The organism is Bradyrhizobium sp. 33ap4 (assembly GCF_032654765.1).
GTDB lineage: Bacteria > Pseudomonadota > Alphaproteobacteria > Rhizobiales > Xanthobacteraceae > Bradyrhizobium > Bradyrhizobium australafricanum.
This window is the reverse complement of record NZ_JAUMTJ010000068.1, coordinates 1-49,408: the sequence shown is the minus strand read 5'-3', so window position 1 is coordinate 49,408 and position 49,408 is coordinate 1. Positions and strand designations below refer to the sequence as shown.

47 protein-coding genes, 1 tRNA gene and 1 other RNA gene are annotated in these 49,408 nt (G+C 64.6%); 31 read left to right on the top strand and 18 right to left on the bottom strand.

Annotated elements, in window-relative coordinates:
* Positions 1-323 precede the first annotated feature (323 nt).
* From Q2M23_RS36540 to Q2M23_RS36525, 4 genes are all read right to left on the bottom strand, one after another.
* Entirely contained in the window at positions 324-1,331 is a 1,008-nt protein-coding gene (locus Q2M23_RS36540) for a hypothetical protein (protein ID WP_316398625.1), read from the bottom strand.
* 317 nt (positions 1,332-1,648) lie between these two features.
* Positions 1,649-2,041 (bottom strand): hypothetical protein, encoded by a 393-nt coding sequence (locus Q2M23_RS36535; RefSeq protein WP_316398624.1) that lies wholly within the window; start codon positions 2,039-2,041, stop codon positions 1,649-1,651.
* A 166-nt stretch (positions 2,042-2,207) separates the two neighbouring features.
* Positions 2,208-2,284: transfer RNA gene (locus Q2M23_RS36530), tRNA-Arg, on the bottom strand.
* Positions 2,285-2,436: 152 nt separating this feature from the next.
* Entirely contained in the window at positions 2,437-3,915 is a 1,479-nt protein-coding gene (locus tag Q2M23_RS36525; protein ID WP_057018967.1) for a sensor histidine kinase, read from the bottom strand.
* 365 nt (positions 3,916-4,280) lie between these two features.
* On the opposite strand from Q2M23_RS36525, the gene rpmH reads away from it, so the two are divergent.
* The 11 genes from rpmH (at position 4,281) to dapE (ending at position 14,133) form a co-directional block, all read left to right on the top strand.
* Positions 4,281-4,415, top strand: a complete 135-nt coding sequence (rpmH, locus tag Q2M23_RS36520; protein WP_008542748.1) for a 50S ribosomal protein L34 — start codon at positions 4,281-4,283, stop codon at positions 4,413-4,415.
* Positions 4,416-4,447: 32 nt separating this feature from the next.
* On the top strand, positions 4,448-4,858 hold the full coding sequence (gene rnpA, locus Q2M23_RS36515; protein WP_057018968.1) for a ribonuclease P protein component: 411 nt from the start codon (positions 4,448-4,450) through the stop codon (positions 4,856-4,858).
* Between the two features lie 3 nt (positions 4,859-4,861).
* Entirely contained in the window at positions 4,862-6,757 is a 1,896-nt protein-coding gene (yidC, locus tag Q2M23_RS36510) for a membrane protein insertase YidC (protein ID WP_316398623.1), read from the top strand.
* Positions 6,758-6,930: 173 nt separating this feature from the next.
* Complete coding sequence (yihA, locus tag Q2M23_RS36505; protein ID WP_316398622.1) at positions 6,931-7,584, top strand: ribosome biogenesis GTP-binding protein YihA/YsxC; 654 nt, start codon at positions 6,931-6,933, stop codon at positions 7,582-7,584.
* Positions 7,581-7,949 carry a DUF423 domain-containing protein gene (locus Q2M23_RS36500; protein WP_253588651.1) on the top strand — a complete coding sequence of 123 codons (369 nt, stop codon included), beginning with the start codon at positions 7,581-7,583 and terminating at the stop codon, positions 7,947-7,949. Before yihA ends, Q2M23_RS36500 begins: the two co-directional genes overlap by 4 nt.
* Before the next feature lie 223 nt (positions 7,950-8,172).
* Complete coding sequence (gene argB / locus Q2M23_RS36495) at positions 8,173-9,066, top strand: acetylglutamate kinase (protein WP_016848093.1); 894 nt, start codon at positions 8,173-8,175, stop codon at positions 9,064-9,066.
* 59 nt (positions 9,067-9,125) lie between these two features.
* The gene (locus Q2M23_RS36490; protein ID WP_316398629.1) at positions 9,126-10,112 is read left to right on the top strand and encodes a DUF1036 domain-containing protein; all 987 of its coding nucleotides are present in this window, start codon (positions 9,126-9,128) and stop codon (positions 10,110-10,112) included.
* A gap of 190 nt (positions 10,113-10,302) precedes the next feature.
* Positions 10,303-10,998 (top strand): pyrimidine 5'-nucleotidase, encoded by a 696-nt coding sequence (locus Q2M23_RS36485; RefSeq protein WP_316398621.1) that lies wholly within the window; start codon positions 10,303-10,305, stop codon positions 10,996-10,998.
* Positions 10,999-11,250: 252 nt separating this feature from the next.
* The gene (dapD, locus tag Q2M23_RS36480) at positions 11,251-12,096 is read left to right on the top strand and encodes a 2,3,4,5-tetrahydropyridine-2,6-dicarboxylate N-succinyltransferase (protein WP_316398620.1); all 846 of its coding nucleotides are present in this window, start codon (positions 11,251-11,253) and stop codon (positions 12,094-12,096) included.
* Positions 12,097-12,337: 241 nt separating this feature from the next.
* Entirely contained in the window at positions 12,338-12,949 is a 612-nt protein-coding gene (locus Q2M23_RS36475) for a DUF805 domain-containing protein (RefSeq protein WP_076834921.1), read from the top strand.
* 17 nt (positions 12,950-12,966) lie between these two features.
* Positions 12,967-14,133 carry a succinyl-diaminopimelate desuccinylase gene (gene dapE, locus Q2M23_RS36470; RefSeq protein WP_316398619.1) on the top strand — a complete coding sequence of 389 codons (1,167 nt, stop codon included), beginning with the start codon at positions 12,967-12,969 and terminating at the stop codon, positions 14,131-14,133.
* Between the two features lie 214 nt (positions 14,134-14,347).
* On the opposite strand, the gene truA is transcribed toward dapE, so the two are convergent.
* The 3 genes from truA to def form a co-directional block, all read right to left on the bottom strand.
* A complete protein-coding gene (gene truA, locus Q2M23_RS36465; protein ID WP_076834919.1) occupies positions 14,348-15,085 on the bottom strand; it encodes a tRNA pseudouridine(38-40) synthase TruA in 738 nt (245 codons plus the stop codon).
* Positions 15,085-16,020, bottom strand: a complete 936-nt coding sequence (fmt, locus tag Q2M23_RS36460) for a methionyl-tRNA formyltransferase (protein ID WP_057018976.1) — start codon at positions 16,018-16,020, stop codon at positions 15,085-15,087. Before fmt ends, truA begins: the two co-directional genes overlap by 1 nt.
* A 150-nt stretch (positions 16,021-16,170) precedes the next feature.
* Positions 16,171-16,698 carry a peptide deformylase gene (def, locus tag Q2M23_RS36455; protein ID WP_038385628.1) on the bottom strand — a complete coding sequence of 176 codons (528 nt, stop codon included), beginning with the start codon at positions 16,696-16,698 and terminating at the stop codon, positions 16,171-16,173.
* Positions 16,699-16,868: 170 nt separating this feature from the next.
* On the opposite strand from def, the gene Q2M23_RS36450 reads away from it, so the two are divergent.
* Positions 16,869-18,086: a DNA recombination protein RmuC gene (locus Q2M23_RS36450; protein WP_316398618.1), complete on the top strand. Its 1,218-nt coding sequence runs from the start codon at positions 16,869-16,871 to the stop codon at positions 18,084-18,086.
* Positions 18,087-18,273: 187 nt separating this feature from the next.
* Positions 18,274-19,644: an AmpG family muropeptide MFS transporter gene (locus Q2M23_RS36445; protein WP_316398617.1), complete on the top strand. Its 1,371-nt coding sequence runs from the start codon at positions 18,274-18,276 to the stop codon at positions 19,642-19,644.
* Between the two features lie 126 nt (positions 19,645-19,770).
* Here the strand turns inward: Q2M23_RS36445 and Q2M23_RS36440 are convergent, their stop codons facing one another.
* From Q2M23_RS36440 to ffs, 5 genes are all read right to left on the bottom strand, one after another.
* Positions 19,771-20,214, bottom strand: a complete 444-nt coding sequence (locus Q2M23_RS36440; RefSeq protein WP_410469811.1) for a hypothetical protein — start codon at positions 20,212-20,214, stop codon at positions 19,771-19,773.
* A 147-nt stretch (positions 20,215-20,361) separates the two neighbouring features.
* The gene (gene recR, locus Q2M23_RS36435) at positions 20,362-20,967 is read right to left on the bottom strand and encodes a recombination mediator RecR (protein ID WP_316398616.1); all 606 of its coding nucleotides are present in this window, start codon (positions 20,965-20,967) and stop codon (positions 20,362-20,364) included.
* Entirely contained in the window at positions 20,968-21,288 is a 321-nt protein-coding gene (locus Q2M23_RS36430; RefSeq protein ID WP_028335943.1) for a YbaB/EbfC family nucleoid-associated protein, read from the bottom strand.
* Positions 21,289-21,311: 23 nt separating this feature from the next.
* A complete protein-coding gene (locus tag Q2M23_RS36425; protein ID WP_316398613.1) occupies positions 21,312-23,165 on the bottom strand; it encodes a DNA polymerase III subunit gamma/tau in 1,854 nt (617 codons plus the stop codon).
* A gap of 112 nt (positions 23,166-23,277) precedes the next feature.
* Positions 23,278-23,374: signal recognition particle sRNA small type (gene ffs / locus Q2M23_RS36420), an RNA gene on the bottom strand.
* A 111-nt stretch (positions 23,375-23,485) separates the two neighbouring features.
* Between ffs and Q2M23_RS36415 the strand changes: the two genes are divergently transcribed.
* The 6 genes from Q2M23_RS36415 (at position 23,486) to Q2M23_RS36390 (ending at position 28,386) form a co-directional block, all read left to right on the top strand.
* A complete protein-coding gene (locus Q2M23_RS36415; RefSeq protein ID WP_253588645.1) occupies positions 23,486-23,905 on the top strand; it encodes an HIT domain-containing protein in 420 nt (139 codons plus the stop codon).
* A 7-nt stretch (positions 23,906-23,912) separates the two neighbouring features.
* A complete protein-coding gene (nudC, locus tag Q2M23_RS36410; protein WP_316398612.1) occupies positions 23,913-24,863 on the top strand; it encodes an NAD(+) diphosphatase in 951 nt (316 codons plus the stop codon).
* A gap of 78 nt (positions 24,864-24,941) precedes the next feature.
* Positions 24,942-25,889 carry a sugar kinase gene (locus Q2M23_RS36405; protein ID WP_038385636.1) on the top strand — a complete coding sequence of 316 codons (948 nt, stop codon included), beginning with the start codon at positions 24,942-24,944 and terminating at the stop codon, positions 25,887-25,889.
* Positions 25,890-25,965: 76 nt separating this feature from the next.
* Positions 25,966-26,466: an Lrp/AsnC family transcriptional regulator gene (locus tag Q2M23_RS36400; RefSeq protein ID WP_016848075.1), complete on the top strand. Its 501-nt coding sequence runs from the start codon at positions 25,966-25,968 to the stop codon at positions 26,464-26,466.
* 167 nt (positions 26,467-26,633) lie between these two features.
* Entirely contained in the window at positions 26,634-26,939 is a 306-nt protein-coding gene (locus Q2M23_RS36395; RefSeq protein ID WP_316398611.1) for a hypothetical protein, read from the top strand.
* Positions 26,920-28,386 (top strand): methyl-accepting chemotaxis protein, encoded by a 1,467-nt coding sequence (locus tag Q2M23_RS36390; RefSeq protein ID WP_316398610.1) that lies wholly within the window; start codon positions 26,920-26,922, stop codon positions 28,384-28,386. The genes Q2M23_RS36395 and Q2M23_RS36390 overlap by 20 nt, the downstream gene beginning before the upstream one ends.
* A 120-nt stretch (positions 28,387-28,506) precedes the next feature.
* On the opposite strand, the gene Q2M23_RS36385 is transcribed toward Q2M23_RS36390, so the two are convergent.
* On the bottom strand, positions 28,507-30,006 hold the full coding sequence (locus Q2M23_RS36385; protein WP_316398609.1) for a phosphomannomutase/phosphoglucomutase: 1,500 nt from the start codon (positions 30,004-30,006) through the stop codon (positions 28,507-28,509).
* 444 nt (positions 30,007-30,450) lie between these two features.
* Here Q2M23_RS36385 and Q2M23_RS36380 point away from each other — a divergent pair, with 444 nt between their 5' ends.
* Positions 30,451-31,155 (top strand): hypothetical protein, encoded by a 705-nt coding sequence (locus Q2M23_RS36380; RefSeq protein ID WP_316398608.1) that lies wholly within the window; start codon positions 30,451-30,453, stop codon positions 31,153-31,155.
* Between the two features lie 515 nt (positions 31,156-31,670).
* On the opposite strand, the gene Q2M23_RS36375 is transcribed toward Q2M23_RS36380, so the two are convergent.
* The 3 genes from Q2M23_RS36375 to hrpB form a co-directional block, all read right to left on the bottom strand.
* The gene (locus Q2M23_RS36375) at positions 31,671-32,171 is read right to left on the bottom strand and encodes a TIGR02281 family clan AA aspartic protease (RefSeq protein WP_316398627.1); all 501 of its coding nucleotides are present in this window, start codon (positions 32,169-32,171) and stop codon (positions 31,671-31,673) included.
* A gap of 200 nt (positions 32,172-32,371) precedes the next feature.
* Entirely contained in the window at positions 32,372-33,823 is a 1,452-nt protein-coding gene (locus Q2M23_RS36370) for an NCS1 family nucleobase:cation symporter-1 (RefSeq protein ID WP_316398607.1), read from the bottom strand.
* A 219-nt stretch (positions 33,824-34,042) separates the two neighbouring features.
* Positions 34,043-36,511: an ATP-dependent helicase HrpB gene (gene hrpB, locus Q2M23_RS36365; protein WP_316398606.1), complete on the bottom strand. Its 2,469-nt coding sequence runs from the start codon at positions 36,509-36,511 to the stop codon at positions 34,043-34,045.
* A gap of 213 nt (positions 36,512-36,724) precedes the next feature.
* On the opposite strand from hrpB, the gene Q2M23_RS36360 reads away from it, so the two are divergent.
* From Q2M23_RS36360 to Q2M23_RS36320, 9 genes are all read left to right on the top strand, one after another.
* The gene (locus Q2M23_RS36360) at positions 36,725-37,792 is read left to right on the top strand and encodes an acyltransferase family protein (protein ID WP_316398605.1); all 1,068 of its coding nucleotides are present in this window, start codon (positions 36,725-36,727) and stop codon (positions 37,790-37,792) included.
* A 246-nt stretch (positions 37,793-38,038) separates the two neighbouring features.
* Positions 38,039-38,650 carry a sigma-70 family RNA polymerase sigma factor gene (locus Q2M23_RS36355; protein ID WP_057018990.1) on the top strand — a complete coding sequence of 204 codons (612 nt, stop codon included), beginning with the start codon at positions 38,039-38,041 and terminating at the stop codon, positions 38,648-38,650.
* Between the two features lie 410 nt (positions 38,651-39,060).
* Positions 39,061-39,816, top strand: coding sequence for a cytochrome c biogenesis CcdA family protein (locus Q2M23_RS36350; RefSeq protein ID WP_316398626.1), 756 nt, complete (start codon positions 39,061-39,063; stop codon positions 39,814-39,816).
* 17 nt (positions 39,817-39,833) lie between these two features.
* Positions 39,834-40,412: a thioredoxin family protein gene (locus tag Q2M23_RS36345; protein WP_316398604.1), complete on the top strand. Its 579-nt coding sequence runs from the start codon at positions 39,834-39,836 to the stop codon at positions 40,410-40,412.
* A 190-nt stretch (positions 40,413-40,602) separates the two neighbouring features.
* Positions 40,603-42,009 carry a cytochrome ubiquinol oxidase subunit I gene (locus Q2M23_RS36340; protein WP_057018992.1) on the top strand — a complete coding sequence of 469 codons (1,407 nt, stop codon included), beginning with the start codon at positions 40,603-40,605 and terminating at the stop codon, positions 42,007-42,009.
* Positions 42,006-43,007, top strand: coding sequence for a cytochrome d ubiquinol oxidase subunit II (gene cydB, locus Q2M23_RS36335; RefSeq protein WP_057018993.1), 1,002 nt, complete (start codon positions 42,006-42,008; stop codon positions 43,005-43,007). The genes Q2M23_RS36340 and cydB overlap by 4 nt, the downstream gene beginning before the upstream one ends.
* A complete protein-coding gene (locus Q2M23_RS36330; protein WP_156436394.1) occupies positions 43,007-43,135 on the top strand; it encodes a DUF2474 domain-containing protein in 129 nt (42 codons plus the stop codon). The genes cydB and Q2M23_RS36330 overlap by 1 nt, the downstream gene beginning before the upstream one ends.
* 170 nt (positions 43,136-43,305) lie before the next feature.
* A complete protein-coding gene (locus Q2M23_RS36325; RefSeq protein WP_057018994.1) occupies positions 43,306-43,899 on the top strand; it encodes a L,D-transpeptidase in 594 nt (197 codons plus the stop codon).
* Positions 43,900-43,960: 61 nt separating this feature from the next.
* On the top strand, positions 43,961-44,998 hold the full coding sequence (locus tag Q2M23_RS36320) for an amino acid ABC transporter substrate-binding protein (protein ID WP_141339963.1): 1,038 nt from the start codon (positions 43,961-43,963) through the stop codon (positions 44,996-44,998).
* Between the two features lie 355 nt (positions 44,999-45,353).
* Here Q2M23_RS36320 and Q2M23_RS36315 read toward each other — a convergent pair whose 3' ends face one another.
* On the bottom strand, positions 45,354-46,493 hold the full coding sequence (locus Q2M23_RS36315; RefSeq protein ID WP_316398603.1) for an acyl-CoA dehydrogenase: 1,140 nt from the start codon (positions 46,491-46,493) through the stop codon (positions 45,354-45,356).
* 151 nt (positions 46,494-46,644) lie between these two features.
* Complete coding sequence (locus tag Q2M23_RS36310; protein ID WP_229191734.1) at positions 46,645-47,829, bottom strand: acyl-CoA dehydrogenase family protein; 1,185 nt, start codon at positions 47,827-47,829, stop codon at positions 46,645-46,647.
* A gap of 168 nt (positions 47,830-47,997) precedes the next feature.
* Here Q2M23_RS36310 and Q2M23_RS36305 point away from each other — a divergent pair, with 168 nt between their 5' ends.
* Positions 47,998-48,543: a carboxymuconolactone decarboxylase family protein gene (locus Q2M23_RS36305; RefSeq protein WP_028343517.1), complete on the top strand. Its 546-nt coding sequence runs from the start codon at positions 47,998-48,000 to the stop codon at positions 48,541-48,543.
* Positions 48,544-48,677: 134 nt separating this feature from the next.
* A complete protein-coding gene (locus Q2M23_RS36300; RefSeq protein WP_316398602.1) occupies positions 48,678-49,172 on the top strand; it encodes a VOC family protein in 495 nt (164 codons plus the stop codon).
* Positions 49,173-49,408 lie beyond the last annotated feature (236 nt).

The following is a 49,408-nucleotide window of genomic DNA, read 5'->3' as shown; positions in this document are numbered from 1 at the left end:
CAAGCGGTCTTAGGAAGACAACTATAACACTCAACTCCTTGGCTCACAGAACGACATGGCTACGATCCGACTTGGGAATATTGGGACGATACTCGAAGGGCTTTCTTGTCGTCGTTCGCATGGAATTGACCCCTGTTTGGTTCTGCATCCTATGCAACGCCATTTGGGAACGCAGAAGATGCAGAAGATAGTAGGTGGTTACGTTGGTCGGCTTGTTCGGTTCATTACGAACCAAGGTGTCTATTTCGGCTGTCGGTATTGCGAAAATGATCGTTGGTTTTCAAAGGATTAGGATGCGTAAATTCGAAGTGTTGGGATAATCATCATGGAGAACGGCCATCTTCCCGGGGTAATAGATGCCGGACGTTGTGGGTGATGACGCAACGATTGACTTCGAAGTATTTTCTGTATCGATCGATAACGGCCTGCGTTGAACCACTGGCTCTCACGATAATGGACCCAGTCCGTAGATGAAAATCATATGCGAACGTGCCATTGCGATCGAACTGGATCCAAGGTCCACGCCGTTTTACTGAGTTGTTCCTGTTGCAGTGCATGCGGCCAAGACTGCGCAAGTCCAGGCTGCAGATTCTGAGCCGCCTCTCCCAGAACTCGCGAAAATTGAAATCGAGCAGATCACGAAGGGAGTGAATCCCGTTCCGACGCAAGGCGGCGCCGCCGGCGACGCGCCAATCGAGATGAACACAATGATTTTGCCCAGTTACTCTGCTGGGCTTGTCCGAATAGACCACGATGACATTTGGGGCATTCCTCGGTCCGGAATATCTTGACTGCGTGCCCTCATTCCCGACGAAAATTACTCCCTGATCGCGGTGATTGTTCTTGACCAGATGCTGCCAGAGGCAATCGACTGCCTCATTCTTATGGGGTTTGCAGCTGAATATCCAATCGAGACTGATCTCAGCATAGGTCAAATGATGATCACGAGTTGCGAGCGATTGCAGGGCGTCGGTAGTCGGCTGGAAGAGCGTGAGACGCTGGCAATAGCGCCGATTGAAGCGAGCTGGCCGATTGTGCACTCGCAGCTTTGCTCCGCCTCCATGTGGCCGTAACCAAGTGAACTCGGCCGTTGTCAATGGCCTCAGGAGCCACACACGAACAACATCCAAGTAGGCGTGTGTGCGAACGGGATTAAGCTTGTCAGCGGGCGAAAGCTGTCTTTGCATTAGGGGCCCTTGGCCAATAGCTTGGTTGTCGAAATCGAAGCGGCCTGTTTTCGCGCAGTAAGAAGCATTGTGAGCTTCGCATTGAGCAAGTCGTCTTGAGCCGAGCCTCTCCAGGCTGAGCTGCGCGACCGCAGTCCTGCGCATCAGGTTTGATCGTGGCTATCGGATACGGGGATCGGTAGTTTTGCCGACGCTAGCGCTATCGAGCGACAACGCACGGTCGAGTTCAGAAGCGCGCGCGACGATCGTTTTCGGGCCGAGCTTCTTCGCAGGAATTAGGCCCTTTTCTATGAGATAATAGGTTGTCCGAACGGGACGGTTAATATAGCGCGCGATTGCTCGAGCGCCCCATATAAGATCGTTCGGCAAAACTGCTGTTTTCGTCATAGTGAGGACTCCGTTACACCATGACGACAATAAGTGCATGATCGAGGCTGGGTGACTACGAACCCGAGTAATGACTAATCGCCGGTCTGCATCATGCGTTTGATAGTGCTGACCTTGAGCGTCCACCCGTAACGCTGCGCCAATAGTTCTTTGGCGTCTTTCGCAGCCTCATGTTCGGCGTCGGTTGCGTTCATGCCGCCGGCCCGCAACTCGCTTTTTCGTTGGCGTGCCCACGACCGCGCAACTGACTCTATTTGGCGATCTTTTATGAGATCTCGTGGACGCCCCGTGCGCCCATGGCCTTTGCCCCGGCCTGCGATCGCACACTCCAAGAGGATCTCGGCGGCTTCGATGGGCAAACTGATGGGCTTGTCCACCCTGCTCATTTTCCTTTTAGTCAATTCAAGCGTCACGTATTCGATGACAGTGTCGCGGTTCCAATGTTGCTCTTCGGCGTCCTCGTCCATCGGGATGAATCCCCTGCTTATGTCGCATTTTTGTTGCATGGACACAGCGAGACTGTCGACAACACATTGAAAAAGCACGAGATGTTGCTGCAACATATGCAACAACAAAATGGATCGACAGAAACTCTGAAAATAACTTATCTGATTGAGATTATTGTACTTTTAGTGGCGCGCCCGGAACGATTCGAACGTCCGACCCTCAGATTCGTAGTCTGATGCTCTATCCAGCTGAGCTACGGGCGCATTTTCGCGGGTGGGCTTGAGCCCGCATGGTCCCGGGAGGCCCGGAACGTCGCGAAAGAGCGCTCTAGCTACAGGCTCCGGGTCCGGTTGGCAAGGTCTGGAAACGCCAATTTCGGCCGCAGTTTTGGCCGCCCCGGAATACCGGAACGGCCTCAGGCCCTCGCCCGCTCGCTGCGGACCGACAGCAGTTCCACCGGACGATCCGGGATCGAAATCCGGAAGGTGGCGCCGATCGTGCCCTCGACCAGGTGGATGTGGCCGCCGTGGGCCCGGATCAGCTCGGCGGCAATGGCAAGGCCGAGTCCGCTGCCGCCGGGGCGGCCGGAGGTCTGGAATGCCTCGAACAGATGCTCGCGCGCCTTGGTCGGGACGCCCGGACCGGTGTCGGAGACCTCGATGATCGCAACCGTCCCCTCGCGGCGGCCGGTGATGCGGATCTGCTGCGCGCCGCCGTCACCTGCGGGCCGGGTTTCCAGCGCCTGCGCCGCGTTGCGCACCAGATTGAGCAGCACGCGGAACAGCTGGTCCGGGTCGGCGTCGATGGTCAGGCCGCGCTCGATCGCGCTGATCCAGGTGATCGAGACATCGGTGGCAAGCCCGGCCGACTCCCGCACCTCGGCAACCGCGGGCTCCACCATGATGACGCGGCGATCAGGCGCCGCCTCCTGCGCGCGGCCATAAGACAGTGTCGACTGGCAGAAGGCGATGGCGCGCTCCAGCGAGCGCAACAATTTCGGCGCAAAGCGTTGCACCCGCGGGTCGGGCACGCTGGCGAGCTGGTCCGACAGCAATTGCGAGGACGCCAGCAGATTGCGCAGATCATGGTTGATCTTGGAGACGGCGAGCCCGAGCGCGGCAAGCCGGCTCTTCTGATGCAGCATCGAGACGAGGTCGCGCTGCATGTCGGACAGCTCGCGCTCGGCAACGCCGATCTCGTCGCCGCGCTGGCTCGGCACGATGATTCGCGCCGAACTCTCCGGATTCTCATGGAAGCCGACCAGGCTCGCGGTCAGCCGCCGCATCGGGCGCACGAACAGATAATGCAGCGCCAGATAGACCAGACCGGCGGTCAGGCCGGCGATCAACAATGCAACGACCAAAACGTTGCGCGAGAAGCGGTACATCGCCTGCCGCAGCGGCTTCTCGTCGATCACGACCTCGATGAATTGCGCCTGGCCCGGCGCGGGTCCGACCACGCGGATGGTCTGGTCACCGTGCTCCAGCATGATCTCGAAGGCATCGACGATCGCCGACCATACCGTCATGGTCCGCATGTCGACGTCATGGTCGATCGCCGCCGGCAAATCGGCGCTGGCGAGCAGCCGGCGCTGCTGTCCCAATTTGATGGCGACGGCACGGGCGCCGATGCTGGTCAGGATCTGTCGCGCCAGCGAATCCGGCACCAGGCCGGACGGGGCGGCATCGAGCACCAGCGCCGCGGTATTGGCGGCGGCCAGGCGGTCATTGAGCCGGTTCATCCGGAAGTTGGCGATGGCCGGGACGTAGATCAGGAGCCCGGCGATCATCACCAGGGGAATCGTCAGCAGCAAAAGCTTGCCCGACAGCCCGAGCCGGGGGGACGGCTTGGGCCGCTGCTTCTGCGCGGTCGCCTGATCGTCAGTTAGAGCCACAAGATAAGGCCTTGTTTGGCTTAGGGGTCAGAAGATGCGGCCCCGCCCCCAAGCCGGTCAAATTACGGATCGCTAATGTGGACGGTTCCCCGAACGCCCCAAAGCGTCTCCATACCGTCAAATACCTCGCGAAATCAGATATATTCGCCCCAATTACGACGTTTCGAAGAACCCTTTTTGCGACGGCCTGTGACATTGACGAAAACAGGGCGCTCCCTTATAAGCCGCGCCAACTGTCCGCGATGGCCCGGTTCTTGACCCGGGGGCGGCTCTTTGGGGCCGTCAACGGCTCGTTTGGGCCCGCCAGCATCACCGGACTCCATCTCAATACAACGGCAAATTGCCCGGTCAGCGGAGAATTACCCGTGAAGCGGACTTATCAACCCAGCAAACTGGTGCGCAAGCGCCGTCACGGCTTCCGCGCCCGTCTCGCCACGGCCGGCGGCCGCAAGGTCCTCGCTGCGCGCCGCGCGCGTGGCCGCAAGCGCCTGAGCGCCTGAGCCCGGACGTCTCCTCTCCGGAGATACCCATTATGGATCGGCTGAGGCAGCGGGCGGATTTCCTCGCCGTTGCCAATGGCGCACGGGCGAATACCACAGCTTTTGTGCTGCAGGGCCGCCGCCGCGACGATCAGGGCCCGATCCGCGTCGGCTATACCGTCACCAAGAAGAACGGCACCGCGACCGAGCGCAACCGCATCCGCCGCCGGCTTCGCGAAGTGATGAGACAGGTCGACGCCGTATTCATGCGGCCGCACCATGATTATGTGCTAGTGGGCCGTCGTGACGCGCTGACCCGCGACTTTGCGACCATGCTTGACGACCTGCGGTCGGCGCTGCGCCGCCTCGACCGGCCTGCGCCCAACACGGGTAATAACAAGACGGGTACCAACAAGGCGGGTAACAAGAGCGCGCCCAATCCGAATGGAATGACGAGACCCTAAGAGATGTCCGACAACCGCAACACGATCCTTGCCGTCATTCTGTCCGGCCTCGTCCTGATCGCCTGGCAATATTTCTACAATGTGCCGCAGATGGAGAAGCAGCGCGAGGCGCAGCGCCAGGCGGAGTTGCAGAAGCCGGCGCCGCAGGCGACTCCGGGTGCTGCTCCCGGCACCGCTCCGGGTACCTCGGCGACTCCCTCTCCGGCTCCCGGCGCGCCTGCTGCTGACGCTCCGGTCGCGAGCCGCGAGACGGTGCTTGCCTCCGGCCCGCGCATCAAGATCGAGACCCCGCGCGTCACCGGCAGCATCGCGCTGAAGGGCGCCCGGATCGACGACCTGGCGCTGGTTCAGTTCCGCGAGACGGTCGATCCCAAATCGCCGGCCGTCGTGCTGCTTTCCCCGTCGGGCACGGCCGAGCCTTATTACGCCGAGTTCCTGTGGCTGACCGCCAACGGCTCATCGGTGAAGACGCCGAACGCCGAAACCGTCTGGCAGCAGGAGGGATCGAACAGCCTGTCGCCGAGCACCCCGGTGATTCTGAAATACGAGAACGGCCAGGGCCTGACCTTCCGCCGCACCATCTCGATCGACGATCGCTACCTCTTCAGCATCAGGGACGAGGTCATCAATCAAGGCAGCGCGCCGGTGACGCTGTATCCGTTCGGTCTGATCTCGCGCGGCGGCAAGCCGCCGGTCTCCGGCTACGCGATTCTGCATGAAGGCCCGATCGGCTATCTCGGCGAACACGGCCTGCAGGAATTCAGCTACAAGAACATCGACGAGGCCAAGACCTCAACCGGCGGAAATTCGCGCGGCATCGTGTTCACGAAGGTCACCGACGGCTGGCTCGGCATCACCGACAAATACTGGGCCACGGCACTACTGCCGGAGACCACCGCAACGCTCGAAAGCGCCCGCTTCACGACCGGCGACAAGCGCTACCAGACCGACTACATGCTCGGCGCACAGACCATTCCGATCGGCGGCACCGGCGTTGCCAACGGGCGGCTGTTCGCCGGCGCGAAGGAGGCCGCCACGGTCGGCCTCAACTTCCCGCTGGTCGGCTTCGGCGGCTACAACAAGCAGCTCGGCCTCAACCATTTCGATCTCCTGATCGACTGGGGCCATTTCTACTTCATCACCAAGCCGATGTTCCTGGCGCTCGACTGGTTCTATCGCCTGGTCGGCAATTTCGGCATCGCAATCCTCTTGGTGACCGTGATCGTGAAGCTGTTGTTCTTCCCGCTCGCCAACAAGTCCTACGCCTCGATGGCGAAGATGAAGTCCGTGCAGCCGCAGCTGCAGGCGCTGAAGGAACGTTATCCTGATGACCGCGTGAAGCAGCAGCAGGAGATGATGGAGATCTACAAGAAGGAGAAGATCAACCCGATCGCGGGCTGTCTTCCCGTCGCCTTGCAGATCCCGGTGTTCTTCTCGCTCTACAAGGTGCTGTTCATCACCATCGAAATGCGGCACGCGCCGTTCTTCGGCTGGATCAAGGACCTCTCGGCGCCTGATCCGACCAATCTGTTCACGCTGTTCGGCCTGATTCCGTTCGATCCGATCGCGCTGCTCGGACCGCATTTCGGCGCCTATCTGGTGATGGGTATCTGGCCGATCATCATGGGCATCACGATGTGGGTCCAGATGAAGCTCAATCCGGCGCCGCCGGATCCGACCCAGAAGATGATCTTCGACTGGATGCCGCTGATCTTCACCTTCATGCTGGCCGGCTTCCCGGCGGGTCTCGTGATCTACTGGGCCTGGAACAACCTGCTGTCGGTGCTGCAGCAGAGCTACATCATGCGGCGCAACGGCGTGAAGGTGGAGCTGTTCGACAATCTGAAGTCGACGTTTCAAAAAAAAAGCGTGACGACTGAGACAAAGAAGGCGACGTAGCTTCCAGCAACGGCGCTTCGTCACCACGTCATGCCCGGCCTTGTGCCGGGCATCGACATATTGGAGGACGGCCAGAACCGAGGCTCTGGACGTTGACCTGGATGGCCGGGTCGTCCTACGCCAAGGACCCGCCTTGGGCCTTTGTCTGGCCGCGACGAGATGGAATCCTTCGCATGAGCACCGAAGCCGATGCGGCGCTAATTGAGCAAGGCCGGAAACTGTTCGCCGGCGACTGGCGCTTCATCTGGGCCTCGCCCTCGATCGAGACGCTGCCGCCGATGGCCGGCCTCGAGGTCGCCTTTGCCGGCCGCTCCAATGTCGGCAAGTCGACCCTGATCAACGCGCTGACCGGCCGCAGCAACCTGGCTCGCACCTCGCACACGCCCGGGCGCACCCAGGAGCTGATCTTCTTCGAGGGGCCGGAGAAGGCGGGCTTCCGCCTGGTCGACATGCCCGGCTACGGCTACGCCTCGGCACCCAAGACCAAGGTGGCGTCGTGGACGGCGCTGATCCACAAATTCCTGCTCGGGCGCGCGACACTGGCGCGGGTCTACGTGCTGATCGACGCGCGCCACGGCATCAAGGACGTCGATCTCGACGTGCTGAAGACGCTGGACAAGTCCGCGGTGAGCTATCAGGTCGTGCTGACCAAGGCCGATCAGGTGAAGGCCGGCGAACTCAAGACCGTCATCGCCGACACGTCAGCAACGCTCGCAAAACATCCCGCCGCCTTCCCCGAAGTGCTGGTGACCTCGTCGCGCACCGGCGACGGCATGCCGGAGCTGCGTGCCGCCATGGTGCGCCTGATCGAGGAACGGCGCCGATGAGCGGCGCATCCCGCTTCCTGATCGGCCTTGCCGCCATCATGGGCGCTTGCGGCGTGGTGCTGGCGGCGGCTGCAGCCCATCTGCCTGACGCCACGCGGCTGGCGGCGGCATCCTCGATGCTGCTGTTCCATGCACCCGCCGTCGTCGCGACCATCGCGGTCGCGGATCGCGCGATCATCCATGCGAAGCTCGCAGTCGTGGCGGCGGCCGGCTTCGTCATCGCGGCGTCATTGTTCGCGGGCGACCTCGTGCTGCGCCAATATGCCGGCCATGGATTGTTTCCGATGGCTGCGCCGACCGGCGGAACGCTCTTGATCCTGAGCTGGCTGGTACTGGCGGTCGCGGCGGTGTGGCCGAAGCGGTGATGACCGCCATACTTCCTTCTCCCCTTGTGGGAGAAGGTGGCGCGGATGCAATCCGCGCCGGATGAGGGGTCTCTATCCGCGGAGACAGACCCTCACCCGGCTTCGATGCCGTCGCATCGAAGCCACCCTCTCCCACAAAGGGAGAGGGTCAAGACCGCTTTGCGCCCTGCCCGCCAATCAGATAGAACCGCGCCACCCCTCCGCTGACGACGAGACCAGCCCCATGACCGACCAGCACATCAGCCCGCTCGATCAGGCCCGCATCCTGTCCGAGGCGCTGCCGCACATGCAGGAATATGACGAGGAAACCATCGTCATCAAATATGGCGGCCATGCCATGGGCGCCGAGGACACCGCGAAGGCGTTCGCGCGCGACATCGTGCTGCTCGAGCAGACCGCGATCAATCCGGTGGTCGTGCATGGCGGTGGGCCGCAGATCGCGACCATGCTGAAGCGCCTCGGCATCCAGTCGGAATTCGCCGCGGGCCTGCGCATCACCGACGCCGCGACCATCGAGATCGTCGAGATGGTACTGGCGGGCTCGGTCAACAAGCAGATCGTCGGCTACATCAACGAGGCGGGCGGCAAGGCCGTAGGCCTCTCCGGCAAGGACGGCAACATGGTGAAGGCGTCGAAGACGACGCGCACCATGGTCGATCCGGATTCCAACATCGAGAAGGCCATCGATCTCGGCTTCGTCGGCGATCCCGAAAAGGTCGACCTCACGCTGCTCAATCAGCTGATCGGCTATGAGCTGATCCCGGTGCTGGCGCCGCTGGCGACCTCGCAGGACGGCCAGACCCTGAACATCAACGCCGACACCTTCGCCGGCGCAATCGCGGGCGCGCTGAAGGCCAAGCGCCTGCTGCTGCTGACCGACGTGCCGGGCGTGCTCGACAAGTCCAAGAAGCTGATTCCGGACCTGTCGATCAAGGAAGCCCGCAAGCTGATCGCCGACGGCACGATTTCCGGCGGCATGATCCCGAAGGTCGAGACCTGCATTTACGCGCTCGAACAGGGCGTGCAGGGCGTCGTGATCATCGACGGCAAGACGCAGCACGCGGTGCTGCTCGAGCTCTTCACCAACCAGGGCACCGGCACGCTGATCCACAAGTAATGGCAGACGCGGGACACACGGCGAGGATTCCTCGCCGGTCGCTGCCGGCGCGGCTCGCGATGGCGCTGCCCGCCGCGCTGGTGTCGTTCCTGTTCTCGTCGGCGCCGGCGCATGCCGATCTCAAGCTCTGCAACCGCATGAGCTATGTGATCGAGGCCGCGATCGGCATCGACGACAAGGCCGCGACCGCGACACGCGGCTGGTTCCGCATCGATCCCGCGACCTGCCGGGTCGTGGTGCAGGGCGCGCTCACCGCCGACCGCGTGCTGCTCAATGCGCGGGCGCTCGGCGTCTACGGCGCCTCGCCGATCCCGCAGAACGGCACCGACACGCTCTGCGTGGCGCAGGACAATTTCGTGATCGCCGCCGCGCGACAATGCCGTTCCGGCCAGATGCCCGCGCAATTCACCCAGATCACGCCGACCAAGACCGACGACGGCCATCTGGTCGCCTATCTCGCCGAAGACAGCGAATATGACGACGAGCAGGCGCGCCTCGCCGGCATCCAGCGCCTCTTGGTGATCGCGGGCTACGATGCCGCGCCGATCGACGGCGTCGACGGGCCGAAGACCCAGAGTGCGCTGGCGGCATTCCTCAGGAGTCGCGGGCTCGCCAGCGACATCGTGCAGTCGCCGAATTTCTTCGCCACCATGATCGATGCCGTGCAGAAGCCGTCGCCATCGGGGCTGACCTGGTGCAACGACACGCCGCACAAGGTGATGGCCGCGGTTGCAACCGACGACGGCAAGGTGGTGACCAGCCGCGGCTGGTATCGCATCGACCCCGGCAAGTGCCTGCATCCGGACGTGTCAGGCACGCCGAAGCAGATCTATTCGTTTGCTGAAGCGGTCGACAACGACAACCGGGCCATCCGCATCAAGGACAAGCCGCTGAACTGGGGCGGCGGGGTCCAGCTCTGCACCCGCGAAAGCAAGTTCGAGATCAACGAACAGGGCGACTGCAGCACCCGCGGCCTCGCCGCACTCGGCTTCACCACCGTCGACATGACCAGCGGCGGCAAGACGCTGCGCTTTGCGATGCCGTGATGAAGATAATGAGGCCGCAAACATCGATGTCGTCCTGGCGAAGGCCAGGACCCATTACCACAAGACTGCGTTTGGCGAAGAACGACGAGCACCGTGCCACATTGATAGATTCCGCGGTATGGGTCCTGGCTTTCGCCAGGACGACGGCGGAGGGCGGAACGACGTTCACGCTGACAAGTGGAGAGCCACAATGAATACTCCCCGCAGCTTCAGCCATGTCGAGACCTGGGTGTTCGACCTCGACAACACGCTGTACCCGCATCACGTCAACCTGTGGCAGCAGGTCGATGCGCGGATCGGCGAGTTCGTCAGCAACTGGCTGAAGATCTCTGCCGAGGAAGCACGGCGGCTGCAGAAGGACTACTACCTGCGCTACGGCACCACGATGCGCGGTATGATGACCGAGCACAGCGTGCAGGCCGACGACTATCTCGCCTATGTGCACAAGATCGACCACTCGCCGCTGCAGCCGAATCCGGCGATGGGAGCCGCGATCGCAAAACTGCCGGGGCGCAAGCTGATCCTGACCAACGGCTCGGTCGACCATGTCGATGCGGTGCTGGGCCGGCTCGGCATCGGCAACCATTTCGACGGCGTGTTCGACATCATCGCCGCCGATCTCGAGCCGAAGCCGGCACCGCAGACCTACCAGAAGTTCCTCAGGCTCCACGACGTCGATCCGGCGAAGGCTGCGATGTTCGAGGACCTCGCGCGCAACCTCGTGGTGCCGCATGAGCTCGGCATGACCACCGTGCTGGTCGTGCCCGACGGCAGCCAGGAGGTGGTGCGCGAGACCTGGGAGCTCGAAGGCCGCGACGCCGACCATGTCGACCATGTCACTGATGATCTCACCGGCTTCCTGCAGCGGCTGAACGGAAAGCCCTGACCTCTCCCCACGTCGTCCCGGCGAAAGCCGGACCCATAACCACCAATCTCTGTGTGGCTACGCGCCGTGGCACCAGCGTGCCGCAACACGGGCATTTGTGGTTATGGGTCCCGGCTCGCGCTTCGCTTGGCCGGGACGACGGAAGAGAGACCACTCGGCGACGGAGGAGTTTGCCTTGACTCCGCGGCCCCAAATTCCGAAAAAGCCCCGCAAAATCCCGTCATAATCCCCGATACGCCAAGGATTGTCCCGATGTCGCTGTCCGCCCTCGAAACCACCGTCAACACCGCGTTCGACGCCCGCGAAGGCATTTCGACCTCGACCAAGGGCGAGGTCCGCGAGGCGGTCGACCACGCGCTGGAGCTGCTCGACAAGGGCGAGGCCCGTGTCGCCGAGCGCGAAACGAGCGGCAAGTGGAAGGTCAATCAGTGGCTGAAGAAGGCCGTGCTGCTGTCGTTCCGCCTCAACGACATGGGTCAGATCGCGGGTGGCCCGGGCAAGGCATCGTGGTGGGACAAGGTGCCGTCGAAGTTCGAGGGCTGGGGCGAGAACCGTTTCCGCGACGCCGGCTTCCGCGCCGTGCCGGGCGCGATCGTGCGCCGCTCGGCCTTCATTGCCCGCAACGTCGTGCTGATGCCCTCCTTCGTCAATCTCGGCGCCTATGTCGATGAAGCCACCATGATCGACAGCTGGTCGACGGTCGGCTCCTGCGCCCAGATCGGCAAGCGCGTGCACATCTCCGGCGGCGTCGGCATCGGCGGCGTGCTCGAGCCGCTGCAGGCCGAGCCCGTGATCGTCGAGGACGACTGCTTCATCGGCGCGCGCTCGGAGGTCGCCGAGGGCGTGATCGTGCGCAAGGGCGCGGTGCTGTCGATGGGCGTGTTCCTCGGCGCCTCGACCAAGATCGTCGACCGCGAGACCGGCGAAATCTTCGTCGGCGAGGTCCCGGAATATGCCGTCGTGGTGCCCGGCACCCTGCCGGCCAAGCCGCTGAAGAACGGCCAGCCGGGACCTGCCACCGCCTGCGCCGTGATCGTCAAGCGGGTCGACGAGCGCACCCGCGCCAAGACCAGCATCAACGAGCTGCTGCGGGATTGATCGCTTTTTCGCCGCGAGATCAGTCCATCACCGTCACCCTGAGGAGCCTGCGAAGCAGGCGTCTCGAAGGGTCGACGGCCACCAGCGGGGCCGTGCATCCTTCGAGGCTCGCCCAGCGGCGCAATTGCGCCGCAAGGCTCGCACCTCAGGACGACGGGTCTGGACTGATCGAACCAATTTCGATCCGACGCCGACATATCTCCGGGCCGCGAAGAATTGCCGCAGCCCGGAGCTTATTTTCATGGACTGGGCCAATTACCTGTTCGGCTTCAAGGGCCGCGTCAACCGGGCCAAATTCTGGCTCGCAGGGCTGATCATCGTCTGCTGGATGATGTTCCTGGCTTTACTGGCGGTCTCGGCCGGCCTCGGCGGCAAGAACGGGTTCAGCTTCAATGTCGACGACATCTTCCGGGCCTTCGACCCCGACAGCTACAAATCGCTGAGCTGGGCCGGATTGCCGGCATTGCTGGTCAAGGCCTGCGGAACGTTCTTGTTCGTTTGGGTCTATGTCGCGGTCTCGATCAAGCGCCTGCACGACCGCGACAAGAGCGGCTGGTGGATGGTCCCGTTCTTCGCGATCCCGGGTCTCATGAGCCAGTTCTCGGACCGGCTCTCCGATGAATCCTATTGGGTGACGGCCGCGGGCCTGATCGTCTTCGTGCTTTACGTCTGGGGCTTCGTCGAGCTCGCCTTTCTGCGCGGCACCAGCTACCCCAATCGCTACGGCCCCAATCCGCTTGGGAAAACCCATGTGCGGCAAGGCCGCGACAGCGGGTCGCGCTCCGCGCGCGGCTGGGATCAGCAGAGCGAGATCGATATCGTGCCGCACAAAGCTGGTCCACCCGCCGTGTGACGTGTTAAGCGAGGCGCATGAGTGATGCCGTCTCGATTACCCGCGATCTCGTTCGCTGCCCCTCCGTCACCCCGGCCGACGCCGGCGCGCTTGGCGTGCTCGAAAACCTGCTGAAAGCCGCAGGCTTCGAAGTCCACCGCGTGACGTTCTCCGAGCCCGGCACCGCCGATATCGACAACCTCTATGCGCGCATCGGCACCTCGGCGCCGCATATCACCTTCGCTGGCCACACCGACGTGGTGCCGCCCGGCGATGAAGCGGCGTGGACGCTCGGCGCGTTCTCCGGCGAGGTGAAGGACGGTTATCTCTATGGCCGCGGCGCCGTCGACATGAAGGGCGGCATCGCCTGCAGCGTCGCCGCGGTGCTGCAATATCTGCAGGACCGTGGCGGCAAGCCACAAGAGAATGGCAACGGCTCGATCTCCTTCCTGATCACCGGCGACGAGGAAGACGTCTCGATCAACGGCACCGTCAAGCTGTTGAAATGGTGCGCTGAGCGTGGCGAGACATTCGATCATTGCGTGCTCGGCGAGCCCTCGAATGTCGAAGTGCTGGGCGACATGATCAAGATCGGCCGGCGCGGCTCGCAGTCCGGCACGCTGGTGGTCGACGGCGTGCAGGGCCATGTCGCCTATCCGCACCGCGCCTCCAACCCGGTGCCTGATATCTCGCGGCTGATCGTGGCGCTGAGTGACGAGCCGCTCGATCACGGCAGCGCGCAGTTCCAGGCCAGCAACCTCGAATTCACCACCGTCGATGTCGGCAACACCGCGAGCAACGTGATCCCCGGCCAGGCACGGGCGAAATTCAACATCCGCTACAACGACAACCACACCCAGGAGAGCCTGCGGCAGATGGTCGATGAGCGGCTGGCGAAAGCCTGCGGCAACCGGATCCGCGCCCATATCGATTGGCAACCGTCGAACTCGAACGTGTTCGTCACCCAGCCCGGCCCGTTCACCGACCTCGCGGTCGCCGCGATCGAGGAGATCACCGGCCGCAGGCCGGAGCTATCGACCTCCGGCGGCACCTCGGACGCGCGCTTCATCTCGAGCTATTGCCCGGTGATCGAGTTCGGCCTGGTCGGTCAGACCATGCACCAGGTCGACGAGCGCACGCCGGTGGCCGATCTGGAGAAGCTGACGCGGATCTATCGGGGCGTGTTGGAGCGGTATTTCGGGTAGGCCAGCCGCCCGGCTGGACAAAAACATCGAAAACAACCCCATGCACAGTAGGGATTGGGGCCGCTAGTATCCACTCGCACTAGATCTAGTATCCACTCGCACCAGATACAGCCTGTAGGATGGGTAGAGCGCAGCGAAACGCATTACCTCGAATCGCGGCGCACATGATGGGTTTCGCCTCGCTCTACCCATCCTACAAGATCATTCACACCGCCTAGTAATCCACCCGCATCAGGTAGAGCCCGTCCGGCGGCGCCACGGGGCCGCAGGCGGCGCGGTTGCGGGCGGCGAGCGCACCGGCAAGATCGTCGGCGCTCCAGCGACCCTCGCCGACCCAGACCAGCGAGCCCACCATCGAACGCACCTGGCTGTGCAGGAACGAGCGCGCCGACGTCACGATGTTGACGGCGGCGCCGTCACGGGTGACATCGAGCTGATCGAGCGTCTTCTCCGGCGATTTGGCCTGGCACTCGGTGTCGCGGAAGGTGGTGAAGTCGTGCTTGCCGAGCAGGCGCTGCGCGGCGGCGTGCATCGCGTCAGCATCGAGCGCGCGCGGCACGCGCCAGACGCGGCCGATGTCGAGCGCGAGGTTCGCGCGCGTGTTGGTGATGCGATAGAGATAGTGCCGCCTGGTCGCGGAGAACCGCGCCTCGAAATCGTCGGGCACGATGTCAGCCGCGAGCACGCCGATCGGATTGGGCCGCAGATGCGCATTCAGCCCGTCGCGAAAGCGGCCGGGCGGAAAATGCTTGGCGATGTCGCAATGCGCGACCTGGCCGCGCGCATGCACTCCGGCATCGGTACGCCCTGCGCCATGGACGCGCACGTCCTCGCCGCAGATCGCCTTGACCGCCGCCTCCAGCGCGCCCTGCACGGTCGGCGCGGTGTCCTGGATCTGCCAGCCGGAGAACGGCGTGCCGTCATACTCGATGGTGAGCTTGTAGCGGGGCATCAGCCGAGCCGCGCAGGCGGCTTCAGCGGCGTGCCGCGCAAGAAGTCCGCCGCCTTCATCGGCGCCTTGCCGGCGCGCTGCAGTTCGAGGATCCGGATCGCGCCGTCGCCGCAGGCGATCGCGAAATTGTCGTCGAGCACATCGCCCGGTGCGCCCGAGCCTTTCGCCTGCTCGCAGCGCAGGATCTTCAGCCGCACCGGCTCGCCTTCGCCGGTGAGCTCGCACCAGGCGCCGGGAAACGGCGAGAGCCCGTGAATGTGCCGCAGCACCGCATGCGCCGGCTGCTTCCAGTCGATCCGCGCCTCGGCCTTCTCGATCTTGGCCGCATAGGTGACGCCGTCCGCGCTCTGCTTCGTCAGCTGCAAGCCGCCGCGCCCGAGCGCCGCCATCGCGCGCACCATCAGGTCGGCACCGAGCGGCGCCAGCGCGTCGTGCAGATCGGATGCCGTCATGCTGTCCGATATCGGCAACCGCTCGGCCATCGCGACGTCCCCGGTGTCGAGGCCGACATCCATCTTCATCACCATCACGCCGCTCGCGGCATCGCCAGCCATGATGGCACGGTTGATCGGCGCGGCGCCGCGCCAGCGCGGCAGCAGCGAGGCATGCAGGTTGAAGCAGCCGAGCCTGGGCGCGTCGAGAATGGCCTGCGGCAGGATCATGCCATAGGCGACGACGACGGCGGCGTCTGCGTCATGCGCGCGAAACTCCTCGAGTGCTTCCGGCGTTTTGAGGGTCTTCGGCGTCAGCACGGGAATGCCGAGGCGGCGCGCCTCCTGCTCGACCGGCGTCGGCTGCAGCTGCAGGCCGCGTCGCCCGCCCGGCTTCGGCCCGCGGGTGTAGACCGCCACGACCTCATGGCCATGGGCCACGAGCTCCAGCAGCGTCGGCACCGCGAAATCGGGCGTGCCCATGAAGATCAGGCGGAGAGGCATTAGACAGGCTCGGTAGCAGTTGGAGTGCTTAAGCGCGAAGCGCGTCTTCGCACAAGAAGCCCCGGGCATCCACGTTTTCGGCGACAGCGAAGCAAGACGTGGATGGCCGGGTCAAGCCCGGCCATGACGCGTCCGGGAAAGCGACCGCGCCTACTCCGCCGCGCGCTTGGCGGCCTTCTCGAATTTCTTGAACACGCGGTCGCGCTTCAGTTTCGACAGATAATCCACGAACAGCACGCCGTTGAGATGATCGATTTCGTGCTGGATGCAGGTGGCGTAGAGCCCTTCCGCATCCTCCTCATGCACCGTGCCGTCGAGATCGGTGAATCGCACGCGCACCCGCGCCGGCCGCTCGACCTCCTCGTAATATTCGGGTATCGACAGGCAGCCCTCTTCGTACACCGACAGTTCTTCCGAACGCGCAATGATCTCCGGATTGATGAAGACGCGCGGCTTCGCCGTGGTCTCGCCGTTCTCGTCGCGCTTGGCGAGATCCATGGTGATCAGCCGCAGCGGCTGCGCGACCTGAATCGCCGCGAGCCCAATGCCGGGCGCGTCATACATGGTCTCGAGCATGTCGTCGGCCAGCTTGCGGATCTCCGGCGTCACCTTCTCGATCGGTTTCGACACCAGCCGCAACTGCTTGTCCGGCAGGATGATAATTTCTCTTAATGCCATGGCGGCGATTTAAGCTGCTGACTTCATGGGGTCAATGCGCTCAGGAACCCGTTAGGACAACGTTAACCACGTTTCTTCACTCCGCATTAACCCGGAAAATCAGGGATGCATTTGCCATAACCGTTCCCTCTTCGTTCGCGCCGGGCCGCGAATCGGCTACAACTGCCGGCATGAACGAGATTCTCCTCACGATTGGCGACCTTCCCGTCCGTGTCTCCGACGCCTTGATCGGCCTTGGGGCGCTGGCGCTGATCCTGCTGTTCGCCATTGCGGTGGTGATCGCACGCGCCAGCCGGCGCGGCGCGGAACTCGCAATGGCCCAGGCCATCCGCGCCGAAGAGCTGGAGGAGCGCCTCGCCGACATGCTGCGGGCCCAGAGCGAATCCTCCGGGCGGGTCGATGCCAAGGTTGATACTATGGCGCAGGCGCTGGCCGGCCGCCAGGCCGAGATGGCCCGGGCCGTCAACGAGCGGCTCGATTCGGTGACCCACCGGGTCGGCCAGTCGATGGAGCAATCGACCCGCAACACGATGGATTCGCTGCGCGTGCTGCATGAGCGGCTCGGCATCATCGACCACGCGCACAAGAACCTCAACGAGCTCACCACCCAGGTGACGACGCTGCGCGACGTGCTCGCCAACAAGCAATCGCGCGGCGCCTTCGGCCAGGCGCGGATGGAGGCGATCGTCCAGGACGGCATGCCGAAGGGCTCGTTCGAGTTCCAGTACACGCTGACGTCGGGCAAGCGGCCGGACTGCGTGGTGTTTCTGCCCGACCAGCGCCCGCTCTGCATCGACGCGAAATTCCCGCTCGAGGCCATGACCGCGCTGCACGATGCGCGCAGCGACGAGGAGCGCAAATTCGCCAGCCAGCGGCTGCGCGCCGACGTGCTGAAGCATGTCAGCGACATCGCGGAGAAGTACCTGATCCCTGGCGAGACCCAGGACACCGCGCTGATGTTCGTGCCGTCGGAATCGGTCTATGCCGAGATCCATGACGGCTTCGACGACGTGATCCAGAAGGCCTATCGCGCGCGCGTCGTGCTGGTATCGCCCTCGCTCTTGATGCTGGCGATCCAGGTGATGCAGCAGATCCTGAAGGACGCCCGCATCCGCGACGCCGCCGACCAGATCCGCAACGAGGTGATGCATCTCGGCGACGACCTCGGCCGCCTGCGCGATCGCGTGCTCAAGCTGCAGACCCATTTCGGCCAGGTGAACGAGGACGTCAGGCAGATCCTGATCTCCGCCGACAAGATCGAGAAACGCGCCGGCCGGATCGAGGAACTCGACTTCAGCAAGTCCGAGACCCCGATCGAGGTCCCCCGCTTCGTCAAGCCCGCCCCCGACCTGTTCCCCGCCCCGCGCAAGCTGCAGGCAGGGGAGTAGCCACCTCGCCCCGCTTGCGGGGAGAGGTCGAAATTCGCGCATCGCGCGAATTTCGGGTGAGGGGGAGCTTCCGCACATTGCACCCGTCATAATTCGCTGAGAAAGCCCCTCACCCCAACCCTCTCCCCGCGAAAGAGCGGGGAGAGGGAGCCAAGGCAGCTGCGGTCGAATCTGCTAACAGAGGGACATGACCGCGCCCGAAGTGACCGCGACCCAATCGGAAAAGAATCCCCCCGCCGCCACCTCCTGGCGCGACAGTTTTGCGGTGTATCTGCAGCCGCGGGTGCTGATCGTGCTGCTGCTGGGCTTCTCCTCGGGGCTGCCGCTGGCACTGTCGGGCTCGACGCTGCAGGTCTGGATGAAGGAGGCCGGGGTCGATCTCGGCACCATCGGGCTGCTGGCGCTGATCGGCACGCCCTACACGCTGAAATTCCTCTGGGCGCCGCTGGTCGACGCGCTGCATGTTCCGCTGTTCACGCAGATGTTCGGCCGCCGCCGCGGCTGGCTGCTGTTCTCGCAGCTGCTGCTGATCGCGGCGATCCTGGTGCTGGCGTTGGCCGATCCGGCGCGATCGCCGTGGTTCGCGGCCTTCGCCGCGCTGCTGGTCGCAACCGCATCGTCGACGCAGGACATCGTGGTCGATGCCTTCCGCGTCGAAAGCCTGCCTGAAAGCGAGCAGGCCGCCGGCATGGCGTCCTATGTCGCGGCCTACCGCGTCGGCATGCTGGTCTCGACCGCAGGCGCGCTGTTCATCGTCAGCGGCTTCGAGTCCGCTGGCCTCGTGCGCCTGTCGGCCTGGATGTGGGGCTATGTGGTGATGGCCGCGCTGGTCGTGATCGGCATCGTCACCGCGCTTGCGGCGACCGAGCCGACGCAATCGAAGGGCGCGGAGGCGGCGACGCATGCGCAGAACCCGGCCGAACGCGTGCTACATGCCGCGCTCGGCGCGTTCTCCGAGTTCCTCAGCCGCAAGGACGCCTTCGCGGCGCTCGCCTTTGTGGTGCTGTTCAAGTTCACCGACGCGTTTTCAGGCACCATGACCGCGCCGTTCGTGATCGACATCGGCTTTTCCAAGGTCGATTACGCGGCGATCGTGAAAGGCGTCGGCCTTGCCGCGACCCTGATCGGCGGCTTTGCCGGCGGCTTCGTGGCGCGGCGCTATTCGCTCGCGACTAGCCTCTGGATCGGCGGCGTGCTGCAGGCGGTCGCCAATCTCTCATTCTCCTGGCTCGCCCATGTCGGCGTCGATCAATGGGCGCTCGCGCTTGCGATCACCGCGGAGAATTTCACCAGCGCGATCGGCACCGTGATCTTCGTCGCCTATTTGTCGGCGCTGTGCCGCAATCCGCTGCACACCGCGACCCAGTACGCGCTGCTCACGGCGCTCGCCGCGGTCGGCCGCACCTATCTGTCGTCAGGCGCCGGTTATGTCGCCAAGGCCGTCGGCTGGCAGATGTTCTTCGTGATCTGCGTGCTGGTCGCGATCCCGAGCCTGATCCTGCTCGCCTGGCTGCAGCGGCGCGGGCATTTCGACGAGCTGGGGCCGGTCAGGGTCTAGCTCCCCTGTCATCACCCGGCTTGACCGGGAGATCCAGTATTCCAGAGGCGTTCGTGATTCGGTGGAGAAGCCGCGGCGTACTGGATCGCCCGGTCTAGCCGGGCGATGGCACCGAAGTTGGGGTGACTACTTCGCCACCACGCTCCACTTGGTGACGATGGCTTCGCTCATCTCGCCGGCATCCTTGGCGCAGGCGACTTCGTCGACCTTCACCGAGATTTCCTTGCCGGAGAGGCTTTTGAGCTGCGCGGCCTGGGCGTCGTCGGTCGGAATCAGCTGGAAGGTTTCCGGCCCGGTCTCGAGATTGCACAGACCGTTCGGCGGCGGCAGCCGGCGCGGCTCGCTGGTGATCTGGTAGGTCGCGACGCGCTTGCCGCGGTTCTTGGCGTCACGCACCTTCATGACGCCGAGCTCTCCCGACAGCACGTCGCCGGCGTGGATCATCTTGCCGGGCTTCTGCGGGGCGTCGGCCTGCTGCGCGAGCGCGCAAGGCGCGGCGAACGTTGCCGTCAGAAGCGCAAAGCCCAAACGTACGCCGAACAAGCGTACGCCGAATCGGTGTGCCGTCATTGTCAGTGGTTCCGTATCTTGATTCGTCAGAGCGTGAATGACCGTCCCCGAATCGGCATCCACCCTACCATTTTGTTTCGGTGCGATCTTTTCGGATTGTGACCGATCGCTTGGCGCCTGACGCGCGCTCGGCGCCAGCATCGCGCGCTAGAACAGCGTCCGCTGCCGCATGGCTGCAGATAGCGTACCTTCATCGAGGTAATCAAGCTCTCCGCCGACCGGCACGCCATGCGCCAGCCGCGTCACCCGCACATTGGCCTCCGACAACAGGTCGGTGATGTAATGCGCGGTGGTCTGGCCATCGACGGTCGCATTGAGCGCCAAAATGATCTCGCTGACCTCGGGCGCATGCGCACGCGCCACCAGCTGATCGATGGTGAGATCCTGTGGACCGACGCCGTCGAGCGGCGACAGCGTCGCGCCGAGCACGTGATAGCGGCCATTGGTCGCATTGGCGCGTTCCAGCGCCCAGAGGTCGGCGACGTCCGCGACCACGACGATGATCGAGGGATCGCGGCGCGGATCCGTGCACACGGTGCAGGGGTTTTGTGTATCGATGTTTCCGCAGGTCTTGCAGACCTGGATCTTGTCGATCGCGACCTGCAGCGTCGCGGTCAGCGGCGTCATCAGGGCTTCGCGCTTCTTGATCAGATGCAGCGCCGCGCGCCGCGCCGAACGGGGCCCGAGCCCGGGCAGCCGCGCTAGCAACTGGATCAGGCGTTCAATCTCGGGGCCGGCAACGCTTGCAGCCATTTAAGTCGGACCAAATCCCGGCGGCAGGCCGAGCCCGCCGGTGAGCGCCATCATCTTCTCCTGCATCGCGGTCTCGGCCTTGCGGCGTGCATCGCCATGCGCGGTGACCAGGAGATCCTCGAGCACCTCGCGTTCCTCCGGCTTCATCAGCGACGGATCGATCTTGATGCCCTTCACTTCCATCTTGGCGGTCATGCGCACCGTGACCAGGCCGCCGCCGGAGATGCCTTCGACCTCGACATTGCCGAGCTGTTCCTGCATCTCCTGCATCTTGGATTGCAGCTGCGCTGCCTGCTTCATCATGCCGAGAAAATCAGCCATGCGTGCGTCCCTATAGCCAAATATCAATCGTCGTCGCTGTCGGAAGTTTCAATCGGGTCTTCGCCTGACGCATCCGAAACCGGAACCTCGGCGGCAAGGCGGCGAACCTCGACCACCTTGGTGCCGGGGAAGCGCGCCAGCACCTCCTGCACGCGCGGATCGGCCTCGGCGGCGCGCTGGTGCTCGCTGCGCGCCAGTTCGTTCTGCGAGCGCACCGTGGGCTGGCCGGCCTCGTTGGAGATGATCACGGTCCAGCGCCGCCCGGTCCATAGTTCGAGCTTGCGCGACAGATCGGTGACCAGCGCGCGCTGCGCCTTCGGCTCGAGGGCGATCTCGAGTTGGCCGTCCTCGATGCGCACCAGCCGCACATCGGCTTCCAGCGCACTCTTCATCATGATGTCGCGCTTCTCGCCGGCGAGCGCGATCAGTTGCGGAAAGCTTGATATCCGCAGCGCCGGCGCGGCATCGGCGACCGGCGCTGCCATCTGCGGACGCGCGGCGAGATCGCCGCGCGGCGCGGCCTGCGGCGTGCGCACCGGCGCCGACGGCATGGCCGACATCGCCGAGCTCGGTGCGCCGCGTGACGGTGACGACGCGGCGGAACCCGACGCCGCGGGCGCCGCGCCGCCGCCATTCTGCTCGATCATCCGGATCACCTCGTCCGGCGTCGGCAGATCGGCGACATAGGCGATCCGCACCAGCACCATCTCGGCCGCGGCGGCCGGGCGCGTCGCGGTCTGCACCTCGGCGATGCCCTTGAGCAGCATCTGCCACATCCGCGACAGCACCCGCATCGACAGCTTGGCGGCGAACTCGCGCGCCCGCACCCGCTCGGTCTCGCCGAACGCAACATTGTCGGCCGTCCCCGGCACGAACTTCACGCGGGTGACGAAATTGACGAACTCGGCAAGGTCAGACAGCACCACGACCGGATCGGCGCCGACGTCATATTGCGCGCGGAATTCGGCGAAGGCGGCGGCGATATCGCCGCGCGCCAGCTGTTCGAACAGATCGATCACGCGGGTGCGGTCGGCGAGGCCGAGCATCTGCCTGACCGCGTCGGCCTTCACGTCGCCCGCGGCATGCGCGATCGCCTGGTCGAACAGCGACAGCGAATCGCGCACCGATCCCTCGGCCGCCCGCGCGATGATGCCGAGCGCCTCGGGCTCGACCTCGACACCTTCCTTGGCCGCGATGTTGCCGAGATGCTTCATCAGCACGTCGGCTTCGACGCGGCGCAGGTCGAAGCGCTGGCAGCGCGACAGCACCGTAATCGGAACCTTGCGGATTTCGGTGGTGGCGAACACGAACTTGGCGTGCTCCGGCGGCTCCTCCAGCGTCTTCAGGAAGGCGTTGAAGGCCGCCGTCGACAGCATGTGGACTTCGTCGATGATGTAGACCTTGTAGCGTGCGCTGGCCGGCGCGTAGCGCACGCTGTCATTGATCTGGCGGACATCGTCGACGCCGGTGTGGGAGGCGGCGTCCATCTCCAGCACGTCCATGTGCCGGCTTTCCATGATCGCCTGGCAGTGGATGCCGAGGTCCGGCATGTGGATGGTCGGCCCCTGCACCGAGCCGTCCGGCTTGGCGTAGTTCAAGGCGCGGGCGAGGATGCGCGCGGTGGTGGTCTTGCCGACCCCGCGGACGCCGGTGAGGATCCAGGCCTGCGGAATTCGCCCGGTCTCGAACGCGTTCGAGACGGTGCGCACCATGGCCTCCTGGCCGATCAGGTCCTCGAAGCTGGTGGGGCGGTATTTGCGGGCAAGAACGCGGTAGGGTTTTGCGGCGTCCGGCGCGCCACCGAGATCGAAACCGCCGTCAAGGGTGCCTTTGCCTGCGCCGTCGGACGGATGGGAGGGGTCGCCAGCGTCATTCATGCATCGATCCGCAACTTGGGAATTGTCTCTTCAGCCGGCGTGCGGATAGGAGCCAAAATCGAGCGCCGGGCGCGGAGACCGCCATTCCAGCGCGATTCGCTCGGAAAAACAGGTAGGAGACTGACGAGCGACCCGATCCGGACCTCGTTAGGGCTGCTTCCTTCCGGACCTGACCCGGTTGGCGAGTGGCTCGTCCACCGCCAATCTCCCGGTCCCTATTTGGGGCCAAAACCGCCGGAAAGCAAGCGGCCTGACCCGGCTTTGTAAGGCTGGCTTTGCGGGGCTTGTCTGGGAACACGGAAAGGCATTATTTGCCCCCCATGCCCGCCTCCAATTGGTCGCTGCATTCGCAGCTCAAGAAAGACACCATCGACATCGGCGACCTGCCGCTGTGCAAGGTGCTCGTCATCAAGGATGCGCATTATCCGTGGCTGCTGCTGGTGCCGCGGCGCGACGGCGCGGTCGAGATCATCGACCTCGACGAGGTCGCGCAAGCGCAGCTGATGACGGAAATCACCCGCGTCTCGCGGGCCCTGAAAGAGGTCACCAAGTGCGACAAGCTGAATGTCGCCGCGCTCGGCAACCTCGTCCCGCAGCTGCACGTCCACATCATCGCGCGCCGCACCAGCGACGCTGCATGGCCGCGTCCCGTTTGGGGCGTGATGCCGCCGCTGGCGCATGACGCCGAGGAAGTGCAGAATTTCATCAGCGCGCTTCGCCGCAAGATCTGGTTGGGTTGAACATTCAATGTCTGCATTCGATTCATTTCCGCTCGGCCAGCCGGCCTTCGTCACCCACGTGCTGGACCGCGCCGCGCATCTGCGCACCAACGACGAGAAGCTGTTCGCGCTGGAAGGCCACCGCGAGGCTAGAGCCTATGTGATCTATCGCGACTCGCTGGTCGTGAAGCAGGAGGACGGCAGCGCCCGCGCGCTGCTGTCGCTGGAGGAAGCCCGCAGCTACGGCGCCAATCCCGGCACGATCTTCCTGGGGCTGCGCAACGCCGCGCCGATCTTCGGCATGGGGATCGCGCCGCAGGCGGCCGAGAAGCTGGTCGGACGCGCCGACGTCGCGATCACCGAATTGCGCGGCATGGCGATGCAGGGCGTGGTGCCGCCCGAGCAGCTCTCGGCCATCGCGATGGCGAAATCGATGGTGACCTGGCATCAGCGCCACGGCTTCTGTCCGAACTGCGGCACCCGCACCGCGATGAAGGACGGCGGCTGGAAGCGCGAATGCCCGAGCTGCAAGGCCGAGCACTTTCCGCGCACCGACCCGGTGGTGATCATGCTGGTCACGTATGGCGACAAGGTGCTGCTGGGACGGCAGAAGCAGTTCATGCCCGGCATGTATTCCTGCCTCGCCGGGTTCGTGGAGGCCGCCGAGACCATCGAGGACGCCGTGCGGCGCGAGATTTTCGAGGAGTCCGGCATCCGCTGCACCGACGTCAATTACTACATGACGCAGCCCTGGCCCTATCCGTCATCGCTGATGATCGGCTGCACCGCGCGCGCGACCAACGAGGACATCGTGGTCGACCGCACCGAGCTGGAAGATGCGCGCTGGTTCGACCATGCCGAGGCGTCGCTGATGCTGAAGCGCCAGCATCCCGAAGGGCTCGCCGGCCCGCATCCGTTCGCGATTGCCCATCATCTGCTCGGCCGCTGGGTGCATCACCAGAACCCGTTGGACAAATAGCGGGAACCGGACATCGTTCTGCCGATTAAAGCTGGACACAGTTCTGGCAGTAACGGAACCATTGCGACGGATCCCCGCATGAATTTTCAGAACGGCGCCCCGAAAGTCCCGCCCCGCATCCTCTGCATCGGCCTGCCGGTGCGCGACCTGACCTTTCGCGTCAGCGTTCCGGCGCGCGGCTCCAAGGAGAACGCGACGCATTTCGACGAGATCTGCGGCGGCAATGCGCTGAACGCCGCCATCGGCATCGTCCGCTTGGGCGGGCGCGCTTCGATCTGCGGACCGATGGGCGATTCGCAGGAGACCTCGAGCCGCTACATCTTCGACAAGCTCGCCCAGGAAGGCATCGAGACCAATCATCTGATCCACATGCCGAACCTCGTCACCCCGATCTCGGCGATCATGATCGACGACAGCGGCGAGCGCACCATCGTCACCTTCCGCGATCCGGAGCTCTGGAAGGTCAAGCTGCCGCCGACCGAACTCTTGCTGGAGGATTGCGCGGCGATCCTGACCGAGAGCCGCTGCGCGCCGTTCTGCACCGAGCTTTGCGCCGAGGCGGTCAAGCGCGGTATCCCCGTGGTGGTCGACGTCGACCGCGCGATGTCGATGCGGGAGGGGCTGCTCACCGCCTCCTCCCACCTGGTGTTCTCCAGCGAGCCGCTGCAGGAGACCGCCGACGTCACCGACGACGGCCAGGCGCTGCACAAGCTCGCCAAGCTCACCCCCTCCTTCCTGGCCGGCACCCGCGGGCCGATGGGCACGATCTGGCTCAACGAGAACGGCGAGCTCGAGGAAACCCCGGCCTTCCCGGTCCATACCGTCGACACGCTCGGGGCCGGCGACGTGTTCCACGGGGCCTTCGCCCTCGCCATCACCGAGAAACAGCCGCTACGGGACGCGCTCCGCTTCGCCTCGGCCGCTGCAGCGCTGAAATGCACCCGCTTCGGGGGTGCTTATGCCGCACCGCAACGTACTGAAGTTGAAGAGTTTTTGGGTCAGCACGCCGACGCCAAGCCAGCCTGAGCCGCCACGAATCGCTTGATTTGGAAGATTCTTCTCTATATGAGGGATATTGAACCTCCATATGGAACTTTCTTCTATGACCGATGTCGCCATTCAGCTTCATGACAACAGCCGCCGCCTCGATGCGATCGATCGCAAGATTCTAACCGTGCTGCAGGAGGATGCGTCGCTCTCCGTCGCCGAGATCGGCGACCGGGTCGGCCTGTCGTCGACGCCGTGCTGGAAGCGCATCCAGCGGCTGGAGGCCGACGGCGTGATCCTGCGCCGCGTGGCGCTGGTCGACCAGAACAAGATCGGCCTCGGGATTTCGGTGTTCGTCTCGGTCGAGAGCGCCGACCATTCGGAAGCCTGGCTGCGCAAATTCGCCGACGCCGTCAGCGCCATGCCCGAGGTGATGGAGTTCTACCGGATGGCCGGCGACGTCGACTACATGCTGCGCGTCGTGGTCGCGGACATGCAGGCCTACGACGTCTTCTACAAGAAGCTGATCAGTGCCGTGCCGCTGAAGAACGTCACCTCGCGCTTCGCGATGGAGAAGATCAAGTCGGTGACGGCGCTGCCGGTGCCCGCGGCGTAAGCGCCGCCGCACAACCCCACACGAGACGTCGATACGCTCCCAGGTAGTTCGCCTGTTCGGCATTTACCTGAAGTTAGCGCCGGCAGCGGTATCCTGCTGCGATGGAGCCGGGGGAGATCATCCCAGCGAGACGACGGCCTGCTTGGCTGGGCGCGGCCGCATTGCTGATGGCGAGCTGGATCGCGGTCGCAACGCTGTCGCTAAAGGTGCGTGCGGGCAGCGACGTGGTGGCCGTGGCCTTTCCGCCATGGTGGCGCGCCGAGCGCGCGCTGCTGGCCGCCGCAGCCGCCAATGCGTCGATCGTTCGGATGACCGCGATCCCGGCCCTGCTGGTGGTGCGGCCTGACCGCAATGGAGGGCTGGGCCGGCTGTACGAGGCCGGCGCCTTGCTGACCATGGATCCGCAGGCGATCGCCGGCTGCTTCGGGGCGGATGACGATCTGGGGGTTGGGGATGACCTTCGAAGGCGATGAAATGGCCGCGCTGCGCGAGACGACGAGCAAGATCCTGCTCGTGGTGCTGTGGCTGCACGTTCCGATCGCGATCATCGTCGGCATCACGCTGCACACCGACTGGCTGATGCCGGCTGGCTTCATGGTCGCGATGGCGCTGGCCGCGACATTGTCGTGGCGCGTATCGGGGAATGGCGTTTCAACCCGCCTGATCGTTGCCGTGGCCCTGATGGCCGGCGTGTCGATGCTGGTCTACCAGTTCGCCGGCCACCGCTGGCAGGTCGACATGCACATGTATTTCTTCGCCGCGCTGGCGTGCCTCGTCGCCTATTGTGACTATCGGCCGATCGTCGCCGGCACTTTGGCGGTTGCCCTGCACCACCTGACGCTGAATTTCATCCTGCCGGCCGCGATCTATCCCGGCGGCGCCGATTTCGGTCGCGTCGTTCTCCACGCCGTGATCCTGCTGATCGAGGCCGGCGTGCTGATCTGGCTCGCGCACACGCTTGCCGAACTGTTCAGGACGTCGGCGCTGAAGGCGGCGGAGGCCGAGGCCGCCGGTGCCGCCGAGGCGCGCGCCAACGCCGAGCGCATCGAGGCCGAACGCGCCAAGCACGATCGCGATGCCGCGCGGCGCGAGCTCGCCGCCGGCTTCGAGCGCAAGATCGGCGAGGTCGTCGAGGCCGTCGCGGTGGCGGCCGGCGCGATGCAGGACCTGTCGGCAACGATGAACGGCAGCAACGCGGAAACCATCCGCCAGGCCACCGCCGCCGCCTCCGCATCGACGCTGGCCTCGAGCAATGTGGAAACCGTCGCGTCCGCGACCGAGGAGCTGACGGCCTCGATCAGCAACATCGCCGAGCAGGTGACGCGCTCGGCGCGGATCGCCGCCAAGGCCGCCGACGAGGCACGCCGCACCAACAGCGTCGTCGAAGGCCTTGCCGCCGGCACGCAGAAGATCGGCGAGGTGGTGACGTTGATCCAGAGCATCGCCAGCCAGACCAATCTGCTCGCCCTGAACGCCACCATCGAAGCGGCGCGCGCCGGCGAGCATGGCCGCGGTTTCGCCGTGGTCGCAAGCGAGGTCAAGGCACTGGCCAACCAGACCGCCAAGGCGACCGAGGAGATCTCGGCCCAGATCCAGGATATCCAGAGCGCGACCGGCGCGGCCGTCAGCGCGATCGGGACCATCGGGTCCACGATCGCGGAGATCGACCACGTCTCCGGCGAGATCGCGGCCGCCGTCGATCAGCAGGGCGCGGCGACCCGCGAGATCTCCAGCAATCTGCAGCAGGCCGCCGATCGCACGCGGGATGTCAACAAGGGCATCCTGAACGTCAACCGCGCCTCCGAACAGGCCGGCAGCGCGACCGCACAACTGCTCGATGCGGCCAACGGCCTGTCGTCGCAATCGGAGTGGCTGAAGACCGAGCTGGACCGCTTCCTGGCCTCGCTGCGGGCGGCGTGAAGCTGCGGACACCGACCGTCGCACGCTGGCTTGACCCGCGTGCCCATCGATTTTCAAGAAAGCTTTTCCGAGATGGATTGCCGGGTCAAGCCCGGCAATGACGACCCAGGAGCACCCAGCTCAAATCTTCTGATTATACTCGCCGACCTCGGGATGCGTGCGCAGCACGGCATCCATCGCCTCGAACATGTCGTGCATGCGCCGCTCGCTGACCGGGCTTTCCACCACGACCACGAGCTCCGGCTTGTTCGAGGACGCGCGCACCAGGCCCCAGCTGCCGTCGTCGACCGTGACGCGCACGCCATTGACGGTGACGAGGTCGCGGATGTTCTGGCCCGCGACCTTCCCGCCCTGCTGCTGCAACGCCTCGAAGTGCTTCACGACAGCGTCGACGACGCCGTACTTCGCCTCGTCGGCGCAATGCGGCGACATCGTCGGCGACGACCAGGTCTTCGGCAGCGCGTCCTTCAGGTCGGCCATCGACTTGCCGGGGGCGCGGTCGAGCATTTCGCAGATCGCGATCGCCGACACCAGGCCGTCGTCATAACCGCGGCCGAACGGCTTGTTGAAGAAGAAGTGGCCCGACTTCTCGAAGCCGGCGAGCGCGCCCAGCTCATTGGTGCGCCGCTTCATGTAGGAATGGCCGGTCTTCCAGTAGACCGTCTTCGCGCCCTGCTTCCGCAAGACGGGATCGGTCACGAACAGCCCGGTCGACTTCACGTCGACGACGAACTGCGCGTTGGCGTTGATCGCCGACATGTCGCGCGCCAGCATGACGCCGACCTTGTCGGCAAAGATCTCCTCGCCGGTGTTGTCGACCACGCCGCAGCGGTCGCCGTCGCCGTCGAAGCCGAGGCCGACATCGGCCTTGTGCGCCAGCACCGCATCGCGGATCGCGTGCAGCATCTCCATGTCTTCGGGGTTCGGATTGTATTTCGGGAAGGTGTGATCGAGCTCGGTGTCGAGCGGGATCACATCGCAACCGATCGCCTCCAGCACCTGCGGCGCGAACGCGCCCGCGGTGCCGTTGCCGCAGGCCGCGACGACCTTCAGCCTGCGCTTCAGCTTCGGCCGGCTGGTGAGGTCGGCGATGTAGCGCGCCGGATAATTCTCGTGGAATTGATAGGAGCCGCCGGCCGTGTTGTTGAATTCGGCGTTGAGCACGATTGCCTTCAGCCGCGACATCTCGTCAGGACCGAAGGTGAGCGGACGGTTGGCGCCCATCTTGACGCCGGTCCAGCCATTGTCGTTGTGCGAGGCGGTGACCATGGCGACGCAGGGCACGTCGAGATCGAACTGCGCGAAATAGGCCATCGGCGTCACCGCGAGCCCGATGTCATGCACCTTGCAGCCCGCCGCCATCAGCCCCGAGATCAGCGCGTATTTGATCGAGGCGGAATAGCCGCGGAAATCGTGACCGGTGACGATCTCCTGGCGGATGCCGAGCTCCGCGATCAGCGCGCCGAGCCCCATGCCCAGCGCCTGCACGCCCATCAGGTTGATTTCCTTGTTGAACAGCCAGCGCGCGTCGTACTCGCGAAACCCGGTCGGCTTCACCATCGGCTCGGATTCGAAGGCATAGGTGTTCGGAACCAGCGCGGATTTCGGCTTGGGAAACATGGTTCGGCCTTATGGTCGTATGCAGAAAAACATCGTCGCAGCCTTTAGCGAATGCGCGGGCCGGGCGAAAGCAGAGACTGGGGCTGGTGGCTAATAATTGCGCCAGATTTGGCGTCGGCCAATACTTGCACGCCGGCGCAATACGCCGCGCTGTTGCGCCCTACGCGCTGCTTGACCGCTAATCGCTCCGACCCAGCAGCGCGCCGAAATCGGCCACCGCAGCGAGCCGAACTGGCTGACGGCCAAGGCCGCCCCCGCCGACAGGCGGGCGTCCGGCGAAGACGATTTGCAAGCCGAACCGGAAGCGACACTTCCGCGCCATTGCGCAAGCCATCCTTCGAGCACTTGGCTTCAAACATCTAAAGCCAACCCAGCCCTCTCCGCGAGGTGCGGTCACGCGCGGGCTCCCCCGAAGGTGTCCGCAATATCTGTAGGTGATTGATGATGCCTGATTACTCTCTGGTGCCGGTGGACCATCAGCCGGATTTCGATGACTACTCGCTCGTTCCCGTTGACCACGACCCGTTCGCCGCGGATGGCGTAACTCAACAGGCGCAGATTCAGCAGCCGCCGACATCGACTCAACTAACGCAGCCACAGCCGCAAACCCAGCCGCAACAGCCTGCGACAGCAGCCGGTCAGCCCGGCGTCAACGGGCCGGCGACTGGCAACAGCCCCAGCGGATCGGGTGGCGTCGCTGGCATCAAGCGCTTTGGCGGCGCCGAAGGTGGCGACTTTCCGAGCCGCAATGCGGGGATCGGTTTCGAGAGCGCGGAGCGCGCATGGGACGCTGCCCGTAAGGAAATGATAGACCTTGGTGCCCAATATTACCCGGAAGAGACCAAGAGCAGGGGTTTTATCACGGAACTGGGCGTGGAAATTCATAAGCGCGGCGGACTATATTACTACGATCAGATAGCGCGCGGATTCCAAGACGGAGCGCTGGGCGGTGGTGTGGGGTTTGGCGACAGCGGTGCGGTGGCACGTCGGCACATGCACTGGGATGATCAGCACGAGATTGATGGAGATCTAGACAATGCGAAGGCTTATTCGCAGAAAACTCCGGATTATCGAGCGTGGGTTGGATCTTGGGATGGGAGCTATCTGTATTGGCTTCACGGCAAGCCAATCGGGGTCGAGAATGCCTGATTGGAATCGATACAAATATTGAGTCATGCCGATGAAAATGTTCGTGCTCGCCGGAGCCTTATGCCTTCTGCTCGCCAATTCAACGGTATGCAAGGCAAACTCGGGCCCCTGGTGTAAGCTGGATGTCGTGACTTTGGCTTTCAAAAATCAACAAAGCGGGATCTTGCGAAGATCGAACTTCGCACCCTCAAGGCAGTTTGCGACCGAAACCCGGAAAAGAAAGGGTTTGGGGTAGGCTTGGAACGGTCGATGCGCATTGAACACAATGGGCAATGGATTGATGTGCCGAAAGATGTCGACGACCCGCCCGGCTATATCAGAGAGTGCAGTAGGGATTTACAGTGAGGACGCCGGGAGATCGGCGCGACGCTCTGCGAAAGCGCCTAAGGTCTGACGTTGCCCGCGAACGTCTGGCGCAAATGCCGCGCCGTCGCGAGGATCGACTCGATTGCCCTCTCATTCCCAAAATGTGAACAAGCAGCGCCCTGAATTCCCTCGCAGTGCGAAAGTGCGGCCTATTGCTCCAGCAACAATTTACCGTTGGCATATTCGAAGCGCTTCAGCTTCGACAGGAAGGACAGGCCGAGCAGGTTTTCCGACAGCGCCTCGTCGGGCAGCACCAGGGCATCGACGTCGCGCACGGTGAGGCCGCCGATCTCGATCATGGCGATGCGGGCGCGCGCGGCCTTGATGGTGCCGTTGGCAGTGGTGACGCGCGAGGTGTAATCGCCCGGCACCGGACGCAGGCCGAAGCGTGCCGCGGACGTTTCGTTCAGGGCTACCACCGAGGCGCCAGTGTCGACCATGAAGTTGATGCGCTGGCCGTCGATCCGGCCGTCGGTCGCGAAATGACCGCGAGGATCGGGCGCAATACTGAGCGTGCGGGCGCTGGCCTGCGCCACCGTGACGGCTGGGGCCATGATCTGCTTTGTGGTGGTCGCGGCGGCGGGCGACATCTTGCTGGCCATCTGAGCCATGAAGGTGCCCAGCCCGATCAGGATGGCCGCGAAAATCATCAGGTTACGCATGACACCATACTCGGAAAACCGAACACGCAATTTCACCACGCCGCCCGCCCCGCCGCGAGCGAGGGCGGCGGCACGAGCCTGCCATTTTGGCGAAAAGGATGAGCGAAGGGTTAATGCGAGCCCCAAGGGGCGGCCGAATGACGTCGGTCGCCCGCGAGGGCCGCAATTTCCGGCCCTCAGGCCGTCTCTCAGGCCGTCCTGGCGACCGGGCTCGGCATCGCAACGCGCAGCGCGTAATAGACCGCGCCCGCGATCCCGACACCGAAGAACCAGCCATAGACCGCCCACCACGCCGGCAGGATCGAGGTGAAGTTCGGCAGCACCGACGAGAACAGCGCGCCGATGCCGGCGGCGATCAGCGCGCTGACGTTCCAGCCGTTCTGAAAGCGATATTCGCCGTTCTCCTGATACAGCGCCGGCACGTTCACGCGGCCTTTGGCGATCAGGTAATAGTCGACCATCATGACGCCGAAGATCGGTCCCATCGTCGCGCCGATCAGCCCGACGAACGAGGCGGCGCTGCCCTCCCAGGGCGCGAACGGATACAGCGCCAGCGCGATCAGCGCCGCGATGTAGCCGCCCTTCTTGAAGTCGATATGCCGCGGAAACACGTTCGAGAAATCGAACGCCGGCGAGACGAAATTGGCGACGACGTTGATGCCGAGCGTCGCCACCGCGAAGGTGACCGCCGCGAGCAGCGCCAGGAACCAGCTGTCGAACTTCGCCGAAATCTGGTCGGGATGCAGCAGCACCTCGTGATAGACGTTGAACGCCGCGATCGTGGTGACGCCGGCGACCAGCGAGAACAGGACCAGGTTGACCGGCAGGCCCCAGATGTTGCCCTTGCGCAGCGCGGCTGCATCGGGCGCATAGCGCGAGAAGTCGCAGAAGTTGAGATAGAGCGCGGCGAAATAGGTGATCCAGGTCGCGGCGACGGCGCACAGCGCCGGGAACGAGCCGGGCACGCCGGGTACGCCAGCCTCCTTGGTCTTCTCCAGCAGCACGTCCTGCGGGATCGGCGCGGTGAGCGAGATCCCGCCGGCCGCGATGCACAGATAGATCGCAAGGATCAGCATCATCAACCACACCGCAGGTCCCGCCCAGTCCTGGAAGCGCCGCACCGTTTCCATGCCGCGCTGGATGATCAGGAGCTGCAGCGCCCAGATCACGACGAAGCAGATCACCTCGAGCGTGGAATGGCCGAGCATATGGCTGGACTGGTGGAACGCCTTGAAGCTGTCGATGCGCGTCAGCAGCGCAACGATCGCGCCCGAGGCCGCCGCAGTCTGCGCGCCGTACCAGAAGCAGGCGACGATCGCGCGCACCAGCGCCGGAATGTTGGCGCCCCAGACCCCGAACGAGGCCCGCGCCAGCACCGGATAGGGCACGCCGGTTCTCACGCCGGCATTGCCGATCAGGCTCATCAGCACGAAGATCACCAGCGACCCGACGCCGATCGCGAGGATGAAATTGACGAAGCTGCCGCAGAGCAGGAACAGGCTGGCGGCGAGATAATAGCCCCACAGGCTGTGCACATCCGAGGTCCAGACGTTGAAGATGCTGAAGGCACCCCAGTTGCGTTCCTTGGCCGGCGCCAGGTCTTCGTTGTACAGCGACGGCGATGCGTTCTTGATCTCCACGGTGACCTCCCCAAACTGCGAGCCCGTGATCCCATCCCAGCGTGCAAATCTAACCACCGTTTGCGGACGCTCGCCAGCGTTACGTCCCGGATGGTGCGGGTCTATGCCCGTCATTGCGAGCGAAGCGAAGCAATCCATCGTGCGGCATGCGCGGAACGATGGATTGCTTCGTCGCTATCGCTCCTCGCAATGACGGCGATGCATGAGATTCGCGACCCGTCACGTGCCGCGCGGTTTCACGCGCCTGGTCGGCATCGCGCTGGCGGGATCTTCCGGCCAGGGATGGCGCGGATAGCGGCCGCGCAGGTCGGAACGCACCGCAGCGTAACTGCCGCGCCAGAAGCCGGGCAGATCGCGCGTCACCTGCACCGGCCGCTGTGCCGGCGACAGCAGTTCCAGCACCAGCGGCACCGCGCCCTTGGCGATCGAGGGATGGGTGTTGAGCCCGAACAGCTCCTGCAGCCGCACCGCGATGGTCGGGCCCTGCTCGGCCTCGTAATCGATCGCGAGCTGCGTTCCGGTCGGCGCCTCGAAATGCGTCGGCGCCTCGCGATCGAGCCGCGCGCGCAATTCCCACGGCAGCAACGCCATCAGCGCGTCCGACAGGTCGCCGGCGGACAGGTCCTTCAGCGCGGTCTTGTCGTAGAGCGCCGGCACCAGCCAGTCGTCGGCACGCGCGGCGAGCGCGGTGTCGGACAGATCGGGCCAGCTCTCGTCCTCGGCCTTGCGCAGGAACACGACACGGTCGCGCCATTGCTTGGAGTGCTTCGACCACGGCAACCGGTCGAGCCCGGCCGCGATGAGCCCGTCGGCGAAGACGCGCGCGGTCTCGGCCGAGGGCGACAGCGACATCGGTGCTTCCGACAGCGTGATCGCGTGCAGCGAACGCCGGCGCCGCGCGCGCAGCGCCATCGCGCCGCGGTCGAACGTCACCTCTTCCACGTTCTCGATCTGGTCGGCGAAACGCTGCTCGATCTCCTCCTGGGTGATCGGCGCCGCCAGCAGGATGCGGCCGCTCGCGGCCGTGCCGGTCAGTTCGGCGACCGCGATATAAGGCAGCCGCGCCAGCGCCGCGGTCTGCTCGACGGCGGCGCCGCGGCCGTTGGCCAGCACGAAGCTGCCATTGCCGCGGTTCCGGGCGACCCGATCCGGGAATGCGAAGGCCAGCATGACGCCGGTGGAGAGATCCTTCGCTTCGCCGACAGCCGACTTCACCTGCGCGGCCCAGCGCGCCGCCATGCTGCGGGCGCTCGATGCGCGCTGCGAACGGTCGCGGCGGAACTGGTCGAGCCTGACGTCGAGATCGACACTGTCGCCGCCGAGCCCGCGCTCGGTCAGAACCGCGGCGATCTCGGCCGCCTCCTCGCCCATACCGAAGCGGGCGGAATCCACGATCATGCGCGCCAGCCGCGGCGGCAGCGCCAGCGCGCGCAGGCTCTGCCCTTCCTCTGTAATGCGGCCATCACCGTCGAGCGCCCCGAGCTCCGACAGCAGCGATCTGGCTTCCTTCAGCGCCGGTCCCGGCGGTGGATCGAGGAAGGCAAGGCCCGCGGGATCGCTGACGCCCCATTGCGCGAGGTCGAGCACCAGCGAGGACAGATCGGCGGAGAGGATTTCGGGCGCGGTGTAGGCCGGCAGCGACGCGGTCTGCGGCTCGTCCCAGAGCCGGTAGCAGACGCCGGGCTCGATGCGGCCGGCGCGGCCGCGCCGCTGATCCACCGCGGCGCGCGACGCCCGCACGGTCTCGAGCCGCGTCAATGCAATGTCTGGCTCGTAGCGCGGCACCCGCGCAAGGCCAGAGTCCACCACAATGCGGACGCCCTCGATGGTCAGCGAGGTCTCGGCGATCGAGGTCGCCAGCACCACCTTGCGGGTGCCCTTCGGCGCCGGCGCGATGGCGCGATCCTGCACGCTGGCATCGAGCGCGCCGAACAGCGGCACGATCTCGACAGAGGCGTCGTGCACACGCTCAGTGAGGAAGGTCTGGGTGCGGCGGATCTCGGCGGCGCCCGGCAGGAAGGCAAGCACCGAGCCGGCATCGGCACGCAGCGCGGTCGCGATCGTCTCGGCCATCTGCCGCTCCAGCGGCGCGTTGACCTTGCGGCCGACGTAACGGGTCTCGACCGGAAAGGCGCGCCCCTCGCTTTCGACCACCGGCGCGTCGCCGAGCAGTTTTCCGACGCGTGCACCGTCGAGCGTTGCCGACATCACGAGGATCCGCAGATCCTCGCGCAGGCCGGTCTGCGCGTCGCGCGCCAGCGCCAGCCCGAGATCGGCATCGAGCGAGCGCTCATGGAATTCGTCGAACAGCACCGCGGCGATGCCGTTGAGCTCGGGATCGTCGAGGATCCGGCGCGAGAAGATGCCTTCGGTGACGACCTCGATCCGCGTCGCGCGCGACACTTTCGAGCCGAAGCGCACGCGATAGCCGACGGTCTCGCCGGCACGCTCGCCGAGCGTCTTCGCCATCCGCTCCGCGCTGGCGCGCGCGGCGATGCGGCGCGGCTCCAGCACGATGATCTTCTTGCCCCTCGCCCAGGGTGCATCGAGCAACGCCAACGGCACGCGCGTGGTCTTGCCGGCACCCGGCGGCGCCACCAGCACCGCGGCGTTGTGGCCCACGAGCGTGCGATCGAGCTCATCGAGCACGGCGTCGATCGGCAGCGGACTATCGAATTGGCGCGGCAAGGATTCTCATCATCGCAGCGGCGCTCGGGCCGGGCTGCGTCCCATGGTTAACAAACGGTCTCTTCTCTTGGATTCCACGGCCTCTTAGACCATTCGCCGGCTACGGGAAACCCGCGGAAAGGTCCGGTTTGGTGGCACACCATTTGTATCAATAAAGGAGAAAGCAACCGATCGGGCCGATGGTAGGCCCGATCACGCCGGAACGAGACAAAGATGACCACGAACGGCACAGCCGCTGCGACAGATCGTTCCGCCCCAGGCGCGAGCGGACGCGTCGACTGGGTCGACTACGCCAAGGGCATCTGCATCATCATGGTCGTGATGATGCATTCGGTGCTGGGGGTCGAGAAGGCCGCCGACCAGACCGGCTTCATGCACTACGTCGTGATGTTCGCGAAGCCGTTCCGGATGCCGGACTTCTTCCTGATCTCGGGCCTGTTCCTGTCGGTCGTGATCGATCGCGACTGGCGCACCTATCTCGACCGCAAGGTGATGCACTTCGCCTATTTCTACGTGCTCTGGGTGACGATCCAGTTCGGCTTCAAGGCGCCGTCGCTGGCCGCCGAGACCGGTTGGGCCCAGGTTGGACTGCAATACCTCGAATCCTTCATCGAGCCGTTCGGCACGCTGTGGTTCATCTATCTGCTGCCGATCTTCTTCGTCGTCACCAAGCTCGCGCGCAACGTCCACCCGCTCGTGATCTGGCTGATCGCGGCAGCGCTGGAGACCGCGCATGTCGCGACCGGCTGGACCGTGATCGACGAGTTCTGCTCCCGCTTCGTCTACTTCTACACCGGCTATGTCCTCGCCGATTACGTGTTCGCGCTCTCGGACCGCGCGCGGGCACGGCCTGCGCTTGCCCTGCTCGGGCTTGGGCTCTGGGCGCTGATCAATGGCGGCCTGGTTGCGCTCGAGGTGAGCGAATGGCCGGTCGTCTCGCTGGCACTCGGCTTTGCCGGCGCCTGCGCGATCATCGTGACCGGCACGCTGCTGGCGCGCGCGCACTGGCTTGGCTTCCTGCGCTTCTGCGGCGAGCATTCGATCGTGATCTATCTCGCCTTCTTCCTGCCGATGGCGGCGTCACGCACCCTTCTGCTGCGCTTCGGCGTCATCCACGACATCGGCCTGATCTCGCTGATCGTGACCGCGGTCGGCGTCGCCGGCTCGCTCGTGATCTGGCGGCTGGCGCTGGCGGCGCGGGCCAATTTCCTGTTCGAACGGCCCGATGCGTTCTGGATTGCCCCGAAAAAGGCGGCGCCCTCGCTGCAGGCGGCCGAATAAGCCCCGACAGTGCCAGAAGTCATAACAGCCGGATTCGTTCCGACGGCAGGAATCCGGCCGTTCGAATTTTCCTCGCATTGAAATTATTGGCTTTTTGGTCCCGAATGTTTCGTCGTCGGGCCGGCGACGAAACAATTCTCCCGTTCACGAAACCATTTTCCGCTTTTCGCGCAGACATCCGGAAACGGGCCGTAACTAACAATTCTCCCAACGAACCGCCGCCCAACGGCGAACTGGGAGCCTGTCATGCCGAACGTCATCGCCATCAACTCTGCAGCCACGAAGCATATCGACGCTGCTCGCGCGACCTCGGATGAAACGCTGCTCGCGCGTATCGCCAAGAATAACCGCACCTCGATGCACACGCTCTATTCCCGTCATAACGTCCGGGTTTACCGCTTCGTGCTCCGCATGGTGCGCGACACCACGATGGCCGAGGACCTGGTGAGCCAGGTGTTCCTGGACGTCTGGCGCACCGCGGCCCAATTCGAGGGCCGCTCGCAGGTCTCGACCTGGCTGCTCTCGATCGCCCGCTTCAAGGCGCTGACCGCGCTGCGCCAGCGCAAGCATGAGGACATCGACCAGGACGACGTGCTGGAGATCGCCGACGGCGCCGACACGCCGGAAACCTCGCTCGATCGCGCCACCACCAGCGAGATCCTCCGCGCCTGCGTGGCCAAGCTGTCGCCGGCTCACCGCGAGATCATCAATCTGGTCTACTACCATGAGAAGTCGGTCGAGGAGGCCGGGCAGATCATCGGGATCCCGCAGAGCACGGTGAAGACCCGCATGTTCTATGCCCGCAAGCAGCTCGCCGACCTCCTGCGGGGTGCCGGCGTGGATAGCGTCGCCGCATAAAAGACTGCAAATTCAATATCTTAAAGGGAAATCACGCGACCCGGGCAATTGTCCAAGAAGCCGAAAAATTCAGGCGACGAAACAATTGAAACAATCGACGACATCACCCGGAAAAACGCGACCTCTATACCTATATCCAACGACGCAACCCCAACCCCAATTCACTGAACCGGTTTCGATACCTCTTCGTTCTAACCTCCCAAGTAGCCTCCAACGACCCGGCCGGGATGCCCCCAGCCGGGTCGCTCTGTATTTGGCGCGACGTCGTGAAGCCGAGTGCGCCTCGCCTCACACAGACGTGACGCGGCCCGCGACCGGTCCGCCGTAACGGCCAAACCGTCCTTGCGAAGAACATCAGGCGTACCCGGCACGGCCCTCTGGCGCGCCGGGACTCTGATGGACGGATGACGATGCTCAGCCTTGCCCTTGCCCTGCTTGCCGGTGTCGCCACCGTCGCCGCCCCTTGCACCCTGCCGATGCTGCCGATCCTGCTCGGGGTATCGATAGGCCAGACCGGCAAGGCGCGGCCCGCGATGATCGCGCTCGGTTTCGTGATGTCATTCTCTGCGGTGGCATTGCTGCTGAGCGCGATCACGCGCGCCTTCGATTTCGATCCGAACGTGCTGCGGACCGGCGCGGCCGTGCTGCTCGCGGGCTTCGGCCTCCTGATGATCTGGCCGGCGCCGTTCGAATGGCTGTCGATCCGGCTCACCGGCGCTACCAAAGCGTTTTCGAGCGAAGTGGATACCGGTTCGCGTCAAGAAAGCGCGTCTAAACAAGGGGGCAGCCTCGGTCAGGCCGCGCCGTCGCACAGCCTGTTCGGTGGCTTCGTGCTCGGCTCTACGCTCGGCCTGGTGTGGACGCCGTGCGCCGGCCCCGTGCTCGGCTCGATCCTGACCATCGTCGCGACCTCGAAGGACACCGCGTGGGCGAGCCTGCAGCTCGTCACCTACGCGATCGGCGCCGCGATCCCGATGCTTGCGATTGCCTATGGCGGACAGGCCGTCACCACGCGCGCTCGCAGCATGGCGCGGATCGCGCCGCGCCTGCAGCAGGGCTTCGGCGTCGTGATCGTCGCATTCGCCGCGCTGTCCTACCTGCAATACGACACGCTGATCGTGGCGTGGCTGACCCAGTTCTATCCCAACGGCCAGATCGGCCTGTAAGCCCAAAGGAGATATCGATGTCCCTGCGCTTGATTGCCGTATCCGCTCTGGTTACGGGCCTTGGCCTCGGCGGCGCCGTCATTCCCGGCCTCTGCACCGAGTCAGACGCGCCGGCACAGCCGGTGCCGCCGGCGATCGCCATGACAACCGGACAGAGCCAGACCGCGCCCGAAATCGTCGGCATCAGCAACTGGTTCAATTCGCAGCCACTGAAGCTCGCCGACCTGCGCGGCAAGGTCGTGCTGGTGGATTTCTGGACCTATGGCTGCGTCAACTGCGTCAACACGCTGCCGCACGTCACCCAGCTCTATTCGAAGTACCGGGATCGCGGCCTCGTCGTGATCGGGGTCCACACGCCGGAATTCCCGTTCGAGCATTCGGCCTCCAACGTGCAGGCGGCGCTGAAGCGGCACGGCATCCTCTATCCGGTGGCGCAGGACAACAATTCGCAGACCTGGAACGCCTACCGCAACCAGTATTGGCCGGCGCAATACGTGATCGACCAGAACGGCAAGATCGTGTTCCAGCACGCCGGCGAGGGACAGTACGACGAGATCGACCGCACCGTCGCGCGGCTGCTCAACGCCAACAGCTAAAGCCTGATGAAATCAGGTTGAGCTGGAACGGCGTCGAAAGCTCACCTCTCCCCGACGGGGAGAGGTGAACCGGGACCGCACCAAGCCGATCCAGCCAAAACTCAACCCGCTCCAGTCGGACAATCCGCCCTCTTTGTCGTCACAGCTGACGTGGTAAGGTCCACGCCAGGTCGACGACGGATGGTGCGTAATGTTCGAAGGCTGGGATGCGGTCGTACTCGCCCGCGCGCAATTCGCTTTCACGATGTCGTTCCACATCGTGTTTCCCGCATTCTCGATCGGGCTTGCGAGCTATCTCGCGGTGCTGGAAGCGCTGTGGCTTGCCACCAGGCGCGAGGTCTACATCAACCTGTTCAATTACTGGCTGAAGATCTTCGCGGTCGCGTTCGGCATGGGCGTGGTCTCGGGCATCGTGATGTCCTACCAGTTCGGCACCAACTGGTCGTCCTTTGCCGACAAGACCGGGCCGGTGATCGGCCCGATGATGGCCTATGAGGTGCTGACCGCATTCTTCCTGGAAGCCGGCTTCCTCGGCGTGATGCTGTTCGGGCTCGAGCGCGTCGGCCCCAGGCTGCACTTCGTGGCGACGTTGATGGTCGCGATCGGCACGCTGATCTCGGCGTTCTGGATTCTGTCGGCCAATTCCTGGATGCAGACGCCGACCGGCCACGCCGTCAACGCCGACGGCCAGTTCGTCGCCGCCGACTGGCTCAAGGTGATCTTCAATCCGTCGTTCCCCTATCGCCTCGTGCACATGGTGCTGGCGGCGTACCTTACCACCTCGCTCGTGGTCGGCGCGGTCGGCGCCTGGCATCTGCTGCGCGACCAGCATCTGGCGGGAGCGCGCGTGATGTTCTCGATGGCGATGTGGATGGCCACCCTCGTGGCGCCGATCCAGATCCTCGCCGGCGACCAGCACGGCCTCAACACGCTGGAGCACCAGCCCGCCAAGGTGATGGCGATGGAAGGGCATTACCAGAGCCACAAGGACGGCGCGCCGCTGATCCTGTTCGGCTGGCCCGACCAGCGTGAAGCGAAGGTCAAGTATGCGATCGAGGTGCCGAAACTGTCGTCGCTGATCCTGAAGCATTCGCTCGACGCGCCGCTGGCCGGCCTCGACACCGTGCCGCGCGAGAACTGGCCGCCGGTGCCAATCACCTTCTGGTCGTTCCGCATCATGGTCGGCCTCGGCTTCCTGATCATGGGGCTCGGCCTGCTCAGCCTTTTGATGCGCTGGCGGGGGATGATGTACCAGTCGTCGCTGCTGCATCGCTTCGCCGTGCTGATGGGCCCCGCCGGCTTCATCGCGGTGCTCGCGGGCTGGATCACCACGGAGACCGGGCGGCAACCGTTCACGGTCTACGGGCTGCTGCGGACCGCCGATTCGGCGTCGCCGCTGGCGGCGCCCGCGGTGGGCTCGTCGCTGATCGCCTTCATCATCGTCTATTTCGCCGTGTTCACCGCGGGCGTGATCTACATCCTGCGGCTGATGGCGCAGCCGCCGCATCCCGGCGAGCAAGGCCCGACGAAGGATCTTCCGGCCCGCGCGGCCGGCATCACGCCGGCGGCGGGCGCAGCCGTGGAGGGCGCGCGATGATCGATCTCGCCACGATCTGGGCCTTCATCATCGCCTTTGCCGTGTTCGTCTATGTCGTGATGGACGGCTTCGATCTCGGCCTCGGCATCCTGTTTCCGCTGTTTCCGCAAAAGACCGACCGCGACGTCATCATGAACACGGTGGCGCCGGTGTGGGACGGCAACGAGACCTGGCTGGTGCTCGGCGGCGGCGGCATGATGGCGGCGTTTCCGCTGGCCTATGCGGTGCTGATGCCGGCGCTCTACACGCCGATGATCGCGATGCTGCTCGGCCTCGTGTTCCGCGGCGTCGCCTTCGAATTCCGCTGGCGGACCCAGAAGGCGCGCAACAAATGGGATATCGCTTTCGCCGGCGGCTCGCTGCTTGCGACACTGGCGCAGGGGATCGCGCTCGGCGCCATCCTGCAGGGCATCCATGTCGAGGGCCGCCAATACGCCGGCGGCTGGTGGGATTGGCTGACGCCGTTCAGCGTCCTGACCGGCGTCGCGCTGGTGATCGGCTACGCGCTGCTCGGCGCGACCTGGCTGGTGATGAAGACCGAGGGCGAGCTGCGCGACCGCGCCTATCATCTGAGCTGGATGTTGTTGGTCGCGATGCTGGGCGCAATCGGCGCCGTCAGCATCGCGACGCCTTTCCTCAGCGTGCAGTACACCCAGCGCTGGTTCGCCTGGCCCAACATCATCCTCACCGCGCCGGTGCCGATCGCGGTCGCCGCCGTCACCGCACTGCTGCTGCGCGCGCTGAGCAACAAGAACGACCACCAGCCGTTCTTCCTGACGCTCGGGCTGTTCGCGCTGTCCTATGCCGGACTCGGCATCAGCATGTATCCGTACATCGTGCCGCAGAGCATCACGATCTGGCAGGCGGCGGCACCGACCAACAGCCAGGTCTTCATGCTGGTCGGCGTCTCGATCCTGGTGCCGCTGATCCTCGGCTACACCGCCTGGGCCTATTGGGTGTTCCGCGGCAAGGTGCGCCCCGGCCACGGATACCACTGATGCCCGAGGGCTCGAATCAGCGGCCGCTCGGCCAGCGCCTGCTGTGGTTCGCAGCGCTGTGGCTCGGCGGCGTCGGCACCGTGGCGCTGATCTCGTTCGCCTTGCGACTCTGGATCGCGCCGAAATGAGGCGGCCCGCGCAACGTGCCGCGACAATCAATGACAAAAAACAGAAGCATTACAGGGATATACCTGTGGTGCGGCCCTAAGCTTGCCATCAAGCTGCCGCTGAGATTTGATGCTGCCTGATTTGCGGGTGGAGCAACCATTTGGCCGCGTGCCAACGAGGAGAGCTTTCAATGACGAAGTTTCGTCACCTGGTCTGGATGTTGATCGCGACGGGCGCGCTCGTGCTGTCGACGTCGCAGGGTTTCGCCCAAAACCGCCCGGACGCCGACGAGCCCGGCCTTGTTGCTGACGACGGCTACGAGCTCGACCCGGAATGGCAGAAGCAGGTCGTATATTACCGGACCAGTGAGGCGCCGGGCACCATCATCGTCGCGACCGCCGAGCGCCATCTTTATTTGGTGCAGGGTAATGGCCGCGCGCTCCGCTACGGTATCGGCGTCGGCCGCGAAGGCTTTCAATGGCAGGGCCTGGTGAGCATCACCCGCAAGGCCGAGTGGCCGGACTGGGTGCCGCCGCCGGAAATGATCGCGCGCCAGCCCTATCTGCCGCGCTTCATGGCGGGCGGCCCGGGCAATCCGCTCGGCGCACGCGCGATGTATCTCGGCACCACGGTCTACCGCATCCACGGCACCAACCGGCCCGACACCATCGGCACCGCCGTTTCCTCCGGCTGCTTCCGCCTGGTCAACAACGACGTCGCCGATCTCTACAACCGCGTTCCGGTCGGCACCAAGGTGATCATCCGGCAGAAGCCCGAACTCTGATCTCTACCCGCCTTCGATATCCGCCCCGCCTTTCCCCCCGATCCTTCGCGAGAGAGAACCCATGCGTACATTTCGAGGCGGCCTGACGATCGGGCTCGCGATCGCCGCACTGGTTGCGGCCGCCGCCATCACCTATGAGCGTTACGACACCCGCACGCTGAAGCGCACCGTCCGTCGCGGCGACGTGCTGTGCGGCGTCAACAAGGGCCTGCCGGGCTTCTCGATCCCGGACGACAAGGGTAACTGGACCGGCTTCGACGTCGACTTCTGCCGCGCGGTCGCGTCGGCGATCTTCGACGACCCGTCGAAGGCGAAGTTCGTTCCGCTCGACGCCAGCGAGCGTTTCAAGGAGCTGCAGAACCGCAAGGTCGACATCCTCTCGCGCAACTCCACCTGGAGCATGTCGCGCGAGACCAATTACGACCTTTATTTCCCCGCGGTCGCCTATTATGACGGCCAGGGCTTCATGCTGCCACGCTCGCGCAACATCGATTCCGCGCTCGACCTGAACGGCAGCAAGGTCTGCGTGCAGGCCAACACCACGACGCAGCTCAATCTCGCCGACTATTTCCGTGCCAACAACATGAAGTACACGGAGATGAAGTTCGACAAGCTGGACGACGTCGTGAACGCCTACAACTCCGGCCAGTGCGATACGCTAACATCGGACGCCTCGCAGCTCTATGCGCTGCGGCTCAACCTCGCCAAGCCGAGCGACCACACGATCCTCGCCGACATCATCTCCAAGGAGCCGCTGGCGCCGGTGGTGCGCTTGCGCGACGACGACTGGATGATGATCGTGAAGTGGACGCTGTACGCCATGATCAACGCCGAAGAGCTCGGCATCACCTCGAAGAACATCGACGAGGCGCTGAAGTCGAAGAAGCCGGAGGTGATGCGGCTGGTCGGCACCGAGGGCAGCTATGGCGAGGATCTCGGTCTGACCAAGGACTGGGCGGTGCGCATCATCCGCCATGTCGGCAATTACGGCGAGGTCTACGACCGCAACGTCGGCGCCGACTCCAAGCTGAAGATCCCGCGCGGCATGAACCAGCTCTGGAACGCCGGCGGCGTCCAGTACGCGCCGCCGATCCGGTAGACTCTCCATCGTCATTGCGAGGAGGTCGCGACAAAATTGCAAAGCAATTTTGCGCTGAAGCGACGAAGCAATCCATTTCGCCACAAGTGGAGAGATGGATTGCTTCGCTTCGCTCGCAATGACGAGCCTATGCCAAGCCGCCCTCACCGCTGTCATCACCCGCGCGAAAGCGGGTGATCCAGTACGCCGCGGCTTCTCGGCTCAAGCGCCGACGTCTCTGGAATACTGGAACGCCCGGTCCCGTCTACGCCAAGGCTTCGACGAGGCTTTCGCTTTCAGGCGCGCCGAAGCTTGAGCGAAGGCGGCGAGCCGGGCGATGACAGCGTGTTGCGTAGCGACAATGACGCGGCGAAGATCAATACCCCTTGCCGCTCGCCAGCTGGTCGGTGTGGAAGTTGCTGTCGCCGAACAGCTCCTGGCAGACGCGGGCGCGCTTCATGAAGAAGCCGATGTCGAACTGGTCGGTCATGCCCATGCCGCCATGCATCTGCACGCCCTCCTGCACGGCCAGCGTCGCAGTGGTGCCGGCGCGGGCCTTTGCCACCGCGACCGCGGTGGCCGCCTTGTCGATGTCCGTGTCGAGCGCCTGCAGCGCCTTCAACACGGCGGCGCGCGTAATCTCGATATCGATGTAGAGCTGCGCGGCACGGTGCTGCAGCGCCTGGAATTCGCCGATCGCTTTGCCGAACTGCTTGCGCTCCTTCAGATAGGCCACGGTGCGGCCGAACACCTCGTCGGAGAGGCCGACCATTTCGGACGCCACCGCGCCGCGGCCGATATTGAGCACGCCCTCGAGCAGCCCAAAGCCCTGATCGACTTCGCCGAGCACGCTGTCGGCGTTGACCTCGACATTGTCGAACACGATGCGCGCCGCGTTGTGCGAATCGACCATCGCGGTGCGCTCGACCGCGAGCCCCTTCGCCTTTGGATCGACCAGGAACAGCGTCAGCCCGTTCCTGTCGCCGGCGCTGCCCGCGCTGCGCGCGGCGACAATCAGGAGGTCGGCGGTGTGGCCGTCGACTACGAAGGCCTTGTCGCCCGACAGCTTGAAGCCGTTGCCGGAGCGCGTGGCCTGCAACTTGGTCTGCAACGGGCGATGCTTGGCGCCCTCATCGATCGCGAGCGCCGCCAGCAGCGAGCCGTCGGCGATCTTCGGCAGATGCTGCGCCTTCTGCGCCTCGCTGCCGCCGCGCGACAGCGCCGAGGCGGCGAGCACCGAGGTCGCGAGGAACGGCGACGGCATCAAGGTGCGGCCGATCTCCTCCATGACGATGCCGGCCTCGACGCAGCCGAGCCCGCTGCCGCCGAACTGGTCCGGCACCAGCAGGCCGGAGAAGCCCATCTCCGCAAATGTCTTCCAGAGATCGCGCGAGAAGCCGGTGGCATCCTTGGCATCGCGCAAGGACCGCAGATGCGCCACCGGCGCCTTGTCGCTGATGAGGCCGCGCGCACTGTCGCGCAGCATGGATTGTTCTTCGGTGAGGACGAGGGCCATAGGAAATCCGATCTAACGTTCTAAGCAACGGTCTGAGTTCGTCATTCCGGGGCGATGCGACAGCATCGAACCCGGAATCTCGAGGTTCGCGATGCGCAATCGCGCATCAGGGTTCGCCGCTTCGCGACGCCCCGGAACGACGGTGCAGCGATCACGCGCCCGGCAAATCGAGGATGCGCTTGGCGACGATGCCGAGCATCACCTCCGAGGTGCCGCCCTCGATCGAATTGGCCTTGGTGCGCAGCCAGGCGCGCGGGCGGGCGCCGCCTTTGGAGCGGTCGCTCTCCCATTCCAGCGCATCGATGCCGCCGGCCGACATCAGGATCTCATAGCGGCGCTTGTTGAGCTCGGTGCCGTAATATTTCATCGCCGAGGAGAACGCCGGATGCGATTGCCCGGCCTTGGCGAGATCGACCGCGCGCTCGGCGGCGGCAGCGAGCGCGGCCTCGTCGACCTCGAAGCTCGCGATCTGGCTGCGCAGCTGCGCGTCATCGAGCTTGCCCTGCGCGTCCGCACCGACCGAGTCGGCGGCGATCTGGCCGAGCGGACGACCGACGCCGCGCTCGCCCATGCCGGAGATCATCGCGCGCTCGTGCTGCAGCAGATATTTCGCGACATCCCAGCCGCGATTGACTGATCCGACGACATGCGACTTCGGCACGCGAACATTGTCAAAGAAGGTTTCGCAGAACGGCGAATAGCCCGAGATCAGGAGGATCGGCTTGGTCGACACGCCCTTCGAGGTCATGTCGAACAGGATGAAGCTGATGCCGTCATGCTTCTTCGCCGCGGGATCGGTGCGCACCAGGCAGAAGATCCAGTCGGCGTAGTTGGCGTAGGACGTCCAGATCTTCTGGCCGTTGATGATGTAATCGTCGCCGTCGCCGACCGCGCGGGTCTGCAGCGAGGCGAGGTCGGAGCCGGCATTCGGCTCGGAATAGCCCTGGCACCAGCGGATCAGGCCCGCGGTGATCTTCGGCAGATGCTCCTTCTTCTGCTCCTCGGTGCCGTATTTCAGCAGCGCCGGTCCCAGCATGGAGATGCCGAACGAGGTCAGCGGCTGACGCGCGCCGATCGCAGCCATCTCCTGGCGCACGATCTTGGCCTCCTCGCCGTCGAGGCCTCCGCCGCCATATTCCTTCGGCCAATGCGGCACGGTCCAGCCCTTGTCGCGCATCCGCTCGAACCAGACGCGCTGCGCCTCGGACGAGAATTTCGTGTTGCGGCCACCCCAGAAGGTGTCGCCATCCGAGGTCATCGGCTTGCGCATCTCCGGCGGGCAATTCTGCTCCAGCCAGGCGCGGGTCTCCGCGCGGAATTTCTCGAGGTCAGCCATGGTGCGTTTCCAGTCAAATTCGACGAATTGGATTCGACCTTAGACCTACGCAGCCGCCGAATTCAATATGCCTCGCGGCCGCGCCATGCTCTGGCGTCGCTACTCACCTCGCGCGATCGGGTGTATCGCCGAGATGGGGTAACGCTTGAAAAACAAAAGGAAACGGACATGCGGCTGAAGCTGCTTTCGCCTAGCGAAATGAACGCCGCCCAGAAAGAAACCTACGACGAGTCGATCGCCGGCAAGCGCGGTGCGCCACCCGCGCCGATGATGGCCTGGCTGAACAGCCCGGAGATGGCACGGCATGCCACGCGGCTCGGCGAGGTGCTGCGCTTCGACACGATCTTTCCCCCAAAGCTGTCGGAGATCGCGATCCTCGTCACCGCGCGGCACTGGACCGCGCATTACGAGTGGTATGCCCACAAGCGCCTGGCGCTGAAGGGCGGCCTCGACCCGAAGATCATCGAGGACATTCGCGTGCGCCGGACGCCAAGCTTCGACGATCCCAAGGCCAGGGTGATCTACGACGTCGCCAAGGCGCTGCACGAAGGTCACGGCCTGCCGAAGGCACTGTATGACGAGGCGGTCGAGGTGCTGAGCCAGCGCGGCCTGGTCGAGGTGATCGGCCTCTGCGGCTACTACACGATGGTGTCGATGACGCTGAACACGTTCGAGTTCCAGCTGCCCGGCGGCGAGTTGTCGGAGCTCTGCTAGGCCCGGCGACCGTGGCGCCTTTCGGAAACGCTGCGTTTCCGGATCGATCGCTCCGGCGTCGGCAAATCCAGACTATATCAGGCGGCGAAACCTCGCCCCTGATAGCGGGGCATTGACGTCAACGGAGTCCGCTCATGCCAGAGAATCCCCCCATCATCGCGGGCACCCGGATCGGGCATGTTCACCTCAAGGTGGCCGATCTCGACCGGGCGCTCGGCTTCTATTGCGGTGTGCTCGGCTTCGAGTTGCAGCAGCGCATGGGCACGGACGCGGCCTTCATCTCGGCCGGGGGTTATCACCACCACATCGGCCTCAACACCTGGGAGAGCAAGGGCGGCCATCCGCCGCCGCCGGGCACCACGGGCCTGTTCCACACCGCCATCCTCTATCCCACCCGCCCGGCGCTCGCCGACGCGCTGCACCGGGTGCTGTCGGCCGGCATCGAGCTCGACGGCGCCAGCGACCACGGCGTCAGCCAGGCGCTGTACCTGCGCGATCCCGACGAGAACGGCGTCGAGCTCTATTGGGATCGCCCCGAGGCCGAATGGCCGCGCAGCGCGGACGGCAAACTCGCGATGTTCACGCGACGGCTGGACCTGGACGACCTGCTGAAACAGCGTGCGACGTAATTCCGCAAGGCGATAATTTCGTAGCCCGGATGAAGCGCAGCGAAATCCGGGGTTCGCTCCATGAGGCAATACTGCTCCCGGATTACGCTTCGCTCCATCCGGGCTACGAGTGCTTTCCCCTTCCCCCTGAAAGGGGGAAGGTCGGGATGGGGGTTAGCCGCGAAGTCGGATCGTAGCCATGTCGTTCTGTGAGCCAAGGAGTTGAGTGTTATAGTTGTCTTCCTAAGACCGCTTGT

Excerpts from the sequence above, each read along its gene's own strand:
- Q2M23_RS36445 (WP_316398617.1), top strand. The coding sequence starts at position 18,274 with ATGACCGCGCCCGAAGTGACCGCGACCCAATCGGAAAAGAATCCCCCC.
- yihA (WP_316398622.1), top strand. The coding sequence starts at position 6,931 with ATGAGCACCGAAGCCGATGCGGCGCTAATTGAGCAAGGCCGGAAACTG.
- Q2M23_RS36475 (WP_076834921.1), top strand. The coding sequence starts at position 12,338 with ATGGACTGGGCCAATTACCTGTTCGGCTTCAAGGGCCGCGTCAACCGG.
- Q2M23_RS36385 (WP_316398609.1), bottom strand. The coding sequence starts at position 30,006 with ATGTTTCCCAAGCCGAAATCCGCGCTGGTTCCGAACACCTATGCCTTC.
- Q2M23_RS36310 (WP_229191734.1), bottom strand. The coding sequence starts at position 47,829 with ATGGCTGACCTCGAGAAATTCCGCGCGGAGACCCGCGCCTGGCTGGAG.
- argB (WP_016848093.1), top strand. The coding sequence starts at position 8,173 with ATGACCGACCAGCACATCAGCCCGCTCGATCAGGCCCGCATCCTGTCC.
- dapE (WP_316398619.1), top strand. The coding sequence starts at position 12,967 with ATGAGTGATGCCGTCTCGATTACCCGCGATCTCGTTCGCTGCCCCTCC.
- Q2M23_RS36340 (WP_057018992.1), top strand. The coding sequence starts at position 40,603 with ATGTTCGAAGGCTGGGATGCGGTCGTACTCGCCCGCGCGCAATTCGCT.
- truA (WP_076834919.1), bottom strand. The coding sequence starts at position 15,085 with ATGCCCCGCTACAAGCTCACCATCGAGTATGACGGCACGCCGTTCTCC.
- recR (WP_316398616.1), bottom strand. The coding sequence starts at position 20,967 with ATGGCTGCAAGCGTTGCCGGCCCCGAGATTGAACGCCTGATCCAGTTG.
- Q2M23_RS36500 (WP_253588651.1), top strand. The coding sequence starts at position 7,581 with ATGAGCGGCGCATCCCGCTTCCTGATCGGCCTTGCCGCCATCATGGGC.
- Q2M23_RS36540 (WP_316398625.1), bottom strand. The coding sequence starts at position 1,331 with ATGCGCAGGACTGCGGTCGCGCAGCTCAGCCTGGAGAGGCTCGGCTCA.
- Q2M23_RS36375 (WP_316398627.1), bottom strand. The coding sequence starts at position 32,171 with ATGATTTTCGCGGCCATCCTGATCGGGCTGGGCACCTTCATGGCTCAG.
- Q2M23_RS36395 (WP_316398611.1), top strand. The coding sequence starts at position 26,634 with ATGGCGAGCTGGATCGCGGTCGCAACGCTGTCGCTAAAGGTGCGTGCG.
- rnpA (WP_057018968.1), top strand. The coding sequence starts at position 4,448 with ATGGATCGGCTGAGGCAGCGGGCGGATTTCCTCGCCGTTGCCAATGGC.
- Q2M23_RS36415 (WP_253588645.1), top strand. The coding sequence starts at position 23,486 with ATGCCCGCCTCCAATTGGTCGCTGCATTCGCAGCTCAAGAAAGACACC.
- Q2M23_RS36300 (WP_316398602.1), top strand. The coding sequence starts at position 48,678 with ATGCCAGAGAATCCCCCCATCATCGCGGGCACCCGGATCGGGCATGTT.
- Q2M23_RS36355 (WP_057018990.1), top strand. The coding sequence starts at position 38,039 with ATGCCGAACGTCATCGCCATCAACTCTGCAGCCACGAAGCATATCGAC.
- Q2M23_RS36430 (WP_028335943.1), bottom strand. The coding sequence starts at position 21,288 with ATGGCTGATTTTCTCGGCATGATGAAGCAGGCAGCGCAGCTGCAATCC.
- Q2M23_RS36390 (WP_316398610.1), top strand. The coding sequence starts at position 26,920 with ATGACCTTCGAAGGCGATGAAATGGCCGCGCTGCGCGAGACGACGAGC.
- Q2M23_RS36320 (WP_141339963.1), top strand. The coding sequence starts at position 43,961 with ATGCGTACATTTCGAGGCGGCCTGACGATCGGGCTCGCGATCGCCGCA.
- nudC (WP_316398612.1), top strand. The coding sequence starts at position 23,913 with ATGTCTGCATTCGATTCATTTCCGCTCGGCCAGCCGGCCTTCGTCACC.
- Q2M23_RS36425 (WP_316398613.1), bottom strand. The coding sequence starts at position 23,165 with ATGAATGACGCTGGCGACCCCTCCCATCCGTCCGACGGCGCAGGCAAA.
- Q2M23_RS36305 (WP_028343517.1), top strand. The coding sequence starts at position 47,998 with ATGCGGCTGAAGCTGCTTTCGCCTAGCGAAATGAACGCCGCCCAGAAA.
- Q2M23_RS36345 (WP_316398604.1), top strand. The coding sequence starts at position 39,834 with ATGTCCCTGCGCTTGATTGCCGTATCCGCTCTGGTTACGGGCCTTGGC.
- Q2M23_RS36350 (WP_316398626.1), top strand. The coding sequence starts at position 39,061 with ATGCTCAGCCTTGCCCTTGCCCTGCTTGCCGGTGTCGCCACCGTCGCC.
- Q2M23_RS36535 (WP_316398624.1), bottom strand. The coding sequence starts at position 2,041 with ATGGACGAGGACGCCGAAGAGCAACATTGGAACCGCGACACTGTCATC.
- Q2M23_RS36380 (WP_316398608.1), top strand. The coding sequence starts at position 30,451 with ATGCCTGATTACTCTCTGGTGCCGGTGGACCATCAGCCGGATTTCGAT.
- def (WP_038385628.1), bottom strand. The coding sequence starts at position 16,698 with ATGGCATTAAGAGAAATTATCATCCTGCCGGACAAGCAGTTGCGGCTG.
- Q2M23_RS36400 (WP_016848075.1), top strand. The coding sequence starts at position 25,966 with ATGACCGATGTCGCCATTCAGCTTCATGACAACAGCCGCCGCCTCGAT.
- Q2M23_RS36405 (WP_038385636.1), top strand. The coding sequence starts at position 24,942 with ATGAATTTTCAGAACGGCGCCCCGAAAGTCCCGCCCCGCATCCTCTGC.
- fmt (WP_057018976.1), bottom strand. The coding sequence starts at position 16,020 with ATGCCTCTCCGCCTGATCTTCATGGGCACGCCCGATTTCGCGGTGCCG.
- Q2M23_RS36330 (WP_156436394.1), top strand. The coding sequence starts at position 43,007 with ATGCCCGAGGGCTCGAATCAGCGGCCGCTCGGCCAGCGCCTGCTGTGG.
- Q2M23_RS36360 (WP_316398605.1), top strand. The coding sequence starts at position 36,725 with ATGACCACGAACGGCACAGCCGCTGCGACAGATCGTTCCGCCCCAGGC.
- Q2M23_RS36485 (WP_316398621.1), top strand. The coding sequence starts at position 10,303 with ATGAATACTCCCCGCAGCTTCAGCCATGTCGAGACCTGGGTGTTCGAC.
- Q2M23_RS36315 (WP_316398603.1), bottom strand. The coding sequence starts at position 46,493 with ATGGCCCTCGTCCTCACCGAAGAACAATCCATGCTGCGCGACAGTGCG.
- Q2M23_RS36325 (WP_057018994.1), top strand. The coding sequence starts at position 43,306 with ATGACGAAGTTTCGTCACCTGGTCTGGATGTTGATCGCGACGGGCGCG.
- yidC (WP_316398623.1), top strand. The coding sequence starts at position 4,862 with ATGTCCGACAACCGCAACACGATCCTTGCCGTCATTCTGTCCGGCCTC.
- Q2M23_RS36440 (WP_410469811.1), bottom strand. The coding sequence starts at position 20,214 with ATGACGGCACACCGATTCGGCGTACGCTTGTTCGGCGTACGTTTGGGC.
- Q2M23_RS36490 (WP_316398629.1), top strand. The coding sequence starts at position 9,126 with ATGGCGCTGCCCGCCGCGCTGGTGTCGTTCCTGTTCTCGTCGGCGCCG.
- Q2M23_RS36450 (WP_316398618.1), top strand. The coding sequence starts at position 16,869 with ATGAACGAGATTCTCCTCACGATTGGCGACCTTCCCGTCCGTGTCTCC.
- cydB (WP_057018993.1), top strand. The coding sequence starts at position 42,006 with ATGATCGATCTCGCCACGATCTGGGCCTTCATCATCGCCTTTGCCGTG.
- dapD (WP_316398620.1), top strand. The coding sequence starts at position 11,251 with ATGTCGCTGTCCGCCCTCGAAACCACCGTCAACACCGCGTTCGACGCC.